Genomic DNA, 57,671 nt, shown 5'->3' on the forward strand with positions numbered 1-57,671 from the left:
GCAGCACGGCAGCCTGCTCAATGAAGCGGTCAATCGTTCTAGTGATCGGCTGCGCGACAGCATGAGCGAATCTTTTGAGCGTCTACGCCTCAGTGTCGGCAATGAAATGAAAGAAAGTCGCGAAACAATTTCTCGTCTGCAAACCATCCAGAGCGAAGCTTTATCGACACTACGCCTGACTTTGGTCGCTAGTTTGGGCGAGTCACGCGAGCAAATGCTCAAGCAATTGGGCGATATTTCGGGGGTTTTGCAAGGCAAGCAAGACGCGCTGCGCGAAGATATGCTGCTCAAACTTTCAACCATGCTCGCTGAGCAATCCAAGCGTGAAATGGAGCAATTGCAAGCGGCGTTGCAACAATCATCGCTCGCGCTAACAACGAGTGTGGGTGAATTGACCAAAGCAACCGATGCGCGTCTCGGTGAAATTTCCGGCAAAGTCACCGAGCGACTGGATGAAGGTTTTAAGAAAACCAATGAAACTTTTGCCAACGTGATGGCGCGCCTAGCAACGATTGATGAAGCACAAAAGAAAATTGATGGTTTGACGACCAATGTCGTGAGCTTGCAAGAATTGCTTGGCGACAAACGGAGTCGCGGCGCATTTGGTGAGGTTCAACTGGAGCATTTAGTGAGTAATGTCTTGCCTGCGCAAGTGTACGAGCTACAAGCGACCTTACCCGGTGGCGTGCGCGTGGATTGCTTGCTCAAGTTACCTGAGCCAACGGGTACGGTTGCAGTTGATTCGAAATTTCCACTCGAAAACTACCATCGCATGTTTGGTGGCGATATGGATAAAGCCACCGCAACACGTTTTTTCAAAGCCGACGTTAAAAAACACATTGACGATATTGCCAATAAATACATCATTGCCAGTGTCACTGCCGATGGCGCGGTGATGTTTATCCCAGCCGAGGCCGTGTTTGCTGAAATTCACGGTTATCACCCCGAACTGGTCGAATACGCGATGAAACGCCGCGTCTGGATTGTGTCGCCAACCACCTTGATGGCGGTGCTCAATACCGCGCGCGCGGTAATTAAAGACGTCGAAACGCGTAAGCAAGTGCATATTATTAAAGATTCGCTCGGGCGTTTGGCGCAAGAATTCGGCCGCTTTGATAAACGCATGAAAAATCTCGCCACGCATATCCGCCAAGCACACGAAGACGTGCAAGACGTTAGCGTCACGAGCGAAAAAATCTCTCGACAATTTAGCAATATTGAGCAAGTGCAGCTGGAAGGTGAGGTGATTGAACCGCTTGCTTTAATTGAGTGATGTATATGCTTGCGGCCATTATTAACAAATGGCTACAAGCATATACCTATTGTTTATTAAAATAATTTAATAAAAAACGGAAGTGCTTCTATTTGGCGTAATCGAGCGCTCTGCACTTTACTTGCCTTTGCGCTGAACAACCGCGCGCAGTCAAAATTAACTCTTTATTGATACGGCATCGCTGTGTTTGCGTAACCTGTAACAAGCCTCAAGCGAATGTAGTCGCCAAATTTCGCCTACTGTTTAGTTCACAGCGGGGGCGTCTACAGGTAAAATGGTATTGATTTGCTTTTGATCAAGTTTTACCCCCTTTCAAATTTAATAAAGGTATCGCCGTGTTAGTAGCCTACCGTCAACATGTTGCTGAGCGCGCCGCGCAAGGCATCGCACCACTGCCATTGTCTGCACAACAAACCGCTGATTTGATCGCTTTGTTGCAAAACCCACCCGCAGGCGAAGAAGCCTTTTTGCTCGATCTGATCACACACCGCGTTCCAGCGGGTGTGGATGATGCCGCTAAAGTCAAAGCCGCGTTTTTAGCTGCTGTTGCCAGCGGTGCAGATACCTGTGCCTTGATTTCTCGCGCCAAAGCGGTTGAGTTGCTCGCCACGATGCTTGGCGGCTTTAATATCAAGCCACAAATTGACTTGCTCGGCGACGCTGAAGTGGGCGCGATTGCTGCTGCTGGCCTGAAAAACACCTTGTTGATGTTTGATTATTTCCACGACGTCAAAGAATTGGCGGACGCAGGCAATGCGAATGCCAAGTCAGTCTTGCAATCTTGGGCGGATGCCGAATGGTTTACGAGCCGTCCAGAAGTGCCGGCACAAGTCACTGTGACTGTATTTAAAGTAACGGGCGAAACCAATACCGATGATTTGTCGCCGGCACCCGATGCTTGGTCGCGCCCAGACATTCCATTGCATGCTTTAGCAATGCTGAAAAACCCACGCGAAGGCATCAATCCAGACGTGCCGGGCGCAGTTGGCCCAATGAAACAAATTGTTGAGTTGCAAGCAAAAGGCCACCCAATCGCCTATGTTGGCGACGTGGTTGGTACTGGCTCAAGCCGCAAATCAGCGACCAATTCAGTACTGTGGTGGACTGGCGACGACATCCCGTTCGTACCGAACAAACGCTTTGGTGGCTATTGCATCGGTGGCAAAATTGCTCCTATTTTCTTCAATACGATGGAAGATGCAGGTGCATTACCAATTGAATTCGATGTAACGAATTTGAATATGGGCGACGTGATCACGATTTACCCGTACGAAGGCAAAGTCGAAAAAGACGGTCAAGTCGTTACAACGTTTGAACTTAAAACTGAAGTACTACTCGACGAAGTACGCGCCGGCGGCCGGATTAACTTGATTATTGGTCGTGGTTTGACGTCAAAAGCGCGCGAAGCACTTGGCTTGCCAGCTTCAACGATTTTCCGCTTGCCGCAAGATCCAGCCGCATCAACCAAAGGCTTTACACAAGCGCAAAAAATGGTTGGTCGTGCGTGTGGTTTGCCAGAAGGCCAAGGCGTTCGCCCAGGCACTTACTGCGAACCAAAAATGACTTCGGTTGGCTCGCAAGATACAACAGGCCCAATGACGCGCGATGAGTTGAAAGATTTGGCTTGTCTTGGCTTCTCGGCGGATTTGGTGATGCAATCGTTCTGCCACACTGCTGCGTATCCAAAACCAGTTGACGTAAAAACTCACCACACATTGCCAGAATTTATCCGCAATCGCGGCGGCGTTTCATTGCGCCCAGGCGATGGCGTAATCCACTCATGGCTGAACCGCATGTTGTTGCCGGATACTGTAGGCACTGGTGGCGATTCGCACACTCGTTTCCCAATCGGCATTTCATTCCCAGCCGGTTCTGGCTTGGTGGCGTTTGCTGCTGCGACTGGCGTGATGCCACTTGATATGCCTGAATCAATTTTGGTGCGTTTCAAAGGAGAATTGCAGCCCGGCATCACTTTGCGTGACTTGGTGAATGCGATTCCTTTGTACGCCATCAAGGCAGGCTTGTTGACTGTTGCGAAAGCCGGCAAGAAAAACATTTTCTCTGGTCGTATCCTTGAAATCGAAGGTTTGCCAACACTTAAAGTTGAACAAGCATTTGAATTGACCGATGCCTCAGCAGAGCGCTCGGCAGCAGGTTGCTCGGTTCGTTTGGATAAAGAGCCAATCATTGAATACCTCAATTCAAATATCGTTTTGTTGAAATCAATGATCACCAACGGTTATGGCGATGCGAAGACTTTGGCGCGCCGTGTTGCAAGCATGGAAAGCTGGTTGGCAAATCCAAGTTTGATCGAGCCAGATGCGGATGCAGAATACGCCGCGATTATCGAAATCGATTTGGCTGACGTGAAAGAGCCAATCTTGGCTTGCCCGAACGATCCAGACGACGTGAAAATTTTGTCTGAAGTGGCTGGCACCAAGATTGATGAAGTGTTTATCGGCTCTTGCATGACCAATATCGGTCACTTCCGCGCAGCAGGTAAATTGCTGGAAGGTAAGCGTGATTTGCCAACGAAACTGTGGATCGCGCCGCCGACCAAAATGGATGCTGAGCAACTAACTGCCGAAGGTTACTATGGTACGTTTGGCGCAGCTGGCGCGCGGACTGAAATGCCAGGTTGCTCATTATGCATGGGTAATCAAGCACAAGTTCGTGAAGGCGCGACTGTGGTGTCGACTTCAACGCGTAACTTCCCGAATCGCTTGGGTAAAAACACCAACGTGTATTTGTCGTCGGCTGAATTGGCGGCGATTGCATCACGTTTGGGCCGCATCCCAACTGTTGCGGAATACATGGCAGATGTGGCTGTACTCGACAGCAAATCAGCAGAAGTTTATCAATACCTAAACTTCAACCAAATCGAGTCTTACCAAGCCGAAGCGGATAAAGCGACCGTTTAATTACGGCCTTGACCAATAGCCCGCTCCGGCGGGCTATTTTTTCGCCTAAGCATTTCTTTTGAAATGGTTTTTTGCTTGCCCGAGCAGGGCAATTCGGGCAGAATTGACGCCTTTTTCGGATCAAGTCGCACGATTTGATATTTTATTAGCATTAATGGCTTGCCCACCCATCGGGCGCCGGCTGTATTGGCGAACAAAGTGGCAAGACCTTCTAGCCCAGGAGGTATTGGACATGTCCAATCTGGCTACAGCACCGACCCTTGTGAAACCCGCGGTCGAGCTGGACTTAGCAACACCACTCCCATCACTACCTGTTTCCGCCTATTTTGATGAGGCACTGTTCAAGCAAGAGCTAGCACAGTTGTTTTCTAATGGACCCCGTTATATTGGTCATGAGCTGATGGTGCCCGAAATCGGCGATTACCATGTTCTTGAATCCAGTAATGGCGCGCGCTATTTAAAGCACACCGATCAAGGTGTGAAATTACTCTCTAATATTTGTCGACATCGCCAAGCCAAAATGCTCGACGGCCGTGGCAGCTCGGCGCACACCGTTTGCCCTTTGCATCGCTGGACTTATGACCAACACGGCCAATTACTGGGCGCACCGCATTTTTCAAATAAACCTTGCCTACACCTACCTGAAACTCAATTGCAGAGCTGGAATGGTTTATTGTTTGAGTCTGGACGCGACATTGAGCGCGACTTGAAAAACCTGGGCGTACGTGAAGACCTCGATTTTTCCAAGTATGTTTTTCACAGCGTGATGGTGGATGAATACGAAGGCAACTGGAAAACCTTTATCGAGGTGTATCTCGAGGATTACCACGTTGTGCCATTTCACCCTGGCCTCGGCAAATTTGTTGATTGCAATGAATTAAAGTGGGAATTTGGCGAGTGGTATTCGGTGCAAACCGTCGGCGTACACCATGAATTAGCGCGCCCTGGCTCAAAAGTTTACCAAGACTGGCACGATCAAGTGAAGCGCTATGCCAAAGGCAAAACGCCAAAGCATGGTGCAATTTGGCTCACTTACTACCCGAACATTACCGTTGAATGGTATCCGCACACACTGGTGATTTCGACCATCATCCCAACTGGGCCGCGCAGCTATAAAAATGTCGTCGAGTTTTACTACCCCGAAGATATTGCCTATTTCGAGCCGGACTTTATCGCCGCCGAACAGGCCGCGTACGCCGAAACGGCGGTGGAAGACGTTGAAATCATCAATCGAATGGAAGCAGGGCGCAGCATTTTATACGCCGAAGGGCGTAATGAAGTGGGGCCTTACCAAAGCCCGATGGAGGATGGCATGCGGCATTTTCACCAGTTTTTACGTCGCGAACTGGGTGACTTCATTCCAAAGGGATGACGCAATTAGTCATCTTCAGACAAAGCGGCTTCGGCCGCTTTTTTATTCAATCGACATGCAATCGAGTATGATGGGTATATCAATGAAGTCATTGCTTTACAAAAGCCATAGGCTAATACCTTGTCAATAATACAAAGAACAACTCATTTCTGCAAAAACTCCGGTTCGTTCTGGATGATTTTGGCTGGTTTGTCTTTTGGCTTTATGGGCGTTTTTGTCAAAATTGGCGCTGAGACACTCAGCACTGCCGAACTTGTCTTTTATCGCTGCGCGGCAGGGTTGATCGTCATTAGCTTAATGACTTTACCGCGCAGGCAATCATTCAAAGTAAGTCCAGCAATGCTGCGCTTGCATTTATCTCGCAGCATTTCGGGCTTTATCGCCTTGTTATTTTATTTTTATGCCATCAGCCAACTACCGCTTCCGACAGCGGTGACACTTAATTACACCTCACCTTTATTCTTTGTCTTTTTAGTTCTGCTACAGCAAAAGAAATGGCCGCAATGGCAATTACTGTGCAGCGTTGCACTTGGGTTTGTTGGCGTCGTTTTATTATTAAAACCGACATTTAGTGCGGCGCAGTGGTTACCCGGTATTTTAGGTCTACTCTCTGGATTCTTGGCCAGCGTAGCCTACTTAAACGTGAATGAGCTGGGCAAAGCGGGTGAGCCTGAATGGCGGACGGTGTTTTATTTCTCTCTAGTCTCGACACTCGGAGCGGGAATTTTAATGGCATTTCAGTCGACAAGCCTGCATCGACCCGATTTAAGCGGATGGTTGGTTATTTTAGGCATGGGAATCACCGCAACGCTCGCGCAGCTCTCAATGACACGCGCTTATCGCAAAGGTCGCTCCATGGTTGTTGTGAGTTTGGCCTATCTGACAGTACTGTTCTCAACTTTACTCAGCTGGATCATTTGGGGCGCAAGCCCGAGTGCAAGCGCTATTTTGGCGATGTTGCTGATTGTTGGAGCAGGGATTTGGTCGAGCGCGACACGTTCACAACGCGCATAGCGCCACGGTTTGCGCCGTGACGGCAAGCGGTTAGAATAGACCACTTAAGGGAGTGCTTATGCGTTTTTTAGTTAGCAATGATGATGGCTATTTTTCACCCGGAATTGCAGCACTTGCAATGGCTTTGGGCGATCTGGGCGACACGTTTGTGTGTGCTCCAGAGCGAGATCGCAGCGGTGCAAGCAATTCACTCACCTTGGATCGGCCACTTTCCGTACGTCAAGCCGCCTCGGGGTTTCATTATGTTAACGGCACGCCGACCGACTGCATTCATTTGGCCGCCACAGGCTTAATGAGCGAGCGCCCCGATATGGTCGTCTCTGGCATTAACCATGGCGCCAATATGGGAGATGATACGATTTATTCTGGTACGGTCGCCGCTGCAACGGAAGGCTTTCTGCTAGGCATTCCCGCGATTGCAATTTCATTGGCGTCACACAATCCCGTTCATTTTGAAACTGCGGCTCGTGTTGCAGCGGATTTAGTAAAGCGTTTTATGCAAGAACCATTTCGCGGCGCTGTATTGCTGAATGTGAATGTACCTGATGTGCCATACGAATCCTTATCCGGCACTAAAGTCACGCGTCTAGGCCGCCGTCACAAATCCGCGCCCGTTATTCGCTCAGAAAATCCGCGTGGCGATACCATTTGGTGGGTCGGTCCGATTGGCAAGGTCGCCGATGCCAGCACGGGCACTGACTTTGACGCCATCGCCAATGGCTATGTGTCAATCACACCATTATCGGTCGATTTAACGGCGCATGAGCAACTAGAATTTATCTCGACATGGGTTAACGGAGCCAACGCGTCATGCTAGCGCAAGGCAGCGGCATGACATCGGTGCGCACCCGCACGCGCATGATTGAGCGACTTCGGGCACAGGGCATCTGTGACGAGAAGGTTTTGGCTGTAATGGGCCAGGTGCCTCGCCATGCCTTTGTCGACGAGGCTTTAGCGCATAAGGCGTATGATGATTTGTCATTGCCGATTGGTTTTGGGCAAACAATCTCACAGCCTTATATTGTTGCGCGCATGTCCGAGCTGGTTTTTGCGGTACCACAGCATCGCAATGTACTGGAAATTGGCACTGGTTGTGGCTACCAGACCAGTATATTGTCCAAACTATTTAAAACAGTTCACAGTATCGAGCGCGTTGGTGGTTTGGTGCGCAATACACGCGATCGTTTGAGCTCACTAGAAATTCACAATGCACGCCTACGACACGCCGACGGCAGCAGGGGCCTACCTGACCTAGCGCCGTTTGATGCCATTCTCATTACCGCAGCAGCGCCCATCGTGCCGGAAAATCTGATGGATCAATTGGCGATGGGGGGCAGGCTGGTCTTTCCGGTGGGTGATGTCGACCAAGAGTTACGAATGATTGAACGTGTCGACGATGGTTTTACTGAAACTCGTTTAGAGAAGGTCAAGTTCGTTCCTTTACTGCCTGGCATCGCCTGATTGGCGATCCAATTTAAGACTTTTAGGAGTATCTGCGTGAGCAGCATTCGTCTTTGCATATTATCGACCTTGGCGCTGTGTGCGTGCTCTAGCGCGCCCAATGTACCCGCACCCATCGTGGATCGCAGCCAAGTTACCACCCCAAGCCCTGCAATCACCCCCGCACAACAAACTATTAGCACTGCAAATAATGTTAGCGCCGCAGAAAGCTACACCGTCAAGAAAGGTGACGGCTTGTATCGAATCGCACTCGACAATGGTGTTGCTTACAAAGATTTGGCGGCATGGAATGGCATCACGGATGTGAATGGACTCAAAATCGGACAGGTTTTACGTCTCACGCCACCGAATAGCCAAATCAACTCAGGGGTTGAAGTTCGTCCTTTACAGGATGTTGGCAGCAGTACAGCAGTAACAAACGCCAAAGAATTAACCCCCACTACGGTCAAAAAATACCCGCGTGCAGTGAAAGAAAGCTACTCCGAACAGGGCGCATCTTCAGTTGCCGCACTCGCCGAAGGTGAAAAAGTTGTTCTAAAACAACAAAATATTTCGACCCCAGAAAAACCTGTATTGACAAAACCGGCAGCCATTGCGTCGGCAACACCTAAAGTAGAAAACACTGATAAAACAAGCGTTACAGTGGCATCAAGCCCTACTGAGAGTAATACCTCTGCAACAAATTGGGGTGCACCAACGGCAGGTAAAGTAGTAAGTTCGTTTACGGTTGAGCGCAAGGGCATTGATATAGCAGGACAAATGGGGCAATCTATTATTGCGTCAGGGAGTGGTAAGGTCGTTTACGCCGGAGCAGGACTCAGGGGCTACGGAAAAATGATTATTATTCAGCATAGCGATGGTTTTTTATCGGCTTATGCACATAACAGCAAACTGATCGTCAAAGAAAATGATGTCGTAAAAAAAGGCGAGAAAATCGCTGAAATGGGCAACACCGATAGCGACCAGGTAAAGCTACACTTCGAGCTTCGTAAGTTTGGTAAGCCGGTTGATCCTAGTAACTATATAAAATTAAACTAGAGACACCTCATGAGCGATCAAGTCGATATTTTAGAAGAAGACCTCGTTGAAGAAGAGGACGAACTTGCTGAAGCCGAGTCGGATGATGTTGAGGCCGATACGGAAGCTAAAGATGATTCAGATCGTTACACCGCCGAAAGTACGGGAGACGTAACGCAGATTTATTTGAATGAAATTGGCCAGAGTAAATTATTGACTCCCGATGAAGAGCGCGCTCTATCTCGACGTGTTGTGCAGGGTGATTTTACCGCCAGACAAAAAATGATTGAGCACAACCTTAGGTTGGTTGTGAATATCGCCAAGCATTACATCAACCGTGGCATGACGCTCCTCGATTTAATCGAAGAGGGCAATATCGGCCTGATGCATGCACTGGAGAAATTTGACCCTGAGCGTGGCTTTCGCTTTTCGACTTATGCCACTTGGTGGATTCGACAGAGCATTGAGCGCGCCATCATGAATCAATCGCGCACCATTCGCTTACCAGTTCATGTCATCAAAGAACTCAACGTCTATCTGCGCGCGCAGCGCCATTTAGAAGCCAGTTTAGGGCACGAACCCGCGATTGAAGACATTGCCCATTTGGTGGGCAAAAACGTCGAAGAAGTTCGTCGCGTTATGAGCCTCAATGAGCGCGTCGCGTCGCTCGATGCGCCACTCGATATCGATCCAATGCTGTCGATTGGCGAATCGATCCCCGATGATCAGCACGATGGTCCAGAAGCCATCTTGCAAAATGCTGAAGTAGAAAAGTACGTCAAAGAATGGCTCAAACAACTCAATGACAAGCAACGCATGGTGATCGAGCGCCGCTATGGCTTAAATGGCTATGAGATCTGTACCTTGGAAGATTTGGCGGCGAACCTCAGCTTAACCCGCGAGCGAGTGCGGCAAATTCAAATTGAAGCGCTAGATCAATTGCGCCGCATTTTGCGCCGTTATGGCGTGTCGCGTGACGTAGTGTTGTAATCAATTTGCTTCTCCCAATAAAAAACCCAGTCAATCGACTGGGTTTTTTATTACTAAGGGTATTGCCAAGCAAGCCTTAACCAAGAAGACCTACGTAGCAATACCCGGCGTCAATTAAATGCCGCGCAATAATTCATTAATACCTACTTTCGAGCGCGTTTTTGCATCTACTTTTTTCACAATCACTGCGCAGTACAGGCTGTATTTACCATCAGCAGATGGCAAATTACCCGAAACCACAACCGAGCCAGCAGGAATGCGTCCATAAGTGACTTCACCGGTTTCGCGATCATAAATGCGCGTTGATTGGCCGATGTACACGCCCATTGAAATCACCGAGCCTTCTTCAACAATCACACCCTCAACCACTTCCGAGCGCGCGCCGATAAAGCAATTGTCTTCAATAATGGTTGGGCCAGCTTGCAATGGCTCCAAAACACCACCAATACCGACACCGCCTGACAAATGTACGTTTTTACCAATTTGTGCGCAAGAACCCACAGTCGCCCAAGTGTCAACCATCGTACCTTCATCAACAAAAGCGCCGATATTCACGTACGAAGGCATCAGCACGACGTTCTTGGCAATGTAAGCACCTTTACGTGCAATTGCATTCGGTACGACACGGAAACCACCAGCACGGAAATCTTCTTCGCTGTAATCGGCAAATTTGCTGGGCACTTTGTCAAAATATTGTGTACAACCGCCGTCCAGCACCACATTGTCGTTAATGCGGAATGATAGCAAAACTGCTTTTTTGATCCATTGGTGCGTAAACCAGTCGCCGTTGATTTTTTCCGCAACGCGCAACTGTCCTGCATCCAAAGCGGCAATCACTTCGTTGACGGCAACGCGTAAATCAGCCGAAACGTTGCTTGGCGTAATGTCTGCACGGTTTTCAAAAGCGGTTTCGATAATGGCTTGTAAATTACTCATGATTGCAGCTTCCTTAGTTTTACGGATGAATGAGGTTCATTAATTAAGCGTTTTGCAATATTGCACAATGCGTTCTGCGGCGGCGACGCACTCTTCCAATGGCGCGACCAAAGCAATGCGGATGTAACCCAGTCCAGGATTAATGCCGTGCGCTGGCCTTGCTAAATAAGAGCCGGGCAGGACGGTCACATGCTGCTGCGCAAACAAACCCAGTGCAAAAGCTTCATCATCCATCGGCACTTTGGCCCATAGATAAAATGCGGCATCGGGCAAGCTCACATCAAGCACTGTTTGCAATACAGAAGTTACCGCAGCAAATTTTTCCGCATAGCGCTGACGGTTGTCGATGACATGCGTTTCATCATTCCATGCCACAGCGCTTGCCGCCATCACCATCGGGCTCATGGCGCAGCCGTGATAGGTGCGATACAGCAGAAACTTCTCAATGATCTTAGCTTCGCCAGCGACAAAGCCGGAGCGCATACCGGGCACATTGGAGCGCTTTGATAACGATGAAAACATTACTAGGCGGGTGTAGTCGCGCCCCAATTTTGCGGCCGCTTCTAAACCACCCAGTGGCTTATTATCGCCAAAGTAGATTTCGGAATAACACTCATCCGATGCAATCACAAACCCATATTGATCTGATAGTGCGAATAAGCGCTCCCAATCACTTAAAGTGGCTACTGCACCAGTTGGATTGCCCGGAGAACACACAAATACCAACTGCGTGCGCGCCCAAACCTCGGCCGGCACACTGTCCCAGTCGGGCTGGAAACGATTTTCTGCGGTGCAATTCACAAACCACGGATCGGCGCCAGCTAAAAATGCTGCGCCTTCATAAATTTGATAGAACGGATTGGGTGACAGCACCACAGGCCGATCTACTGTTGGGTCAATGACCGCTTGCGCAAAGGCAAACAAAGCTTCACGACTGCCATTGACAGGTAAAATTTCAGTTGCGATATTGAGCGCTGGCAAATCATAGCGGCGCGAGACCCAGTCACTAATGCTTTGTCGTAATTCCGCTGAGCCCAGCGTCGCAGGGTAGCTTGATAGACCCGCCATATTCGCCATCAGCGCGGCCTTCACCAACTCAGGAGCAGGATGCTTAGGCTCGCCAATGGATAAATTAATCGGGTTTAGCTCTGGATTCGGCCTCACTCTGGCGAACAGTTGACGCAATTTCTGAAACGGATAGGGTTGAAGCAGTTCTAGTCGCGGCGACATGGCGCGGCTCTTTGGGAATTGGGGAAAGACGGCAATTATAGCCTTTTGCGCGCAGCCTGTGCCACGCAAGAAACCACAAAAACTAAGCTCACTTGGCTTTTTCTGCAAAATGCTGCAAGAATTTTTGCAGTTTAGGCTCCACGACAGCCATGCAATAGGGCTGATTTGGATGTTGGCGATAATAATCATGATGTTCTAGCTCGGCAGGCCAAAACATTGCCGCCGTGGCGAGTTCAGTCACGATAGGTGCTGAGTAATCTCCCGCCAAAGCAGCGATTTTCGCGCGCGCAACCTCTGCGTGAGCAGACGACTCCGTAAAAATCGCTGAGCGATATTGCGTACCAACATCATGACCTTGTTGGTTGAGTGTCGTTGGATTGTGGATAACGAAAAAAATATCGAGCAAATCGTTTAGCGTAATTTGATGTGGATCGAACTGAATCTGCACCACCTCGGCATGACCCGTATTGCCCTGGCAGACTTGATTATAAAGGGGCTGATCGACATACCCTCCCATATAGCCAGACGTCACGTCACTTACTCCGACAACACGCTGAAAAACAGCTTCCAGACACCAAAAGCAGCCACCACCTAAAGTAATCGTTTCAAGCATGATGAATCCTAAAGTATTAGTGCCAAAGTTTTATAAGGAGATGGAGATGGCAAGTCGCGGCAGCACACACAAAGCAAGGCGATGATTCAAGAAAGTTTTTACTTAAACGCTATTGACGTGCCGTTCGTGCATTGCTGGGCTGCTCTGCATTAAAATTAGTACGGAACGGATTAATATCCAAGCCGCCGCGCCGCGTATAACGGGCATACACCGCCAATTTGAGTGGCGCGCAATCGCGCATAATATCTACAAAAATTCGCTCGACACATTGCTCGTGAAATTCATTATGATTGCGAAATGAAATCAAATAACGTAATAAACTTTCGCGATTAATCGTTGTGCCGGTGTATTGAATCTGCACGCTCGCCCAGTCAGGCTGCCCCGTAACTAAGCAATTAGATTTTAATAAGTCAGATGTTAATGTTTCGCTGATCGTTCTATCACTTGGGTCGCAACGTAAAATATCCGCACACGGCGAATATACATCAACATCAATATCTAGATTATCAATATTGTAGCCGGTCAATTCACCCATCTTAAATTGAGAAAATAAAGCAGGTTCAGTAAGCTTAACTTGCACTGCTGCGCCAACGCTGGCAGAAATGTCTACTCGCAAGGTTTCGAGCATACTTTCAAAACTCACCATTTTCGTTTGATTAAAACTATTCAAATACAGCTTAAATGACTTCGATTCAATAATGTTTGGGCTATTTGCAGGAATATGGAAAGTGGCAATCGCAATCTGTGGCTTGCCTTTGGCATTAAGCCAAGACAATTCATAGCCATTCCAGATATCCACACCAAAAAATGGCAATGCCTCAGTTACGCCGATCTCACTTCGCTTTTGCATTCGTGCAATTGGAAAGAGCAGGGCAGGCGAGTACGTTGTGATGTAATCGCTGGTTTTACCCAAAGGAGAAAGAAGAACATCACTCATTGCTGCATTTCCTAATTTATATTTAAAAATCGTACCGTTTATCTTTAGCCGTGAGCCGCCTAGTAATTCATAACAGCAAACTTAACGATATTTTCGAATCAAGCCAACCATCACGCCAAAAATCTCCAGACTTGACTCAGGGCGAATAATAGAAAAATCAGCATTATGTGGAATTAAAAAATAACCAGCCTTATCTTTGCCAAGCTCTTTGAGCGTGTATTCATTATCGACAACGGCAACGACAATGTTTCCGACCAAGGCCGCGTGGCGTTTTTCTACGACTGCGATATCGCCATCAAAAATACCCGCATCCATCATTGAGTCGCCTTTGATTTTCACCAAAACAGATGAAGAGGGGTGTGGCATCAGGAATTCATCGAGTGAAATGGCTTCGCTCATTGCGTCGTTCGCCGCGGCCGGCAAGCCAGCGGGCAGATTAAAATCTGCCAACTCGCGCTCAAAAAAGCGTTTTGTCGGCGCGAGCCGTTTGTCTGGCGTCACCTCAATAAAACCCGCCAATGTTAAACGCTTCACTAGCGCCGACACGGCCGATTTTGACGCCATACCTAACAGCTCGCCAATGGCAGAGTACGACGGAATATTGCGATAATCGGCGTAATAGTCTTGCAGCTTGCCAAGGTATTCCGCATCACGATTGGGGTTGGCCATTACGCACCTCTAGATCAAAGTATTTTGATAGCGTATTGAACGTTCGTTCTGTTGTCAAGCATGGTATTGTTTCGCCGTAACGCAAGCAGTCGATTACAATTGCGGATTATAAAATAAGATTGCCGAGCGTACTGTGCGGATTTTGCTTGCCCCAATGGAAGGCTTACTGGATTGCGTCCTGCGCGATGTATTGACGCAAGCTGGAGGAATTGATCTTTGCGTCACTGAATTCGTTCGAGTTAGCGAGAGCCTCCTCCCTCAACGCACCTTTCAGCGCATCGCACCCGAACTCAATCACAATAGCCAGACCCCAAGCGGAGTTCCTGTTCGTGTGCAGCTACTTGGCTCGGACCCGATGCGCTTAGCCGAAAATGCGGCTCGACTCGCAGAGCTAAAACCTTACGGCATCGACCTAAATTTTGGTTGCCCAGCAAAAACGGTCAACCGCCATCGTGGTGGTGCAGTTTTACTCAAAGAACCCGAGACGATTTATCAAATCATCACCGCAGTGCGAAAGGCTGTGCCGGGGTATATTCCTGTAACAGCCAAAATGCGGCTTGGCTACGAAGATACCTCGCAAGCCATCGAGTGTGCTCAAGCCATTGCCAGTGCAGGTGCAGCCGAAGTGGTCGTGCATGCGCGCACCAAAACCGACGGCTATAAACCACCCGCATACTGGGAGTGGATTGCGATCATCAAAGAAAATGTCACCATTCCCGTCGTTGCAAATGGCGAAATTTGGACGCTTGAAGACTTTAAGCGCTGCCAGCGCATTTCAAATTGTGATGACATCATGCTCGGGCGGGGAATTGTTGCCAACCCCGGTTTGGCACTAGAAGCAAAACGAGGGCAGGCACTGAGCTGGGATGAATTACAACCGTTATTTGCCACTTTCTGGCGGCAAGTACTAATTCATTGCTATCCAAAATATCAGGCAGGGCGCATGAAGCAATGGCTCAACTACCTGCGTAAACACTACCCAGAGGCAGATGTTTTATTTAAAGAAATCCGCACGCTAAATTTGCCGGAACAAATCGAGCAGGCCTGCCCGCAACTACTGGGACTAAATCAAAAAACAGATTAATCTGGCAAAGTCTGAATTAATTGCTCTAATGCTTCAATTTGCGTTTTGCCATTTGCTTCACAATAGCGCTTCAGTTTTTGATGCAGGCTCGCATCAATTTCAACCGATAAAGCTTTAGGTAAACGCTGCCGATGATCACGAGTGGCGCGGCCAACCTGTAATGAGCGCGAACGGCGTTTGCGCTCGGCTGCGCTCATTGCTTTGCCATTAATTGCCGGTCTTCCGCGCTTTTTAAGCATCGGCATTTCAGGCAATTCCAGTGTGTGCTGATCACAGGGGTGCTTCATAACGTGACAAGTCGCAAATTATTGGCGTTTTATTATCTAGTAAGCAAGGCGTTTCGACAAGCTCAATATCAGTCGCCAGACCAGCAGGCGCGATCCAAAAACACAAGAATTCTTACAACATTGCTTTAATAATGATGAATTTAGCGTTCTGTGCCGCAATATCAACCCTGCGAAACCAACGCTTCAAATCGGACCGATAATTTAAATGCCGATTTGCAATCACCCATAATTCACTCGCACTACCCATACAGTTTTTCGCCTGAGCAAATAGGCTCAATGCAACATCAGTGGTGACCGTATTTTGTTGATGGAAGGGCGGGTTAATCAAAATCAAATCAAACACTTGCGAAACACCCTCAAGTCCGTCGCCATGCAAAATTTCGGGATTCGATGCCGGAAAATTAAACGCAAAACTTAAGCGAGCAGACTCGACCGCTGCCGCAGATTCATCCACCAAAAATAACTTCGCCTCAGGGTTCTGCTGATGATAAGCCAGCGACAACAATCCGTTTCCACACCCCACATCGGCAACATTAGCAACACTGGGGAGTAACTTGAAATTTTCAATAAAAAATCGCGAACCCACATCAAATTTCTGCTCAGCAAAAACACCTGCCACATTTTGCAAAGTCAACTGCAGCTCCGGCATCGGCAACGAATGCACCTCATTGCCAGCCGAGCGAGGCAGCAGCAACGCTTTGTACATGCGCGCCTTACGCTGCGTCGGCAGATATTCCACCTCAGCACAACAAGATTTAATCAGGTCCAGATGGCCACTACTTACGTGTTTTTGCATACCAGAAAAATAAATCATCACCGGATACACAAGTTGATTGGCAATTTGCAGCAATTGAGCACTCAGCAAGGATAACGACTTGGGTAATTTCACTAAAACGACATCAATCGACTGCCCAGCATACAACACGGGCTGCACGCGTGAATTGAGTTCAACAGCCCTGAGCGAGCACCACGAGTCATTGATATGAAACGCCACCGAATCGCAAGCCAGACTTGCACACGCCAAGGCACCAAACGCATCATTTACCAGCAGGGCATTGCTTGCTGGTTGAATGAACTCAGTCAAATACTCGTCCGCAGCATCCCAAGCCTGCAAATCTTTGGCATGCTTCATCGGATAGCGTTGCAAATTGCACGAAGAAAAATCGATTGTTGTCATGAGGCACTTTAAACGAACTAATGATCGACGCAGTCGAAAGAGGGCGATTCTACCAGCGTTTCTGTTATCCCCAACAAACAACCCGCACTTAACTTTACATAATGTACATTATGCGATCATTAATGACGGACAATCCAAAAACATGACAAAGATCAAACTATCGCCACCACCCAAGCCTTAAGCTGACGCAATAGAAATAAAGAGACAATTGCACGGCAAAGTGACTTGCATTTGTCTTTAATGAATTGCTCAATAATTTCTTCGTGCTGATGTTAATACTGTACAGATCAGCAACAATTCTAATGGCATAATCAACACAATACTAACAACTGGTGAAATCTCAGGAGATTGCAATGACTGTAACTAACGTACAAGAACTTGACGCACTCGTCGCTCGTGTCAAAAAGGCGCAGCAACTTTTTGCCAGTTACTCGCAAGAACAAGTGGATGAGATTTTCCGTGTTGCTGCACTGGCTGCAGCCGACGCACGATTACCACTTTCTAAAATGGCCGTCGCTGAAACGGGCATGGGGATTGTTGAAGACAAGGTTATCAAAAATCACTTTGCCTCTGAATATATCTACAACGCCTACAAAGACGAAAAAACCTGCGGCATTTTGTCGACTGATGATGCGTTTGGCACCATGATTATTGCCGAGCCGATCGGGATTATTTGCGGCATTGTGCCAACGACCAATCCGACATCAACTGCAATTTTTAAAGCATTGATTTCGCTTAAAACCCGCAACGGCATTATCTTTAGCCCACATCCTCGCGCCAAAAACTCAACCTGCGCCGCAGCGCGCTTAGTGCTTGAAGCTGCCGTTGCCGCTGGTGCGCCGCGCGATATCATCGGCTGGATTGATGAACCAACGGTTGAACTATCGAACCACCTAATGAAACATCCAGACCTTAATTTGATTTTGGCGACGGGTGGTCCAGGCATGGTTAAGGCGGCGTATAGCTCTGGCAAGCCTGCCATTGGCGTTGGTGCAGGCAATACCCCGGTTGTCATTGATGAAACAGCGGACATTAAACGTGCCGTGGCTTCTATTTTGATGTCAAAAACGTTTGATAACGGCGTGGTCTGTGCATCTGAACAATCCGTTATTGTGGTCGACAGCATTTATGAGCAAGTCAAAGAGCGCTTTAACGCCAACGGCGGCTACATCCTCAATAAAAAAGAAACCGAAGCCGTACGTAAAGTAATTTTGGTGAACGGCGGCTTGAACGCAGCCATTGTCGGTCAATCAGCACTCAAAATCGCCGATATGGCAGGCATTAAAGTACCTATCTACACCAAGGTATTGATCGGCGAAGTGACTTCAGTGGGTGAAGAAGAGGAATTTGCCCACGAGAAGCTCTCCCCTACTCTAGCCATGTATCGCGCTAAAGACTTCTTTGATGCGGTAACTAAGGCTGAGGCTTTAGTTGCTCTTGGCGGGATTGGTCACACTTCAGGACTGTATACCGACCAAGATTTACAAGGCGAGCGCATTGCTTACTTCGGCGACAAAATGAAAACAGCGCGTATTCTGATCAACACGCCTGCGTCGCAAGGTGGGATTGGTGACCTATACAACTTCAAACTCGCCCCGTCGCTCACATTAGGTTGCGGCTCTTGGGGTGGTAATTCGATTTCGGAAAACGTGGGCCCGAAACATTTACTCAACAAAAAAACCGTTGCGAAGCGAGCTGAAAATATGTTGTGGCATAAACTCCCCAAAAGCATTTACTTCCGGCGCGGCAGCTTGTCGATTGCACTTAAAGAAATGGCCGGCAAAAAACGCGCCGCGATTGTGACTGACCGTTTCTTGTTTAATAACGGTATGTGCGATGAAACAATTCGTGTTTTGAAGCAACAAGGTTTAGAGGTCGAAGTTTTCCACGAAGTAGAAGCTGATCCGACTTTGGCAGTGGTGCGCAAAGGCGTGGCAATGCTCAATAGTTTCAAACCGGATGTGATTATTGCGCTCGGTGGCGGCTCGCCAATGGACGCAGCAAAAATCATGTGGGTCATGTACGAACATCCTGAAGTGCACTTTGAAGATTTGGCGCTGCGCTTTATGGATATCCGTAAACGTATTTATACCTTCCCGAAAATGGGCATTAAAGCGGAACTGATTGCCATTCCAACGACATCAGGCACTGGCTCAGAAGTAACGCCATTTGCCGTGGTGACCGATGAAGTGACTGGCATGAAATACCCAATCGCCGATTATGAACTCACGCCGAATATGGCGATTATTGATTCGAATTTGGTAATGAATATGCCAAAAACGCTAACGGCTTTCGGCGGTATCGATGCGGTAACCCACGCACTCGAAGCCTACGTTTCTGTCTTGGCGAATGAGTTCTCTGATCCGCATGCTTTGCAAGCGCTTAAATTACTCAAGCAATATCTGCCATCGTCTTACACCAACGGTGCAAACGATCCAAAAGCACGCGAACAAGTTCACAATGCAGCAACGATTGCCGGCATGTCGTTTGCCAATGCTTTCTTGGGCGTTTGTCACTCGATGGCGCATAAAATTGGTGCCGAATTCCACTTGGCACATGGCTTAGCCAATGCCTTGTTGATTAGCAACGTGATTCGCTATAACGCGGTGGACATTCCAACCAAACAAACTGCATTTAGCCAATACGACCGTCCGCAAGCAAAATGCCGTTATGCTGACATTGCCGAACATTTGGGCCTAGCAGGTAAAAACGACGATCAGAAAGTGGAAAGCTTGATTGCTTGGGTGGATGAACTCAAACAAGTACTCAATATTCCAATGTCGATTAAAGACGCGGGCGTAAATGAAGCTGACTTCTTGGCGAAATTGGATCGTGTTGCCGAAGAAGCGTTTGACGACCAATGCACGGGTGCAAATCCACGCTTCCCGCTCATTAGCGAATTGAAACAAGTCTTGCTCGATAGCTACTATGGCCGCCCTTACCATGAAACTTATGGTGTGATAGCTGAAGCGAAACCAGCAAAATAAGGGGTAGTCAGCAAAAGCTTTCTTGCATCCTTGTCGCACCATAAAGTTTTTTAGCTAGCACTTAAATCCAAAAAGCCCGCAATAGCGGGCTTTTTGACGTCGGATGATACGCGTCTGCCGTGGTAAACTTCAGCCCCATACAAATCAGAGTGGATTTTGCATGTATGAATTATTAATCGGCCTTCGCTACACTCGCGCCAAGCGCCGCAATGGCTTCATTTCTTTTATTTCGCTGGTGTCAATTTTAGGCATCGCGCTGGGCGTTGCCGCATTGATTATTGTGCTATCCGTCATGAATGGCTTTCAAGAGGAAGTGCGCAATCGCATTTTAGGGATGGCTTCGCACATTACTGTAACCAGCCCTGATAACACATTAGTTAACTGGACTTCGGCAGCGCAAACCAGCGCGGCAAATCCGCACGTACGCGGCGCAGCGCCGTATGTACTGGGGCAAGGCTTATTTACTAACGGCAGCCAAGTCAAAGGCGTAATGGTGCGCGGCATTGATCCGGCGCTAGAACCTAAAGTCAGCGAATTAGCCGATAAAATAGTCGCCGGTCAACTCGATGCTTTACGCAGTGGTGAGTTTTCGGTGGTATTGGGCTGGGCTTTAGCGCAAGAGTTGGGCGTCACCTTGGGCGATAAAGTCACGCTGATTACGCCACAAGGTCAAGTGACACCAGCAGGGCTAATCCCACGGCTGCGGCAATTTACCGTTGGCGGCATTTTTAAGGCCGATTACTACCCTTACGACGCCAATTTGGCACTCATCAATCTGACTGACGCACAAAAACTATTTCGTACTGGCGATGCAGTGACTGGCGTGCGGCTTAAAATCGACAATTTATTTAAAGCGCGCGAAGTGGCGCGAGAAATTAACCGCACTTTGCCAGATTTGATTGTTGCCGACTGGAGCCAAGAAAATCCAACGTATTTCCGTGCCGTTGAAATCGAAAAACGCATGATGTTTATTATTTTGACGCTGATTGTCGCTGTGGCGGCTTTTAATCTGGTTTCGACTTTGGTAATGCTTGTGACCGACAAGCAAGCCGATATCGCCATTTTGCGCACCTTAGGTGCGTCGCCCCGTTCGATTATGAAGATTTTCCTCGTTAACGGTGCGATTTCCGGCTTTATCGGCACCGCAGCCGGTGTCATTGGCGGCGTGTTGGTCGCGGCGAATATTGGTACGATTGTGCCCTTTATTGAGCGTGTGATCGGCGCACAAATTTTATCAGCGGACGTCTACTTGATTACTGAATTACCATCAAAAATCATCCCGAATGATGTCATCAGCATCGGCGTGATTTCTTTATTACTCGCGCTACTGGCCACACTTTATCCAAGCTGGCGCGCCTCGAAGGTCAATCCTGCGGAGGCTTTGCGCTATGAGTAAAGTGATAATATCTGCTCAGCAAGTGGGTAAAACGTATATTTCGGGCAAGCTCTCTACCCCTGTGCTGACTGGGGTGGATTTTGAACTCAAAGCGGGCGAAATCGTCGCGATTGTCGGTGCATCGGGTTCGGGTAAGTCCACCCTACTCCACTGCCTTGGCGCACTGGATACGCCGAGTTCTGGTACGGTCAATTTGCTGGGCAAAAATCCGTTTGATTTAAACGAGCAAGCGCGCGGTGAATTGCGTAATCAGCACTTAGGTTTTGTGTATCAGTTTCACCATTTGCTACCCGAATTTACCGCGGCAGAAAATGTCGCGATGCCGCTGTTGATTCGGCGCATGAAAAAGGCCGATGCCTTGGCGCAAGCGGAAGCAATGCTAGCCAAAGTCGGCCTCGCGTCGCGCAGCCATCACAAGCCCGGTGAATTGTCCGGCGGCGAGCGCCAACGCGCTGCGATTGCACGCGCCTTGGTGACCAGCCCAGCTTGCGTTTTGGCCGATGAGCCAACGGGCAATTTGGATCGCACAAATGCGGCGGTGGTGTTTGATTTGATGCTGGAATTAGCAAGGGGTAGCGGTACTGGTTTTGTCATCGTCACCCACGACACCGACCTCGCCGCCCGTTGTGATCGAGCGCTACGATTGGATCTAGGAGTATTGAGCTAGACGTCATTACTAATAATGACTACAAGCCAATACCTAAAAATAATTGGATCACGAAAAACACGAAAATAATTCAAAAATGAAAGAAAACTCTTCCGTGTTTAAAAATACGACTAAGGTTTTCTTTAGTGTTTTTTGCCTTTGCGTTCGTGCCTTTCGTGATCAAGTGTTTTAGTTTTTGATTTGAGAGATAAAAAATGAGTACTTTTAATTTATTGGCCGACCTAGAACAACGCGGCTTGATCGCGCAGCAGACGGATGCTGTTGCGCTGGAAAAACTCTTATCCGAGCAAGCGATTACCTTGTATTGCGGCTTTGATCCGACTGCGGACAGCTTGCACATCGGTAGTTTGGTGCCGCTCTTGGTACTTAAACGTTTCCAGCAAGCGGGCCACAAACCGATTGCCTTGGTCGGCGGCGCTACCGGCATGATTGGCGATCCATCGTTTAAAGCGGCCGAGCGCAAGCTCAATACGCTGGATGTGATTGAAGGCTGGGTCGGAAAAATCCGCACCCAAGTAGAGCCTTTCTTGAGCTTTGACGGCGACAATGCCGCGATCATGGTGAACAATCATGACTGGTTCGGCAAAATGGACGTACTGACTTTCTTGCGCGACATTGGCAAGCACTTTTCCGTCAATAATATGATCAACAAAGAGTCAGTGAAGCAGCGAATTAACCGCGATGGCGACGGCATTTCCTTCACCGAATTCACCTACAGTCTGCTGCAAGGCTATGATTTTGTTGAGCTAAATGCACAATACGGTTGCCAGTTACAAATCGGCGGCTCGGATCAATGGGGCAATATCACCGCAGGCACGGATTTAACGCGTCGCATGCGCCAACAATCGGTACATGGCTTAACGCTGCCTTTGGTGACCAAAGCCGATGGCACGAAATTTGGCAAAACCGAATCGGGCACAATCTGGCTAGATCGCAAAAAGACTTCGCCGTATAAGTTTTACCAATTTTGGCTATCGAGCGCCGACGCGGACGTGTACCAATTCTTGCGCTACTTCACTTTCCTTAGCGTTGCCGAAATTGCAGCCATTGAAGCCACCGATCTTGCTTCAGGCAAAAAACCAGAAGCGCAGCGCATTTTAGCGGAACAAGTCACTGAGCTGGTGCACGGCAAAGACGCGGTTATCGCTGCGGAACGGATTAGCCAATCTCTGTTTGCCGAAGATCAGAATGCTTTGACCGAACTGGACTTTGAGCAACTTGCGCTCGATGGTTTGCCGACATTCGAATTAGCGCGCGACGCGAATGGTTTGATCGATGTGTTGGCGGCGACTGAATTGGCGACATCAAAAAGCCAAGCGCGTGGCTTTATCGAAAGTGGCGCAGCGATTGTGAATGGCGCGAAAATCATAGACTTGACGGCGACGATCACAGAAGCTGACTACAAATTCGGCCGCTACACGCTATTGCGCCGTGGCAAGAAAAACCATGCGCTGGTGGTTTGGAAGTAATTGTGTAGGTATTGCCATGCAGATATTGCTTAATAAAGGCCACATGGCAATACCCGTTGAATCCTGCTTAATAGTTAGGAATTACAAATGAAGCCGAAATATCTTCGAGAAACGACACTAGCCATGTGTGTAATGAATATGGGTGGTTTCGTATTCATTGACCCCGCAGTGGGTTCAATTTACGAACAGGCAATCATATTTGGAATAATCATTGCATGCACTTATGTTGTCCTCTGGTTTTATTGGAACGGTAAAAATTGGGCGCGCACTCTTGTTCTGCTAGGCGCGTCACTTTCGTTAATTAATATCCTTTTTATTGGCTCTGCGAGCTTGGCGGGCTCAATCCTCATCATGTTTGAAGCTGCCTTTGGCTTGCTTATGCTTTGGTGGCTTAATACTACTAAAATTAAATCTTTCTTTAGAGGTATTGCAACCAAGTAATGTGTGCAGGTTTTGATTTTCCGTGCGAATTGGTGGAATGCGCTTCGCTTATTCACCCTACTTGCAGGCACTGCATTTATTAATGCTGTATTGACACGCACAAATAAGGGCGTTCTTTTAAAGACGCCCTTACTTTACCTAAAATCCATTTCATATTCTTCAATCGCCCGATCAATTTCGCCGTCCGTCCACGCCAGTGCCGCGCTAAACACCGCCATTCTGCCCACATAACCGTCCAAACGCGCGAACTGCGTAATTACCATATATTCAGCGCGACCAACGTAATCATCAACAACCAATGTCCAGCCCGACTGCGCGTGCAAAGCCCGAATCACCTTGAGTGCGCAGGCGACACGAAAGCGGCCATCGATCAAGATCAAATCGGGCGTGTGATTGTTTTGGAATAATTCAGCGGGAAAATCGGAGTAACGCCTAAATTTTGTTTGGCGACTTTGACTTAGTGAAGCCCAAATTACCGGCTGACTCCATTCGCGCGTAAAGCCGATATTGCGCTGCAAATAACATTGCGTTACTGGATTAAACAAGCCATCCGTGGTGATTTTTTGCTTCACCGCGCGCAGGAAAAACCGATCCGAATCGATACACACAAACGGTTTATTGAGTTTAGCGGCCAAATACGTCGAACCGCCCGAACCGAACTCCAAGTAATTTTGTGATGCCTGTAGTTTTTGCTCAAACCAGAGGCTCGTTGCATCACTATCAAAATGCGGCGCACTCGGCACCGCAAAACCTTGAATGCGCTGGACGTATAAAAATTGGAGTAATTCCAGCATATCGCGCCTATGTTGGCCGTTCGTTATTCTCGTGAGCAACGCGTCGCGTTTCACACCCGACGATTGCTCAATACAAAAATCGCCCTGCCATATCGCCCAGATTGGTTTCTTCTAAAATCTGCGCGATTTTTTCGCGAGCTTGTTTGCGCGGGGCGTCTTTGCTTTGGCTGGCAATAATCAGCTCGTTTTTCATCGAATGCTCCCAGCCGACCAATTCGGTTACCGTCACTTGGTAGCCATTGGCTTGCAATTGCAGGCAGCGCAGTACATTGGTGAGTTGGCTACCAAATTCGCGGGTATGAATCGGGTGGCGCCACATTTCGGCCAACGGCGTTTTCGCTAAGGATTTACTTTTGTGTTTGCGCAGCACGCTGGCGACTTCGGCCTGACAGCAAGGCACCAGCACCATGTGGCGCGCATTTTTTTCTAGGCCAAATTTAATCGCATCATCCGTCGCCGTGTCGCAGGCGTGCAGCGCGGTGACGATGTCGATTTGCGCGGGCATTTCTTTGGCGGCAGCGGCTTGTTCAACCAACATATCCAAGAAAGTCATACGTTCAAAGCCACACAAAGTCGCCAATTCACGCGATTTTTGTACCAGTTCCGAGCGAAATTCGGTGCCGTAAATATGCCCGGCTTTTTTATCTTTAAAAAACAGGTCGTAAATAATAAAACCCAGATAGGACTTGCCCGCGCCATGGTCGACCAAGGTCACGTGCTCGTGATCGGCCAGCGTTGATTTTAAGAGCGGTTCAATAAAGTTAAATAGGTGGTAAACCTGTTTGAGTTTACGGCGGCTATCTTGATTGAGTTTGCCATCGCGAGTCAGGATATGCAGCGCTTTTAATAGCTCATGCGATTGTCCGTCGCGAATTTCGGGAATGGCGTTCATCGTACTTCCTATTGATTGATCGTATTCAGGTAAAATTTTGCACATCCGCCTCGCCGTACAGCTGAAACTGACGACGTACAGGCTGCAATCAAACTTTTACAAACGGGCTATTTATTAAGGTATTTGCTTCTGCCTCAGGGCTAAAAAGGCTTACAAGGCAATACATCATCTTTGATGCAAAATTAATCCGTAGTAACTATTTACACTCGTCGCCTACCGTCGTGAAAAAAATTCATTTGATGCTAAAGTGGCGAGCTGTTTGTAAGCTAGTCGCTACATAGTGATTTTTTCAATACAGATTTGCAGTTGCGAAACCCAAATATCAACAGCCCCTAGAGGGTCGTTGGGCCATTGAACTCTCAGCGTTCTTTTGCCTCTTAGCCTTGCCGCTTTACGGAAACTTGACTTATGAAATGGATTTTACCGCAAACCCCCGCGCAAGGGCGTGGAAACACCTCAAGCTCCGACAATGCATCTTGGCAAAAACGCCACCTTACATGGCTGGCCGCCGCTGTATTTGTCCCTGTTAGCCTCACGATGACGGCCTATGGTGTCGTTGAATATGGCCCCAGCGAAAGCGTGGTGATTGCCAAAGTCACACAGCAATTATCGACGCCCGAATTAGTCAGCACACCAAGCGATACACCATTTTGGCGCGAAGAAACCATCCAAACGGGTGATGGTTTAGGTAAGATTTTCAGTAAATTGGCCATCAACGATTTGCAAGCATGGGAATTTGTTCGTAGCGATCCCGCCGCGCGTGCCTTGTATGAGCTCTCTGCTGGGCGCTCGATTCGTGCGCAAACCACGCCTGAGGGACGTTTGCTGCAAATGAGTTACCTCAATAAAGCCGGTGAGCTAATCCAGATTCAGCGTACTGGCGATGAATTAAGCACGCAGATCGCGCCTGCCGTCGCGGAGAAAAAAACCGAATATAAAACTGGCGTGATTCAGTCGTCGTTTTATGCGGCCACCGATGCGATTGGCTTGCCCGACGCGGTGGCGCAGCAATTGATTGATGCGTTTGAAGGCAAGGTCGACTTTCACCATGATTTACAAAAAGGTGACCAGTTTTCGATTGTCTATGAAACAGAGCGCAGCAACGGCGAACTGCTACGCACTGGCCGCATTTTGGCGGCACAATTTATCAACAATGGCAAAACGCATGAAGTGATCTGGTTTGAAACGCCGGGCGTCGCGGGCGCTTATTACGATGGCGACGGTAATAGCAGCGCGCAAAGCTTTTTGTCTGCGCCCGTAAAATTCTCGCGAATTAGCTCAGGGTTTTCGATGCGCTTTCATCCCGTGTTGTTTACGTGGAAATCGCATAAAGGCATTGATTATGCCGCGCCAACGGGCACTGATGTGCTCAATACCGCCGATGGCGTCGTAACGCGTGTCGCGCAAGATGGCGGCTACGGCAAATTTGTCGAAGTGCAGCATGGCGATCAATACAGCACCTTGTATGGGCATTTGTCCGCGCACGCCAAGAATTTAAAAGTCGGCCAAGTCGTCAAGCAAGGTGACATTCTGGGCGCAGTCGGCCAAACGGGGCGCGCCACAGGCCCGCATTTGCACTACGAATTCAAAGTCAACGGCAAGCAAGTCAATCCATTGGCGCTTAAATTACCCAATGCCAAGCAGCTGGATGCAACGCAAATGGCGCAATTTAAGCCCTTCGCGCACAGCATAAAACAGCAACTAGCCTTACTCAACAAGGTAGAATTGGCGCAACTTGATTAATGCAGAGTCGTGAGCATGGCGCAATTGTTTGTCGGATTAATGACGGGAACGAGCTTGGATGGCATTGATGCCGTCGTCGTGAATTTAGGCGGCGCAAAACCGCAACTCATCGCCAGTCTTGGCGCGCCACTCCCACCAGCACTGCGCGAGCAATTGCTGCAATTGCAATCGCCATCCATTGATGAAATCCATCTGGCACAGCTCGCCGCCAATGCACACAGCCGCGCTTGCGCCGATGTCGTGCTGGCTTTGTTAAGCAAAGCAGGTCTACAAGCCAGCGACATTGTCGCGATTGGTAATCACGGGCAAACCATACGCCACCGGCCCGAGTGCGGGTATACGCTGCAAATCGGCAACCATGCTTTGCTAGCGGAATATACTGGCATTAGCGTGGTGGGCGATTTTCGCTCGCGCGATATTGCCGCCGGTGGTCAAGGCGCGCCGCTGGTGCCCGCGTTTCATCAAGCGCTGTTTGCACAAAACAATTCCAATCGCGTCGTACTTAATATTGGTGGCATTGCCAATTTGAGCTGGCTGGCTGCCAATGGTGACGTGACTGGCTTTGATAGCGGCCCAGGCAATGTATTGATGGATTTGTGGATTTATCAACACTTGGGATCGCATTACGATGCCAATGGCGATTGGGCGGCTTCTGGTGTGGCACTGCCTGATTTGCTGGCGCAAATGCAGGCTGAGCCGTTCTTTACACAAGCCGCACCGAAAAGTACAGGGCGTGATCTCTTTCATCAAGCGTGGTTGCAAGCGCACTTAGCAGGTCGCATCGATAAGCCACAAGACGTGCAAGCGACCTTGTGCGAATTGACTGCATGGAGCATCGCCAGCGCGATTTTGCAGCAAGGCCAGCCCGATGAAGTTTTTGTTTGCGGCGGCGGCGTTCATAATCGCCACTTAATGGCGGCGCTCGCGCGATACCTGCCGTGCGCAGTACACAGTACGGCGCAATTGGGCGTGGATCCAGATTGGGTGGAGGCATTTGCGTTTGCTTGGCTGGCAGAGCGTTGTGTAGCAGGCTTGACGAGCAATTTACCCGCCGTCACTGGTGCATCTGGAGAGCGAATTCTGGGTGCGATCTGGCCCGCATAAAATTACGTCGTAGATTCAAAGTCCACGAACTGAACACCCTATTGAAGAACACATCATGCCCCTACAACTCGACAAAACCTTGCACCCACAATTGCACGCATCAATTCAACGTTATTGCAGCGAAGAATTGGACACCGACATCGGCGAGCTACAAGCATCGTTTTTGCTCGATTTCATTCTGCGAGAAATTGGCCCGCATATTTACAATCAAGCGATTAGCGATCGCGCAAGCGCAATTGATTCAACACGTCGAGGCGCTGCCAGAAAGTTGCTTTGAATTGACGGGCAGTTATTGGTCGAAAAAGAAACGCTAACGTATAACATGGGTATTGCGCTGTAGGACTTTATGAATAGCACCTACAAGGCAATACCCTCTCGTCCATTAATTGTTGATATAAAAAAGTCAGTGCACGGGCTAAATCACTGGCCATTTCTTGCGCTCCGACACCACCGCGATGCCCGCCCTTCTCGTTTTCATAAAACAGTACTTCATGCCCCAAAGCCTGCATTTTAGCGACCATTTTTCTGGCATGCGCCGGATGGACGCGGTCGTCTTGGCTGTTTGTCGTGAATAAAACCTTAGGGTAGCGCTGCTCCGTCGCCGATTTGATGTGCTGGTATGGCGAATATGCGGCGAGCGCAGCGTAATCCTCAGCTTGATTCGGGTCGCCATATTCATCGACCCAACTCGCGCCAGCGTGCAGCTCGGTGTAACGCAGCATATCGAGTAAGGGCACTTCGCACACCACGGCATTAAAAATTTCTGGCCGCTGCGTCAAGCAAGCGCCGACCAACAAGCCGCCGTGGCTACCACCTTGAATCCCTAAGCGGCGCGGCGATGTGATGCCGCGCGCAATTAAGTCTTCTGCAATCGCAATGAAATCATCAAAACTCAGTTGGCGATTACGCCCTTGTGCCGCTTGATGCCAAGCGGGGCCAAATTCACCACCGCCACGAATATTCGCAACCACAAACGCGCCGCCCTTGGACAGCCATTGCGGCCCCAGATTGTCGACATAGTATGGCAGCAAAGAAAGTTGAAAACCGCCGTAGCCATACAGCAAGGTTGGCGTTTGTCCGTCCAATACCAAACCTTGGCGATGCACGACAAAATACGGGATCTGCGTGCCATCGTTGGCGTTGGCAAAATATTGTTGATACGTAAAATCGCTGCTATCAAAAGCAGCAACTTGCTGGCGCAGCAATTCTGGCGCTTTCCCAGATTGCAGCTCGTAACGATATAATCCTGCTGGTTGCAAAAAATCACTGTAGTTGTAATACAGCACATCGCTGCGCCACGGCTGATCGACAAACTCAATCGCACCCGTTGTGGGCAAGGGATTAGCACAGACTTGCCATGCGCCGCCCTCCTCACCAGAGGCCCAAATAAAGGTATGGATTTGGCTTTTAACGCAATCGAGCACATTCACCGCTAGGCAATTGAACGTCGCATCTAAGCCTTGAATCGTTTGCTGTGCCGTCGGCACCAGCAAAACCTGAACACGGCCAAGCTGACCACTGCTAGCCTCACATTGAATCGCCAGCAAAGCGCCGCTTGGATATTGCACACCCTGCCAAGTCCAATTCATTGCAATTTTGACGATCAAATCACCATGGCTATACGCAAAAACATCACAGCGCAGCGGCAGCGTGATTTGTTGCAAGCTCAAATCTGGCGTAATGCAGTAATACACTTTTTTATAAAAACTCAGCGCCACTTCAATGACGTCCAGCACCGCCGTATCACCATCCAGAAAACGCCACGCCAAAGCTTTCAGCGCCGATTCAGGGATTACCGCCAGCGAAATGGCCTCCTCCCAAGCTTGCCCGCGCAATTGCAAGCACACCTCACACGAGTAGCCCGCATGCGTGAGCTGGCTTTCATCCCACGCGGGGCACACCAACACGCTATTGGCATCACGCCAATGGATTTGGTTTTTGCCAAATGGAAATTGAAAGCCATTCGGCACAAACCGCCCTATCTCCAAATCAAATTCACGGCAAACACTGGCATCAGAGCCAGCGACATTCAAGCTGATTAAGCATAAATTCGGCTGCAGAATGCAATGCGAAATACCGGCCAAATGCCAATCGACCTCTTCCTGCTGCGCCAGTGCGTCTAAATCGAACACCACAGTCCACTCGGTATTTTCGCTTTGATATGAATGAAGCGTCGTGCGGCGATATGCGCCGCGTGGCGATTGAGGGCTTTGATAAAAATGGTAAAGCCAACCTGCATGCTCGGCAAAGTAAGGGATTTGCTGTGTGGATTGGCTAAAGCTGAGAATTTCTTGCTGCATGGGTGCGCAGCGTGGATCAAAATCAATTTGCTCAATACAACGCTGATTTTGCGCCGCTACCCAGTCTCGAGATGCTAAATGATCTTCTAAGAATGAAAATGGGTCGTTCGCTAGCATGGCTTTCTGGTATTTAAATAAATCAAGCCGCGAATATACCTTGTTTCGCTCTTCTTGTTTTCCTAGGCAGTAAAAACAAAAAAGCCACGGGCTAGGCCGTGGCTTTTTGCTATTGCAGAAAAATTGTTACTTGGTTTTAAACTTGTAAAGCACGGTTTTTCCCGCCTCAACCGAACCACTTGCTACACTTTCCAGCGCAGTAAATTGATCCGCATTAGAGAGAACCACTGGGCTAATGATTGAAGCAGCATTTGCAGCCAAGTAATCTAAGTCCAGCTCCAGAACCGGATCACCCGCTTTAACGCGACTACCTTGCTGCGCTAAGCGAGTAAAACCTTGACCGCCGAGTTTTACCGTTTCAATACCAATGTGCACTATTAATTCTGCGCCCGAATCGGTCACCAAAGCAAAGGCGTGATTGGTGTTGAAAATCTTTACCAATTCACCATCGCAAGGTGCAACGACCAGCTTACCCGTTGGGCGGATACCAACACCTTCACCAACCGCTTTGCTCGCAAATGCGGCATCAGGCACATCTTCAATCGCCACCACTTCGCCCGTTACTGGCGCAAAGAGAATGGTTTCATTACCACTAATAGAAACTACAGGTGCCACGCTTGCCACCGGAGCAGCAGGCGCAACTTCCGCTACTTTTTTGCTGCAGTACCCAATTGAGCGCGCAATGAATCGGCGATCAATTCAGCTTTTGGTCCAACGATGATTTGAACGCTTTGCTTGTTCAATTTAATCACGCCACTAGCGCCAAGGCGTTTTGCAGCAGCTTCATCGACCAAGTCAGCATCATTCACAGACAAACGCAAACGAGTGATACACGCATCGACGTTAGTCACATTGCTTGGGCCGCCCACAACAGCAACATAAGCTTGTGCCAATTCGGCAGTGCTACCGGTTGCAGCTGCAACTGGCGCAGCAGTACCTACTTCATCAATCAGATCATCTTCACGACCTGGTGTTTTAAGATTGAACATCTTAATCACGGCGGTAAAACCGAAGTAGTAAATGGCAAAGAACACCAAGCCTTGTGGGATCAACATATACCATTTAACCGCGAATGGATTAGTCGACGACAAGGCCATATCGATGGCACCCGCACTAAATGCAAAACCTGAAATCCATTGCATTGAAGCCGCGATATACACCGACAAACCAGTGAGGAAGGCATGGAATACATACAACAACGGCGCTACAAACATGAATGAGAATTCAAGTGGTTCAGTCACGCCGGTAACAAATGAAGTCACTGCCGCTGCAAACATGATAGAGCCAACCATTGCTTTTTTAGCTGGTTTAGCTGCTTGGTAGATCGCTAGCGCTGCGCCAGGCAAACCAAACATCATGATTGGGAAGAAACCAGCTTGATACATCCCTGTTACACCCAGAGTACCTTTGGCAATATCACGACCTTGGAAAATACCAATGTCGTTAATACCAGCAAGGTCAAACCAGAACACAGAGTTCAGAGCGTGATGCAAACCAACTGGAATCAATAAGCGATTGAAGAAGGCATAAATACCAGCACCTGCAGCGCCCATATCTTTGATAGAAACACCAAAGTTAAATAGCGCGTTGTACACAACAGGCCAGATTTCTAGCAAGATAAACGACACGACAATCATTGCGACCGATGTAATGATCGGAACACAACGACGACCACTGAAGAAAGCAAGTGCTTTGTGCAACTCAACTTGGCTAAAGCGATTGTAAATTTCACCGGCAATAACACCCGTCAAAATACCAACGAAAGCATTGTCAATTTTGCCAAAGGCTTTTGGCACTTGATCCAATGCAATGCCTTGAATTTGTGACACCGCGCCAGGAGACAATAATGTCGTCACAACCAAAAAGCCAACCAAGCCTGCTAAAGCGGCTGCGCCATCTTTATCTTTAGAAACACCGTAAGCCACACCAACCGCAAACAGAATTGGCATTTTATCAATAATCGCAGCACCGGCTTTGATTAAAAACGCGGCCAATTGGCTATTTGCACCCCAACCTGTTGGGTCAATCGCATAGCCCACACCCAACATAATTGCAGCGGCCGGTAGTACAGCCACCGGCACCATGAGCGAACGCCCAATTTTTTGTAGATAACCTAAAATATTCACGACGCATCCCCTTTTTTACATGTTCACCAAAACGGTGAGCTACATTCATTCATGTAGTGTTATTAGCTCGTAGAAGAAACAGCTGAACCTATTCATGCTTCACAGCCATCTATCGATAGCCTGTGCCGATTATTCGCTGACAAAACAGCAATAGCAAGATTTCTGCGCTCTATGTTTGTCTTACATAACATTTCACAACAAAAACACCTACTCTCTATATTTCGCGCTAAAGCCATGAATATTGCCGATCTTGATCGATACTTTGATCATTACGGATAAGAGCTAGGCCATTCTCTGCTACAAGTTTTGCCATATTGTTGAGTTTGCTCAATAAGCTCAATGGCTCGTGCAACTTCTTAAACATTTGCAACAAATCTTTACATTTGACGGACGCATCATCGGTTTTAAAATGCTAATTAGGTTTTTCGACGGCATTTTTCACTCAATCAATGACAGAAGTCGGTTTCGTCAGTGAATTGCTTCGGTTAGAATGTTTTCTTTTTGCTCACTGGTAAAATCTGCTCATGCTTACAGGAAGCCTAGTTGCGTTAGTCACTCCGATGGATGCGGATGGTCAAATCAATTATTCAGCGCTTCGAGCGCTGGTTGACTGGCATATCGAACAAGGCACCGACGGACTAGTTGCCGTTGGCACGACGGGAGAATCTCCAACAGTTTCAGTCGATGAACACATCGAAATTGTCAAAACAGTCGTTGAGCAAGCCGCAGGACGCGTTCCAGTGATTGCCGGAACCGGCGCCAACTCAACCCGCGAAGCGATCTACCTTTCTGAGCGTGCGCTATCCGTTGGTGCAAATTATGGTTTGAGTGTCGTTCCCTACTATAACAAGCCATCGCAAAATGGTTTGTACTTGCATTTTAAAGCAATTGCAGAAAACACGGCGCTTCCTACCCTGCTGTATAACGTGCCAGGCCGTACCGTGTGTGACCTAGCGAACGATACCGCCCTTAAATTGGCGGAGCTAGCAAATATTGTCGGGATCAAAGATGCCACCGGAAATATGGAACGCGCCGCAGACTTAATGCTTCGCGCACCTAAGGATTTTGCTTTCTATAGCGGTGACGATGCATCGACACTGCCTTTTATTTTACTCGGTGGTCACGGTACGATTTCAGTCACCGCCAATGTGGCCCCCAAAGCCATGCATGAAATGTGCAGTGCAGCGCTCAAAGGCGATATTGCTGGTGCAAAATTAATCAATGATCGCTTACAGAGCCTACATAAACATCTCTTCATTGAAGCCAACCCAATCCCAGTTAAATGGGCACTTGAAGAAATGGGTAAAATTCCCGCAGGAATTCGCTTGCCATTAACTCGCCTAGTCGACAGTGCTCAGGGTATAGTGCGGCAAGCTCTCATTCAGGCTAATGCCTTATAATCGTTTTTTGTCGTCCTCCATTTACGGATACAAACATGCAGCAAAAGAAATTAGCTTTATATCTCTCTAGTTTGTTCGTAGCCGCCAGCCTAGTTGGCTGCTCCTCCGATCAAATGCTTATGCAAAGTAAAGTGGACTACCGTGGTGGTAGCGATAATTTATCCAGGAATCCACTTGAAGTGCCACCAGACTTGAGCGCGGTCACCTCAAATGCGAATTTCGCAGTGCCAAAAAGCGCTGTGTTAGCCAATGAAGCTCAGCCACAGAAAAATACCGGCAATGTATTGCCGATTTTCGAAAATGCAAAACTAGTTCAAGCCGATGGCGCTCGCTGGCTTGTGATTAAAGGCGATCCTGTTAAAACTTGGCCTGAAATCCGTGAGTTTTGGCTAGGTCACGGCTTTTTGCTCTCGCAGGACAATGAGCAAACTGGCGTAATGGAAACGGACTGGCTAGAAAATCGTGCAGCACTGCCGACTGACTTTGTTACCAATTTACTGCGTAAAGTTGCTGATAGCTTTATCTCAACGGGCGAGCTGGATAAATTCCGCACTCGGATGGAGCGCGGCACTGAGCCCGGCACGCTAGAAATCTACATCACTCACCGTGGGATGATAGAAGTCTTTGCTGATGGCTCGCAAGAGGCAAAAGGTGGCGACACCGCCACAGTGAGCGGCAAAACGATTTGGACCCCACGCCCGTCTGATCCTGAGCTTGAAGTTGAAATGCTAAAACTGATGTTGCAGCAATTTGGCATGACTAAAGAGCAAGCAGCCAGCACAATTAAAACGGCCGAAGTTCAAACCTCCCGCGCCACATTAGTTGCCTCAGGCAGCAAGCTCGAATTAGCCGACAGCTTTGATCGCGCTTGGCGCCGTGTCGGCTTAGCGTTTGATCGAATTGGTTATGTTGTTGAGGACCGCAACCGTGCCGAAGGTACATTCACGATTCAACGCGCGGCAGCCAATATCGAAAAAGAAAAATCAACTGAATACTTTAGCAACTTGGCCTTCTGGCGCAGTAAGGATGCACCAAAAGAAGGTAATTTGCAGCAATATCAGGTCAAATTAAAAACCGAGCTCAATCGCACAATCATTTCTGTGAAACCGATGAGCGGCGGTGCCGATGAAGCGACTGGTAAGAAAATCTTGCAGGATTTACTGCTACAGCTGAAATAAACAAAGTCGGATCTAACTTGTTTAGATCCGACTTTAATTTAGCAAAAAATAGGCGTAAAAAAATCGACTCGAAAGTCGATTTTTTTATTGCTGCGTGCAATTATTTTGCGGTACGAGCAACTGTTTTTGCGCCAGTTTCGACGGCAGCAACTGCAGCTTCAGCAATATTGCCAGCGATGCGTTGGCCTGTTTTGTTGATTGCATCGTAAGCGTTATTCGCGCTTTCAACTGCATTTTTCAAAACATTCACAGCGGCGCTAGACGCTGGTGCTTGTGCAACCGCTTTATCCAAAGAAGACACCAAGTTTTTATTGAATTCCAAAACTTGTTCTTCAACCAGTTTGTTCAATTCAGCTTGAGTCGAGCTAGCAGCTTCGTAAACAGTGCGAGCAACTGCGATTGTTTTTTCAACGTTAGGTTGTGCAAGGCCTTTTTGCAACTCAACCAAGTCTTGAATGTTTTTCACGCCTGACAACGCTTTTGCTGTTTCTGCGTTTTCAGTCATCAAATCACGTGCAATGCCCATTTGCAATTGAAACAAACGCTCAACACCAGCAAGAGCGATATTTGTTAGGCGCAAAGATTTTTCTAGGTTAGCTTGACCAAGTTCAGCAAATTGTTGTTGAGCGTTAAACATTGTAAATCTCCAAGGGTTGAATTGTGCACTGCATCAATTGCTATTTTTATACCAGCAACATGCAATGTCAAGCAATTTATTGTGCAACGCACAATTACCCGCCAGCCTGTTTGTGCCGGATCGCCAAAATGGCCTGATTTCGCAATGTTTTCAATAGATTCAACTGATCAGATGGGATAACTAAATCGTGCGCGCAGCGTTTATCGCCATAAAATAAGCCAATCGGTTTTTTATCGATCACCAAAGGAAACACAATGAGTGTCTGTGCTGGCACCAAGGCTCGGTACCAGCTAGGGATCCGCTGCGTAATGCTCTCTGCATTAATGTCTTCAACAAACACATCCGCCTGCTTCGCCATCACCAATTGAAACACATCCGACACGGGCTCCAGCTTGAACTGAAATTTAGGAATGATTTTTTCAATTTCAAATCCAAAGCCAAATCGGGCACTCATGCAGCCCAGCTTGACATCGCGCGTACAGAAAAGCACTCGATCAAAACCCACACTGCGGTACATCGTTTCCAAAATCATTCGTAGTAAATCATTGAGCTTAAACTCCCCCACCAGCGTATTCGTAATATCTTGTACTCCTGCAGCCAGCATCGCAGCAGGGCTATTGCCTGACACCTGATCGGGTGAAATACTCGCGGCCATTCTGGCTTCGTGCAATGCATCCTTCTCTATTGCATGCTGATTGGGCAGTTCTTTATACCCAGCCAGCTTCATCAAATTTCGCGCAAAGGCACTGCCTTTCAGATCAATTCCTAGAATCGACAAGTACGATAAATAGTTCTTCGCCGCATCAGTCAATAAATCATGATAGGCTCGCTCTTTCCAACTTAATGCTGGCGCATATTGCTGCACAATCGCGAGCAATGCACTGTTTGCGCTACTGGCTGGTGCCCCCACGACGGGTACTAAATCAGCCGCTAAATTAGAGAAAATACGTAAACGCTCAGTTTGCGTTTGCGGGGCACGAATGAGCTGAGGCAATTCGCGCATACTGCTGACAATCCGTTCAGGAAAATTCCAACTTTGCACCACCGACACACCCAATTCGCGATACGAAATACCCAGTACTGCTTCTGCGGCAACGGCTTCAGTTTCTTGGGTTTGCTCTTGTCGCTTACCAATTTCAACACTTTCCTCGTGAAAATAATACAAAGTCAGTAAACGCCCCATTTGCTGAAACATGCCGCAAATCAGCGCCTCCTCAACATCACGCCACGCGCTTTTCACGCCTAATTCACGCGCAAGTACGCCACAAAAAAAACTTTGCAACACCGCCTCACGCAATCGCTCCGCCTGCCCTTTGTTTTGCATGTGTTCAAATAGCAATAAAGTAATTGCTAAATTACGCACCGTATCAAAACCTAAAATGACAATCGCCCGCGAAATTGTACTAATTGAACCACCAAATTGCCCATAACTGGCCGAGTTCACCATTTTTAGTAATTTATTGGTGAGCGAGAAATCTTGCAAAATGACGCCAGATAAATTCTGTAACTTCTCACCATCAACGTCGCTAAGTCGATTGATCGCGCTAATCGTTTGCGACAAAGAAGGAAAATCCGCCGTATGCCGCATTCGGCGCAACAAAAAATCCAAAGTGCTATTTTTGCTTTGCACCTCTGGCGAGTCCGTTGATCCTGCCCCACTCAATTCGAACCAGTCTGCGAGTGCCGCACGCATCGCCCCCGCATCGGCATAGCGCTCTTGCGGGTTTTTAAACAAGGCCACCATCACCAGATGGTCAAGCTGCGGATCAATGGCCGTGTTTAATTGTGATGGCGGCAAAAAAGCTTCATTCGCGGTGCGATGCAAAATCGCGTAAACCGACTCGCCTTCTGCAGCCATTGTTCCGGTGAGCATTTGATACAGCAAAATACCGCAAGCAAACACATCCGCCTGTGTGCCTATGGGTAAGTTGGCAATCACTTCTGGCGCCATATAACCCACCGTACCCATCATCCTCTCGCTCGTTTCACCGTGAGCGGTCGCAACGCCAAAATCCATAATACGAGGCCGAGCAGTGCTATCGATCATGATATTTTGCGGCTTGATGTCACGGTGAATCACGCCAATCTGATGCGCAGCAAAGAGACCCTCCAAAATGGCCAGAATCAATCTCACCGCAGCCACCGGCGTAAGTGGCCCAGATTGCTTTAGCCGCTCAGCCAAGGTCTGCCCTTCAACATACTCAAAAACCAGACAGGGATGGCCGTGCTCGGCAAACGCGTCAAATAAAGCAACCACATTGGGATGTTGTAACTGACTAACGACCTGTGCTTCATTGGCTAAATGGATGGGCTGGCTATGCAAGACTTTGATCGCGACATGCCGATTCAATTGCGTGTCTTTGGCCAAGTAAACCAGACCTTGTGCACCTTGCCCTAACTTCTTTTCGACGACAAAGCGTCCGTTGGCAAAGTTTTTCATCGCAGACGTCCTTTTTTATTCCTTTCAATATAGGCCTTCACCTGCAAAAACGAAGGGCAATACGGTGAATGGGGTAGAAATCGTGAAGAATTATTTAGAATTGATAAAAATTTTCTGTCATTGAGAGCCGCACCACTCGTAGCATCACATCAAAAAATCTGCAGGCATTTATTTTGAGGGTGATATCAAAATATACAGGATGTATATCTATGAAGACATTATTAACCCTAGTCTACAATCAAATACCCTTAAAATAAACTAAGTAGCCCACAACTTAAAAATCAGCGCATCCCGCCGCATTTACCCATCTGACAAGTGGCTTATCGCCCTTAAAAAATATTCTTCACCTTGTATCTGATTCAACGCAGAACTTTCATGCCTGACTTTTGTCATGATGAAACCATCCACTAGGATGTAACGCGGTGGATTTTACGGGCTACACCCGCTAGAATAGTCCGCCTTTGTTTGGCTTACACACTGGAACTTAATATGTTGATAGCACCCGCCTTCGCTAATGCTGCTGCGTCAAGCACAGAAGCAAGTTTTATGTCATTTCTGCCAATGATCGCCATTTTTGCTATTTTCTGGTTTTTGATGATTCGTCCACAACAGAAAAAAGCCAAAGAACTTCGTGCGATGCTGGATGCTTTGCAAAAAAATGACGAAGTCGTCACCACCGGTGGCGTCATTGGTAAAGTCGTTAAATTGAACGAACAATTTGTCACTCTTGAATTAGCCGACAACGTTGAGATCCTCATTCAGCGCGCTGCAATTGGTCAGCGTCTGGAAAAAGGCACCCTAAAAAACAATAAATAATCAATGATACGGCAGCCCTGCTGCCGTGTTTGTTGGGGCCCCACGCATGAATCGCTACCCTCTTTGGAAATACCTCCTCATCCTCGCTTCTGTTTTGCTGGCGTTGATTTACACCATTCCTAACTTTTATGGCGAAAGCCCAGCGCTGCAAATTTCCAGCGGCCGCGCCACCGTAAAAGTGACGCCCGATATGGTCGAGCGTGCCAATACGATTGCCAAAGCGACAGGTCTTACCCCTGTTGATAGCTTCTTTGAAAACGGCTCAGTTAAAGTGCGTTTTCAAGACACGGATAGCCAACTCAAAGCCAAAGACGCGATTCAAGCAGCGCTGGGCGATGATTACATCGTGGCACTTAATCTAATTTCTGACACCCCCGTTTGGCTCACTAAACTGCATGCCAAACCGATGGTGCTGGGTCTAGATTTGCGTGGTGGTGTGCATTTCTTGTTTGAAGTCGACATGAAAGCCGCTATCGATAAAGCGCTAGAAAAAACAGCGGGTGATATTCGCCGCGAACTCAAAGACAAAAAAATTCGTTACGGCAAAGTCAGCCGTGAACGTGATCGCGTTGAAGTGCAATTGCGCGATGCGGAAACACTGAAAGCGGCCAATGCGGCAATCAGCAAAATTCTAAGTAACCTTAAAGTTCAAACCGTTGCAGAAGAAGGCAATTACAAACTCATTGTGACCTTCCCTGCTGCGGCTGTCTTGCAACTGAAAAACGATGCGGTAACACAAAATATTACCACCTTGCACAATCGGATTAACGAACTTGGCGTGTCGGAACCGGTGATTCAACAGCAAGGTGAAGGCCGTATCGTCGTGCAATTGCCAGGCGTGCAAGACACCGCCAAAGCCAAAGACATCCTGGGCCGCACAGCGACGCTTGAAGTTCGTATGGTTGAAGATGACCAAGCCAAATTGGCCGAAGCCATCAGCGGCAATGTGCCAGCAGGCTTTGAGCTGATGAGCGAACGCCGTAATGACGGCAAAAATGTACCGATTTTACTCAGAAAAGAAGTTGAATTAACCGGTGAAAACATCAACGACGCGCAAGCGGGCTTTGATGACAAAAATGAACCTGCAGTTCATTTAGGCCTTGATTCAACGGGCGCTGCGATTTTCAAAACCTTGACACGTGAAAACGTTGGCAAGCGCGTGGCGATGATTTTGGTTGAGAAAGGCAAAGGCGAAGTCGTGACTGCACCCGTGGTGCGTGGCGAAATCGGCGGTGGTCGAGTACAGATTTCTGGCTCGATGGGCGTAGCAGAAGCCAACGATACTGCACTGCTCCTGCGTGCTGGTTCATTGGCAGCACCAATGAATATCGTTGAAGAACGTACGATCGGCCCTTCATTAGGTAAAGAAAACATCAGCAAAGGTTTCAACTCGACAATGTATGGTTTTGTCGCGATTGCCATCTTTATGATGCTCTACTACCGCGTCTTTGGTGTAGTTTCTACCATTGCCTTAGCTGCCAACTTGGTATTCTTGCTAGCGCTACTGTCATTGCTCGGCGTTACTTTAACCTTGCCAGGGATTGCAGCGATTGCACTGACTTTGGGGATGGCGATTGACTCAAACGTGTTGATTAATGAGCGGGTGCGTGAAGAATTACGCAGTGGTGCCACGCCACAAATGGCGATTAAGAATGGTTACGAACATGCCTTTGCAACCATTCTCGACTCGAACATTACAACCTTAATTGCCGGCCTTGCGCTGCTGATTTTCGGTTCTGGCGCGATTCGTGGTTTTGCTTGGGTGCATTGCATCGGTATTTTGACGTCAATGTATAGCGCGGTCTTTGTGTCACGCGCCATGATTAACCTGATCTACGGCAACCGTCGTGTGACCACGCTCTCCGTTTAAGGCGAAGCTAAAATGATTGAATTTTTTCATGTAAAACGTGACATCCCGTTTATGAGCTATGGCAAGCTCACGACGGCGATCTCCTTAGCGACTTTTGTGATTGCCGTGTTTTTTCTAGTGGCAAAAGGCCTTAACTTTGGTATCGAATTCACTGGCGGCACGGTCATGGAATTACGCTACCAAAAAGCGGCCGATTTAAGTCAAATCCGTCAGCAAGTCGATGGTTTAAAACTTGGCGAAACCCAAGTTCAATCGATGGGTAGCACTACGGATGTGATGCTGCGTTTGCCAAACATCAAGAACAAAAACAGCGCACAATTGTCGGCTGAAGTACTTGAAGCGCTAAAACAAACCCGCAGCGATGTTGAGCTACGTAAAGTTGAGTTTATCGGCCCTTCGGTCGGCGACGAACTGTTTAGCCATGGCTTAACCGCACTCGCTTTAGTCTGCGTCGGGATTATTGCGTACTTGGCATTACGTTTTGAATGGCGCTTTGCGGTTTCAGCAGTGATCGCCAACTTGCATGACGTGGTGATTATTTTGGGGTTTTTCGCACTATTCCAGTGGGAGTTTAACCTCACGGTACTGGCGGGTATTTTGGCGGTGCTGGGCTATTCAGTGAATGAATCGGTGGTGGTGTTTGACCGGATTCGCGAGAATTTCCGCAAGCCGACTCTACGCGGCAAGACCGTTCCTGAAGTGATTGACAATGCAATCACGTCAACGATGAGCCGTACCATCATTACCCATGGCTCAACCGAGTTTATGGTGCTATCGATGTTGATTTTTGGTGGTGCCGCACTGCACGGTTTTGCAATGGCACTGACGATTGGTATCGTGTTCGGTATTTACTCATCCGTATTGGTGGCATCACCGCTCTTGCTGATGTTTGGCGTCACTCGCGACAATATGATTAAGCCAGTCAAAATCAAAGAAGAAGCAGTGGTTTAACTAACATTTAATTGTTATACAATCAGCGCCGACGTAGCCCGTCGGCGTTTGTACAACTACCTAGAGAACATCATGGAATTTATTGATCTGTTTTTACATTTAGACGTTGTGCTCAAAGAAATGGTGACCACATATGGCATTTGGATCTATGTCATTTTATTCGCAGTTATTTTTTGCGAAACCGGCTTAGTGGTTACACCTTTTCTACCTGGTGATTCTTTATTGTTTGTCGCAGGCATGATCGCAGCGTCTGGCGCGATGAATGTGCATCTGCTTTTAGTGCTCCTACTCATTGCAGCCATTTTAGGCGACGCAGTCAATTACACGATTGGCAAATACTTTGGCCATCGGCTGTTTTCTAATAAAGATTCAAAAATATTCCGCCCTGAATATCTCAATAAAACCCATGAATTCTTCGAGAAATACGGCGGAAAAACCATTATCATCGCGCGCTTTGTGCCTATCGTTCGCACCTTTGCCCCTTTCGTGGCAGGCATGGCAGAAATGACTTATAAGAAATTTGCATTTTATAATGTAGTCGGTGCAATTTCATGGGTAGGCTCACTGCTCTATGCTGGTTATTTATTGGGCGGCATTCCATTTATCCAAAAGAATCTCACTGCAATTATTTTAGGGATTATTTTTGTATCGATTTTGCCTGGATTAATCGAAATCGCTAAACATAAATTAACCAAGGCAAGTGCATGACAGAATCGTTTTACACTGAGAAACAAGCGATTCGCAGCGCTTTTGATAAAGCAGCGCACAGCTATGATGCAGCCGCCGTTCTGCAGCGTGAAGTCGCAGATCGATTGTTTGAACGCCTAGAACTCATCAATATCCAGCCTCAAGTCGTACTCGATGCCGGTAGCGGTACGGGTTATGCCGCACCACGCCTGCGCGAGCGCTATCGCGATGCACGGCATATTGAGCTGGATTTAGCGCTCAATATGCTCAAATCCTCGCAAGCTAAAACCAGTGGCGTTAAAAAATGGCTTTCGATGTTTGATAACAACAAGCCATTTGCCATTTGCGCTGATATCGAACAAATTCCACTTGCAGATGAATCTGTCGATGTCATTTGGTCCAGTTTGACGATTCAATGGTGCAATACGCCAGATGCCGTATTTAAAGAGTTTTTCCGCGTATTAAAACCGGGTGGCCTAGTCCTTTTTTCAACACTAGGCCCCGATACACTCAAAGAGCTGCGCGCCGCTTTTTCAGGTATTGACGGGAATGAACACGTGAATCAATTTATCGACATGCACGACCTTGGCGACGCCTTAGTCAAACACGGGCTAACAACGCCCGTGATGGACATGGAATACCTCACCATGACCTATCCGAATGTCAAAGCAGTGATGAATGATCTCAAACATATTGGCGCGAGCAATAAAATGAATGGGCGACGCAATGGCTTGCTGGGCAAAGCGGCGTGGCGACAAATCCAAACACAGTACGAAGCATTTCGCCGCAACGACGTACTGCCCTGTACTTACGAAGTGGTTTACGGTCACGCATGGAAACCCGTAGCCAAGAACAATAAATTAGCAAATGGCAGTCAGGTCATCGACTTTCGTCCACGGACACGCTAACAATGGCACAGCTATTTTTCATCACAGGCACAGATACCGACGTTGGAAAAACAGTCGCCAGCGCGCAACTTATCCGTGGCTTTTGCAACGCAGGCTACAAAACAGTGGGTATGAAGCCAGCAGCCTCAGGATGCGAGCGCTCTGGCGATATACTCATCAATATGGACGTAGAAGCACATCGTTCCGCTAGTAATATTGATGCACCACTCGCACTGATTAATCCCTATCGCTTTGAACCTGCCATCTCGCCACATCTCGCAGCAAAAGACGCTGGCGTCACGATTGATTTAACGCATTTAATTAATTGTGCTGAGCAATTAAGCCGAATGGCCGACATTGTTATTATTGAAGGTGCGGGGGGCTGGTATGCCCCACTCTCCGAAGATCTGGCGATTGCAGATTTAGCCAGCGCACTGAATGCCCCCGTCATTGTGGTAGTAGGAATGCGGCTGGGCTGCTTAAATCATGCGCTACTGACAATTGAAGCCATTCAGCTGCGTGGTCTTGTGGTGGCCGGTTGGATCGCCAATTTAATTGATCCCGACTTTAATCGCTACGCAGAAAATTTAGCTTACCTAAAACAGCGAATTACTGCGCCCTTACTCGCCGAATTCACTTATGATAACGAAGCACTCACTGCGGCAATCAATCCTGAAGCGATTGCACGATTGTGTCCGGCTTTAAGCGCTTGCGACTGATAAAACTCTCACACTAGAAATTCAATTTAATGAAAAAAATAGCTTTTATTCTTTGCTCAATTCTATTCCTGGTAGCATGCAGTCGCCCCGCGTTTCAGGGCGCGGATATTACGGGCGGACCAATTGGCGGTAGCTTTACTTTAAGCGATCATCACGGGAAATTACGTAATAGCGAAGAATTCAAAGGCAAAGTCGTGGTGCTATTTTTTGGCTTTACGCAATGCCCCGATGTTTGCCCAAGCACTCTATCCGAATTGAAAGCCAGCATGAGCGCATTAGGTGAACAGGCCAAAGATGTGCAAGTTTTATTTGTTTCTCTCGACCCAGAACGCGATACCAACCAAATCCTCGCCGAATACGTTCCTGCATTTCACCCGGATTTTCTTGGATTAACAGGTAAGCCAGCGCAGCTAGAACAAATTACCAAAAAATTTCGCATTATTTCTCAAAAGCAGCCACAAGGTGATAGCTATAGTATTGACCATACAGCGGGCAGTTATTTAATTGATAAACAAGGCAATACCCGAGTTATGATTAATTACGGTGCTGGCGCTGCTGCATTTACGCACGACATTCAACAATTACTCGCCGAATAAAAATACTTGTACAGGATGCAAGATGTCAGAAGAAGTTAATGGCGGCGTTGCGCCAATCAATGAACAAGAAGATATTGCGCCCTATCGCATTACTGCAATTATGGAAATTGCTTTTGTTTTGCGCAGCTTAGCGCAAAACAATACCAATCTGGCAATTTACTTTAATGCTGGGCGCGACATGATGTTATCGCGGGTACTCAATGTCGATAGCAAAGCACAACAGTTTATTATTGATGTGGGTGGTCATGAGCCAAGCAATGCCGCGATTGCCCAAGCAGAACGCATTTTATTTGTAACCACGCTAGATGGCGTTAAAGTGCAATTCTCGGTGGTCAGCGTAAAATTAGGGCAATTTGAAGGAAAACCTGCTTTTATTGTGGGATTTCCAAAAGATTTAATTAAACTACAGCGCCGCGAGTTTTTTCGCCTACTCACCCCAATTACCAATCCATTAAGCTGTGATTTAACACTACCTAACGGCGTGAAAACCCAACTTGAATTACATGACATTTCACTCGGTGGTGCCGGAATATGGCTAAAAGACGAACAGCATACGCAAATGCAAGCGGGTATTATTATTCAGCATGCGTATTTTGATTTCGCTGCGGCGGGTACTGCAAAGTTAGATATTGAAATTCGCTCGACGCATCCCATTACGATGGCTCACGGCAAAGTGCGCTGGTTAGTTGGCGTGCGTTTTATCGATTTGCCACGTGGAATAGAAGCAAGTTTACAGCGGCTTTTGGCACACTTAGAAAGAGAACGAAAAACACTTATCGGCTGATCGTCACGTTCAGACGAGATTTAACAATACATTTTTTGCAATAATTAGCTAAACTCGGCCGACCTTCGATGCGGAAAATATAACCATGCACAAGCCCAATCAATTTGACCTCTTTGGCCAAAGACGCTTTTTGCCTTTGTTTTTAACGCAATTTGCAGGTGCATTTAATGATAATTTATTCAAAAATGCTTTTTTAGTTTTAATTGCGTTTCATGGTTTATCAACTGCGGGGCTTGATGCTGCAACTTTAGTGAATATTGCCGCCGGCGTTTTCATTCTGCCATTCTTCTTATTCTCTACTTTAGCAGGACAACTTGCCGAAAAATATGATAAAGCTAAATTGGCGCAATGGATTAAGCTGCTAGAAATCGCCATTATGTTGGTCGCTGGCGCAGGATTTATTTGGCATAATGCTGCGCTCTTAATGAGCTGCCTGTTTATGATGGGGATTCACTCTGCTTTATTTGGCCCACTTAAATATTCTGTTTTGCCACAGTACCTAAAAGACAAGGAAATTCTCGGCGGTAATGGCCTCATTGAAATGGGCACTTTTATTGCCATTTTATTAGGCCAAATTGCGGGCACTTTAATTATCCAGCATCAACCGCACGGCGAAACACTGGTTATTTGGGCGTGCGTCGGCGTAGCAATCATTGGTTATTTCTTTAGCCGTGCGATGCCTTCTGCTCCACCAACTGCACCAAACATAAAAATCGGCTGGAATATCTTTACTGAAACCACCAAAATTTTATCGCAAACCAAGAAAAACAAAACCGTTTTCAATAGTCTGCTTGGCATTTCATGGTTTTGGTTTTTTGGCTCGATCTACCTCACTCAATTCCCTAATTTTGCCAAAGAAGCACTGCATGGTGATGCCTCGGTATATACATTGCTGATGACTTTGTTTTCTTTAGGTGTCGGCATGGGTTCTATGCTGTGTGAAAAGCTTTCAGATGCCAAAGTTGAATTGGGATTAGTACCATTTGGTTCAATTGGACTATCTGTGTTTGCGATTGACTTATTCTTTGCGACGCAAAATTTAGTTCCCGCGGCGCATACAGCGCAAAGTTTCTTGGCTGAATTCGCGCATTGGCGTGTAATTATTGATCTATTTTTAATTGGCGTATTTGGTGGTATTTTCATTGTGCCGCTATATGCACTGATTCAAACTCGTACTGAACGTGAATTTACCTCACGCGCAATTGCCGCAAATAATATTCTTAATTCTTTATTTATGGTGATTGCGGCCGGGATGAGTATTTTATTGCTTAATGCAGGCGTTACGGTACAGCAATTGCTACTCATTGCAGGCATATTGAATATCTTTGTTGCAATTTATATTTACAGTTTAATTCCTGAATTTTTGATGCGCTTTTTAGTGTGGATCTTGACGCACACTTTATATCGAATCAAAAAGACGGGTCTTGAAAACATCCCAGAACATGGTGCAGCTGTTTTGACCTGCAATCATGTGAGTTTTATGGATGCATTGGTTTTAGCGGGTGCGATTCGCCGCCCTGTTCGCTTTGTGATGGATCATCGCATTTATAACCTACCTGTCATGAATTTTATTTGCCGAACTGCAAATGCCATTCCGATTGCACCGAGCAAAGAAAATCCAGAAATGAAAGATGCTGCATTTGCCGCTGTTGCACAAGCATTGTCTGATGGTGAAATCGTCGCTATTTTTCCCGAAGGGCGAATTACCCACAATGGCGAAATCAATCGCTTTATGCCGGGCATTGAGCAAATCATTAAAACGACGCCCGTACCCGTCATTCCAATGGCGCTACAAGGTTTATGGGGCAGTTTCTTTAGCCGAAAAGATGGCGCAGCAATGATGAAAATGCCACGCGGCATTTTCTCGAAGATCGGGCTTGTTGTTGGAGAGGCTATTCCACCGCAGGACGTAACTCGGCAGAAATTAGAGGATGAAATTCACCGACTTCGTGGTGATTGGCAATAAATAACACAGGCGACTCATTGAGTCGCCTTTTTATTAAGTACTCGTGCAAAAGTTTTCCAGCAAGGCGTAGCACCCGCGGCAGTATGTTTATTACGGCAAGCAGCTACAACGATGCTGGAGAAAACTGTTGCTTTACTACTTATATTATTTTGCAATTAACTTTAAGTGCATCTGATTATCTTGGGTACGAATATCAAATTTTTGGATAATATTCATCCCCATCAAAACTTCATTGCCCAAATTGGGAACCACACCCACGCTGACATTTTTAAATTCAAATGGGCCAAAACTTAAACTACCCAGTTTAGATTGATAGCCCTCAACATCGCCATTCGCAGTCTGGGCGGTAAACGGCTCACCGCGCGGCAAATCAAGGCGCTCGGCCAGCGCGCTACTAATTGTCATTGCACTGGCACCAGTATCCAGCAATAAAATAACCGGCTCGCCGTTGATACTGCCATTAACTCGAAAATGCCCATCTCGCGCCCGTGGCAACGTAATTTCACTACCCTGCCCTGAGCTTGAGATCATCATTTTGGGCTGATATTGCTGCGCGATAAATTGCGTAAACGTCCAATAAATCAGCAACAGCACAGCAGCCCAGAGTAAAACAATTGACCATGTTGAGCGCATAAAATCCTTGTGTATTGCCTTGTAGCGCTTAAAATACAAAGCCAACAAGGCAATACATCACTACACGACTAGATTGTCGATTTGATCGCTAACGACCATCCATGCCGCTTCACGTTCTGCTAATTTTTCTTTTAGCTTTAACTCACTGGCGAGGATTTTTTGCAGCGCATCTTTACGTTCCGGCAGATACAAAGTTTCATCGGTCAAAGTTGTGGTGATCGTTGCTTGTTCGGCCGTAATTCGCGCCATTTCAGCATCAATCCGCGCTAAATCCTTTTCTAAAGGTTTACGCGCGTTCGCAAGTTTTTGCCGCGCTTCAGCTTCGAGGCGTTTTTGCTCTTTGCGATTCACGTTGGTGCTTGGCTGGCTCGCGTTCACCACGGCATTAGCGGCAGATTTATCGCCACTACGCTTTTCTTGGCTGTAACGCGTGTAATCATCCAAATCGCCGTCAAATGGCGCAACGCGGCCATCTTCGATCAACCAGAAATCATCGACGGTCGCGCGCAAGATATGCCTATCATGCGAAACCACGATCAAAGCGCCATCGAAATCTTGCAGCGCAAACGTCAGCGCCTCACGCATTTCGATATCCAAGTGATTGGTCGGCTCATCGAGCAGCAAGAGATTCGGTTTTTGCCAAATCAATAGCGCCAAAGCCAAACGCGCTTTCTCACCGCCCGAAAACGGTGCAATTGGCCCCAAAGCCATAGCCCCATGAAAATTAAAGCCTCCCAAGAAGTTACGATGCTCTTGCTCACGCGTGTTCGGGTCGATTTTTTGCATATGCCATAATGGCGACTCGTCAATCCGTAGATATTCGAGCTGATGCTGGGCGAAATAACCGATCTTTAAACCCTTCCCTTCGGTACGAATCCCCGATAGCAAGTCTTGTTCGCCCGCCAAAGCGCGAATAAACGTCGATTTACCCGCGCCATTCACGCCGAGTAAACCCAAGCGTGCTGAATTATCAATGCTCAAATTCAGCTCTGACAAAATCGGATTATCCGCACTATAACCAGCAGCCGCTTTTTCCAAGTGCACCAAAGGATTCGGGCTTGAATCGGGCTCGCGGAACGAGAAATTAAACGGAGAATCGACGTGCGCCGCAGCGATTTTTTCCATTTTTTCGAGTGCTTTAACGCGACTTTGCGCCTGCTTGGCTTTACTGGCCTTGGCTTTAAAGCGCGTAATAAAGCTTTCTAAATGGGCAATTTGCCGTTGCTGCTTATCAAACGCTTGCGATTGCTGCGCGAGGCGCTCGGCACATTGATTTTCAAAATCTTCGTAAGTACCGGTGTAAATAGTGAGTTGCGCGTTATCAACGTGCAGAATTTGCTTGATGGTGCTATCGAGGAAGTCGCGGTCATGGGAAATAATCAGCAACATGCCCGGGTAGGTTTTTAGCCAATCTTCCAGCCAAACCACGGTTTCTAAGTCCAAGTGATTGGTCGGTTCATCGAGCAGCAACAAGTCTGAACGGCACATCAAAGCCTGCGCCAAATTCAAACGCATGCGCCAACCACCGGAAAAACTCGAGACTGGTTTTGAGTTTTCTTCTAAAGAGAAACCCAAACCAGCGAGTAATTTAGCGGCGCGCGCCGGTGCGGTGTAACCATCGATCGCATCAAGGCGGGCGAAGAGTTCACCATGCGCCATGCCATCGTTATCGTCATGGGCAATCGCATTGATTTCTGCTTCAATTTTGCGCAGTTCAAGATCGCCATCCAGCACGTAATCGAGGGCTGAACAAGGTAAAGCGGGGGTTTCTTGGGCAACGTGGGCAATGGCCACGCGCGGAGGCATTTCTAAATCGCCTTCATCGGCGTGAATTTCATCGCGCAGCAAGGCAAAAAAGCTGGATTTACCCGCGCCATTCGCGCCAACAATCCCAGTTTTTGAGCCAGGTTGTAGCGTGAGTTCAACGCGATTCAGGAGCACCTTAGTGCCGCGACGGAGTGTGAGTGTTTTAAGTCGTATCATGGGGCAGGATTCTAACAGAGCTAAGCCCTGCGAATGGGCTTGAGTAGCGGAAAATTAAGTACACACGAGTAACAAAAAGCGCTAAGCGAAGAAGTAGCGCTAGGCGAAAGCGTCAAAAATGACAGATTTAACTCGATAGTCGGTGTTTAAAAGATAAAAACATATTTAAGAATACGCAAAGTACAAAGTGTATATCACTGTAGTGCTTCATATTAAATGGCCACATCTAAATACCCACAATCAAACCAGATTGCTGCGCAACTCATTCAAAGCGCGATCCGTTAAACTACCTTCAAGTGCCAAGCGGCGCACCCGACCCGACGTCAAAGCTTCAAGCAGCTCGGTCTTCAAAAACGCCTTGCCATTGCCGCCAAGACGATTGGTAAACAAATAGCGGGTTTCTTGCGGGCTGATCCATGAAAGGCGTAAGCGCAGTACTTCGTCTTGCTCGCTAATCCATTCAACCCATTCACCTCGTAAAGGCAATTCACTTTGTGGCTCAGGAGCTTGAGTTTGTTGACTCACAAAAGGCAATGCGTCTTCTTTGAGCAAAACCTCATCATCCAACACAGGAATAGTCTGAGCAGTCACCAGCGGCGGCACATCAGCAACGGCCACTCGTAAACCATTACGAATCGCGGCAGCGTGACAATGCACCAGTTGCGCAAAGAACGCTTTGGCTTCATCACCGCTCATCCCTTCTGCACGCGCTGCATCCTCTAGCGTTTTGAGCATTTCCGGCAATAAATTCACCAGTTTGAAACGCTCTTCCGCGCCTTGCTTAGCCTCTACACTCCAGATGAGATTATCCATTGCCTTGAGTTTGCCAACGAATTCAGTGCCCGTTTCACCTTGTACCCCAAAACTGCGTGCCAGCGCTTTTGACCAATATTGCGCCAAAAACCCACGCACTAGCTCGGGTACATCGGGACGGCTCAAGCGCTCTTTAACTAATTCCTCACCGGTAATCACGCCCAATTCTGCGATCTCGTTTTGCACCAGCTCTTGCGCGTTTTCTTGTGCTGCAATTTCCGCCGACTGAGCTTCTCCGGCTAAAAATACATTAAGCGTATCCTGTGCATTTTGAAATACTGAAACATCATTAACAAATTGGCCACAAACCTGAGCCACAATCGCCGCTAGCTGATCGTAGCGATGCTCGCCTGGCGCCATATCAGGCGCATCTAAGGAGGCTTCAGCCAAGGTATCCAGCAAAAGCCGCGCACTGTGATTTTTACTCGCAAAAAATCCCGCATCCAGCATCGCGACTTTCAGCACAGGAATCTGCAAGCGGCCAATGAGACCTTTCACTGAATCAGAAAGCCGAGGGTCTTCAAAAATATGTTCGAACAGCATCGCGATGAGTTCTAGTGTCATCGCATCCATTTGCGGCAGATTTTTCGCCCAACCAGAGCTACGCAACATGCCAAGCATATTGTGCTGAAATAATGCAGCACCATTATCGTCACTCAAACCCTCTAAGCGCGGTGCTTTATGCTGCAAAACATCAAGAAACGACAGCCAGCCTGGGGCGTGCTCAACTGGTGCTGCTGCATAGTTCTGCTGGCTTTGCGCGAGCGCCGCTAAATGCGCGCCCAGTGGCAGCGCAGCTTCGGGCGCTTGAGGGTTCGCTACTTCAGATTGCGGACTCGTTGGCGCAATCGGTTCGCTGATCGGTTCAGGTACTGCAGATGACTTAGCATTAGCCTGACGTTTAATTTGATGCTGAGGCACAACTCGTTGCACATTTTGCGTAATCAAATATTGATTCACGTGATGATAAACATCTGCGACTTGATTCGATAATTCATTCTCAAATGCCTTGAGCGCAATTAAACGCGCATCCAAACCCGTTTCAAGCTGTTTGCAGGCTTGCATAAACGCATCGCAAATGGCTTCTGGCGACATCGGATTGCTGCTGCCATTTTCTTGTGCGGGCATCAAACCAGCAAAACGCTGCTCCAACTCAGTCAGCTCCTCACCTCCAGTATTTTTGAAGGCCTTGATAATTAAATCGGCAGATAGATTTTCTTCGTATTCTTCATTGGCGACCAAGCTGAGTTGGTCGGGTTTTGCACTCACTTTAAAAAATGGGCTATCCGCTTTCTGCGCCGGTGCAGCACTTGGTTTGAGCAAGCTATCGTTAAACGCCGCCAAGAAATTCAAACGGAACTGCTCGGCTAAAAATTCGCGTTTATTGTGGGTTTCAACGCGAGCGGCAAAGTAATCGTCGCGCAATTTACGATCAAATGTTTTATCGGCCAGCTCAAAATAAGTATCTTCTAAGCGCGCAAAAAATCCCTCCAACGATTGGCTGAGCATTTTAAGTGCCAAGTCACGGCAAGCCGCCAGCATCGGATCTGTCGCCGCAACGTGTGCACCACGGGCTGGACTGGATGGATTCGTGAATTGGGGTTGGCTCATGGCGTTGCCTCTAGGGAGTTTTGCTGCTTAATACACATATTAGCATTTAATGATATACAATTATTACCCGTTGGTCATTTAGATTCATACGGTCACGCGCAATATTTGTATTTGGTCTCTATTTTCTTCGCATTTCAATACCTTATGCCAGACTCAGCCTACTGAATAGTTCAGCAGATAGGTGGTAACCCCTGTTGGTATAGACGAAATCTAGGTCTAAAGTGAAACCCTAAACCTCGTCAATAGGCACAGAAAATGAGTCCAAATAGCATCTTGCAAGCGTTACAAGAATGGTCGCAACAACAAGGCGTACCTGAGATGAGCCCCATCATTCAGAGCTACTACGCCAATGTGCCCGAAGACGACTTGCAAGAGCGCGCGATAGAGGACTGGGGCGGTGCTGTGCTAGCACATCGCCGTATGGCCGCTGTGCGTTTACCGCAACAGCGCTTGCTGCGAATTTACAACCCCAATCTGAGCGAGCACGGCTGGCAGTGTCGGCACACGGTGATTGAAATCGTCCAAGAAGATTTGCAATTTTTGGTTGATTCGGTGGGTATTGTCCTGAATCAATTGAAATGCACTACTCACGGCGTAATACATCCGATCATGGATGTGGCGCGTGACGATTTAGGCCAACTCATTCCTCAAGCCAGCAAACCCAAAACTGCAATAAAAGAATCATGGATGCATTTTGAAATTAATCGCATCAGCGATGCCGCCACGCTTGCGCTGATTCAAAATGAAATCAATCAAGCCCTCGATAGTATTGCGATTGCGGTTGCCGACTGGCCTGCAATGACCGACCGCGTAACCGAGGCACTAGAGCAATTACGCGCTACGCCCACCACTCAAATCACGCCAACAATCAAAGAAACTGTCGCCTATTTAGAATGGTTGCTCGCCGGGCATTTTGTTTTTTTAGGTTTACGCGACTATCAATTTGAAGCTGGGATTCTCAATATCATCCCTCATTCGGGCAAAGGTCTGCTACGTGATGCGGGGCTACCCTCCCCTTCACATATTTGGGCTAGTTTGAGCCCCGATCTACGCGAAGTCGCCTATTCTCCTGAGCGCTTACTCATGCTCACCAAGTCGGATCGACGCTCTCTCGTGCATCGATCAGCCTATCTCGATACCGTTTTGCTACGTAATGTTAGCCCTGCGGGGCAACTCCTTGGCGAGCTTCGCATTATTGGTCTGTATTCAGCCAGCGCCTACACCACGCCACCACGCCAAATCCCAGTTTTACGACAAAAAATTGATCATGCAATGGCGCTATGCGGCGCAGAACTCACCGGTTATCGTGGCAAAGCCTTACTCAATGTGCTCGACACCTATCCACGCGACGAGCTGATTGAAATTGAAGCGCCCGAATTGGCGCGCATCGCCGATGGGATTGTCAGCCTGCACGAGCGGCACCGTGTCCGCGCCTTTTTTCGTGATGACATTTACCGTCGTTATGTATCGGTGATGGTGTTTGTGCCACGCGACAATTACAGCACTGACGTTCGCATCAAGATCGAAGCATTGCTGATGCAACATTTAAGCGGTAGCACCTCTGAATTTACTGTTTTTCTCGGCGACCATCCGCTAGCGCGAATTCATTACATTATCCGCCGCGATGCCTCCGCCAATACCGAGTACAAAGCGAAAGAAATTGAAGCTGAAATCGCCCAAGTGGCGCAGCGTTGGCAAGATGAACTACGCCAACAACTCATCCAAGGTAGTGGCGAGGAGCGTGGCGCGGCGCTACATCAAAAATACCTACACGCCTTCCCTGCGGCATACTGCGCTGATTTTGCCGCTCGCTCAGCGATTCATGATATCGAAGCGCTAGAAACCGCGCTCACAGAGCAAAATCTGGTCGCCACACTTACGCCTGGCAACGCCTTGGATGCCAGCATTTGGCGACTCAAACTTTATCAGCATCACGCAATTGAACTCTCTGACTGCCTCCCACTACTAGAAAGCCTAGGCTTACGAATTATTGATGAGCGCCCTTATGTGCTGCACTTTTCTACCCTGCCCGAGCAGCAAGCATGGATTGTTGATATCGGCATTCGCCTGCCACCCCAAGTTTCACTAGAGTCGCCCGAACAAAGGCAGCGCCTACTCGCCGCTTTTGTGGCGCTCAGCAAAGGACTAGCAGAAAACGACAAGCTCAATCAGCTCGTACTGCACAACGGACTGGCTTGGCGTGAAGTTTTGATTTTGCGTGCTTACTCACGCTTCTTAAAACAAGTCGCACTAAAATACGGAATGGAAACCATCGCCGATTGCCTATTGCGTCATGGTGCGCAGGCACAACAACTGGTTAATGCCTTCCAGCTCTTACACAATCCCGCTCAGCCCGAGCCAGCAGTTGCAGATATTGTGTTAGAAGAAATCGCTCAAGCCGCGCGAGCGATGCCCAATATTGATGACGAAAAAATCCTTAGTTCTTTGATGGCCGCGATTCGCGCAACTTTGCGGACTAATTTTTATCAAGATGGCGGCAATAAAGCCTATTTATCGATCAAAGTGGCCTCATCCGAAATCCCGATGATGCCGCAGCCTGTGCCGCTGTACGAAATCTTCGTCTATTCGCCGCAAATGGAAGGTGTGCATTTACGCGGCGGCAAAGTCGCTCGTGGCGGATTGCGCTGGTCAGATCGGCGTGAAGATTTCCGCACGGAAGTGCTCGGCTTAGTCAAAGCACAAATGGTGAAAAACACCGTCATCGTGCCCGTCGGCTCCAAAGGCGGCTTTATTGTTAAAAACCCACCCACTGAGCGAGAAGCATTTTTAGCCAGCGGCATTGCCTGCTATCAAATGTTTATTCGCGGCCTACTTGATCTGACCGACAACTTCCAAGATGGCCACGTGATTCCACCCAAAGATGTACTGCGCCGCGATGATGACGATCCTTATTTGGTCGTTGCTGCAGATAAAGGAACAGCAAGCTTTTCAGACATCGCCAATGCGATTTCGCAAGAATATGGCTTTTGGCTTGATGATGCTTTTGCCTCAGGCGGTTCAGTCGGCTACGACCACAAAAAAATGGGCATTACTGCGCGTGGCGCGTGGATTTCGGTTGAACGATCTTTCCGTGAAATGGGCATTGATACGAATAAAGATCACTTCACTGCGGTTGGTATTGGCGATATGTCGGGTGATGTGTTTGGTAATGGCTTACTGCGAACCAAAACCATTCAGCTGATTGCCGCTTTCGATCACCGACACATTTTCTTAGACCCCAAGCCCGACACCGAAGCCGCCTTTAATGAGCGCGCGCGTTTATTTGATTTGCCACGTTCTTCGTGGGCGGATTACGACGCCACACTCATTTCAGAAGGTGGGGGTGTATATCCCCGTAGCCTAAAGAAAATAAAGGTCTCCAACGATATACGTGCACTACTTCATATTGAAGATACAGAGCTCGAACCCGATCTACTAATTCAAGCAATTTTAAAAGCACCGGTTGATTTGCTCTACAACGGCGGGATTGGTACTTATGTAAAATCGAGCAGCCAAACCCATGCCGAGGCCAATGACAGGGGCAACGACGCGGTGCGTGTCGATGGTAAAGACTTGCGCTGCAAAGTCATCGCCGAAGGTGGTAATTTGGGCTTTACCCAATTAGGGCGCATTGAATACGCACTCAATGGCGGACGAATTCACACCGATGCAATTGATAATTCTGCCGGCGTAGATTGCTCAGACCATGAAGTGAACATCAAAATTTTACTCGGGCGAATTTTGGCCGAAGGCGATCTAACGCTTAAACAACGCAATGAAGTCCTCGCCAGTATGACCGACGAGGTGGGATTGCTGGTTTTACGCGATAACGAGCTGCAAACTCAGGCCGTTTCATTAGAATTTTCACAAGCGCTCTCCTTGCTGCCTGTGCACACACGGCTGATGCAAGCCTTGGAGCAAGCAGGAAAACTTTCACGTCGAATTGAGTATTTACCCAGCAATAGCCAACTGACTGAGCGGCAAGCACAGGGTTTAGGATTATCTCGCCCTGAGCTATCGGTGCTGATGGCTTACGCCAAAATCGTCATTAAACAAGAATTACTCAGTCAAGACTTAATTGACGCGCCGAAATGGAATTCGCTACTGCAGCAATATTTCCCTAGCTTATTGGTCGAGAAATTCAAATCTCAACTCGAAAAACACCCTTTGCGCCGAGAAATTATTGCGACAGTGCTCACTAACCATGTAGTTAACCGCTACGGCATCAGCAGTGTCTATCGCTTGCAAGAAGAGACCGAGAAAAATTGCAGTGATATTGTCGATGCGCTCATTTGCGCCGAATCGCTCCTTGGTAGTGAAGCGCTGGCGCTTGAAATTGAAAGCAATATCGAAAAAATCACCGCAGAAGGACAAAACCATCTACTGCTACAAGTGCGTCGGCAAACAGAACGCGTTGCGCGCTGGTTGCTGCAGCAAAACCTGAGTAATCTCGATCATATGCGTACGTGTGCGGCGCTGGCGCTACCGCAATTGCCGCAATTACTCAGCACAAGCCCATCGCATATTGCCCAAGCGGCGCAATGGCAGGCCACAGGGGTTGGCACTGAGTTGGCGATGAAAGTGCTGGCGATTCAAGAGGCGCAATCGCTGCTGGAGTTGAGCCTTTGCAGTAATGATTCAGGGCAATTGGCAGAACATATGCGGATTTATCTGGCGCTAGGC

At 48.0% G+C, this 57,671-nt stretch carries 46 protein-coding genes (2 of these 46 only partly in view); 29 read left to right on the forward strand and 17 right to left on the reverse strand.

Features of this window, described 5'->3' with window-relative positions; genetic code table 11:
- The 8 genes from Q320_RS0100835 to rpoS form a co-directional block, all read left to right on the forward strand.
- Positions 1-1,273 carry the 3' portion of a DNA recombination protein RmuC gene (locus Q320_RS0100835; RefSeq protein ID WP_245590943.1) on the forward strand. The gene continues 197 nt to the left of window position 1, outside the view, so the window shows 1,273 of its 1,470 coding nt (coding positions 198-1,470); its start codon lies beyond the left edge, outside the window; it ends in the stop codon at positions 1,271-1,273.
- 335 nt (positions 1,274-1,608) lie between these two features.
- Entirely contained in the window at positions 1,609-4,194 is a 2,586-nt protein-coding gene (gene acnB / locus Q320_RS0100840; protein ID WP_027467423.1) for a bifunctional aconitate hydratase 2/2-methylisocitrate dehydratase, read from the forward strand.
- A 232-nt stretch (positions 4,195-4,426) separates the two neighbouring features.
- Positions 4,427-5,566: an aromatic ring-hydroxylating oxygenase subunit alpha gene (locus Q320_RS0100850; RefSeq protein ID WP_027467424.1), complete on the forward strand. Its 1,140-nt coding sequence runs from the start codon at positions 4,427-4,429 to the stop codon at positions 5,564-5,566.
- Positions 5,567-5,686: 120 nt separating this feature from the next.
- Entirely contained in the window at positions 5,687-6,580 is an 894-nt protein-coding gene (locus tag Q320_RS0100855; protein WP_245590944.1) for a DMT family transporter, read from the forward strand.
- Positions 6,581-6,638: 58 nt separating this feature from the next.
- Complete coding sequence (gene surE / locus Q320_RS0100860; protein ID WP_027467426.1) at positions 6,639-7,397, forward strand: 5'/3'-nucleotidase SurE; 759 nt, start codon at positions 6,639-6,641, stop codon at positions 7,395-7,397.
- Positions 7,391-8,041, forward strand: a complete 651-nt coding sequence (locus tag Q320_RS0100865; protein ID WP_035851602.1) for a protein-L-isoaspartate(D-aspartate) O-methyltransferase — start codon at positions 7,391-7,393, stop codon at positions 8,039-8,041. The genes surE and Q320_RS0100865 overlap by 7 nt, the downstream gene beginning before the upstream one ends.
- A 36-nt stretch (positions 8,042-8,077) precedes the next feature.
- Complete coding sequence (locus Q320_RS0100870) at positions 8,078-9,079, forward strand: peptidoglycan DD-metalloendopeptidase family protein (RefSeq protein ID WP_035851604.1); 1,002 nt, start codon at positions 8,078-8,080, stop codon at positions 9,077-9,079.
- 9 nt (positions 9,080-9,088) lie between these two features.
- Positions 9,089-10,048 (forward strand): RNA polymerase sigma factor RpoS, encoded by a 960-nt coding sequence (gene rpoS, locus Q320_RS0100875; protein WP_027467429.1) that lies wholly within the window; start codon positions 9,089-9,091, stop codon positions 10,046-10,048.
- Positions 10,049-10,162: 114 nt separating this feature from the next.
- Here rpoS and dapD read toward each other — a convergent pair whose 3' ends face one another.
- From dapD to Q320_RS0100900, 5 genes are all read right to left on the reverse strand, one after another.
- Positions 10,163-10,984, reverse strand: a complete 822-nt coding sequence (dapD, locus tag Q320_RS0100880; RefSeq protein WP_027467430.1) for a 2,3,4,5-tetrahydropyridine-2,6-dicarboxylate N-succinyltransferase — start codon at positions 10,982-10,984, stop codon at positions 10,163-10,165.
- A gap of 39 nt (positions 10,985-11,023) precedes the next feature.
- The gene (gene dapC, locus Q320_RS0100885; protein WP_027467431.1) at positions 11,024-12,214 is read right to left on the reverse strand and encodes a succinyldiaminopimelate transaminase; all 1,191 of its coding nucleotides are present in this window, start codon (positions 12,212-12,214) and stop codon (positions 11,024-11,026) included.
- Positions 12,215-12,302: 88 nt separating this feature from the next.
- A complete protein-coding gene (gene msrA / locus Q320_RS0100890; RefSeq protein WP_027467432.1) occupies positions 12,303-12,827 on the reverse strand; it encodes a peptide-methionine (S)-S-oxide reductase MsrA in 525 nt (174 codons plus the stop codon).
- 109 nt (positions 12,828-12,936) lie between these two features.
- Positions 12,937-13,764, reverse strand: coding sequence for an NADPH-dependent 7-cyano-7-deazaguanine reductase QueF (gene queF, locus Q320_RS0100895; RefSeq protein ID WP_027467433.1), 828 nt, complete (start codon positions 13,762-13,764; stop codon positions 12,937-12,939).
- Positions 13,765-13,845: 81 nt separating this feature from the next.
- Entirely contained in the window at positions 13,846-14,433 is a 588-nt protein-coding gene (locus Q320_RS0100900) for a LexA family protein (RefSeq protein ID WP_027467434.1), read from the reverse strand.
- Between the two features lie 154 nt (positions 14,434-14,587).
- On the opposite strand from Q320_RS0100900, the gene Q320_RS17905 reads away from it, so the two are divergent.
- Positions 14,588-15,517 carry a tRNA dihydrouridine synthase gene (locus tag Q320_RS17905; RefSeq protein ID WP_051534353.1) on the forward strand — a complete coding sequence of 310 codons (930 nt, stop codon included), beginning with the start codon at positions 14,588-14,590 and terminating at the stop codon, positions 15,515-15,517.
- On the opposite strand, the gene Q320_RS0100910 is transcribed toward Q320_RS17905, so the two are convergent.
- Positions 15,514-15,762, reverse strand: a complete 249-nt coding sequence (locus Q320_RS0100910) for a RepB family protein (protein WP_169734414.1) — start codon at positions 15,760-15,762, stop codon at positions 15,514-15,516. The two genes, Q320_RS17905 and Q320_RS0100910, sit on opposite strands and share 4 nt — an antisense overlap.
- A 154-nt stretch (positions 15,763-15,916) precedes the next feature.
- Positions 15,917-17,062 (reverse strand): class I SAM-dependent methyltransferase, encoded by a 1,146-nt coding sequence (locus Q320_RS20490; RefSeq protein ID WP_156938944.1) that lies wholly within the window; start codon positions 17,060-17,062, stop codon positions 15,917-15,919.
- Between the two features lie 272 nt (positions 17,063-17,334).
- Here Q320_RS20490 and adhE point away from each other — a divergent pair, with 272 nt between their 5' ends.
- The 5 genes from adhE to Q320_RS0100940 all read left to right on the forward strand — a co-directional run bounded on the left by adhE (position 17,335) and on the right by Q320_RS0100940 (position 23,941).
- A complete protein-coding gene (gene adhE / locus Q320_RS0100920; protein ID WP_027467436.1) occupies positions 17,335-19,968 on the forward strand; it encodes a bifunctional acetaldehyde-CoA/alcohol dehydrogenase in 2,634 nt (877 codons plus the stop codon).
- A gap of 160 nt (positions 19,969-20,128) precedes the next feature.
- On the forward strand, positions 20,129-21,364 hold the full coding sequence (locus tag Q320_RS0100925) for a lipoprotein-releasing ABC transporter permease subunit (protein WP_027467437.1): 1,236 nt from the start codon (positions 20,129-20,131) through the stop codon (positions 21,362-21,364).
- On the forward strand, positions 21,357-22,031 hold the full coding sequence (lolD, locus tag Q320_RS0100930; RefSeq protein WP_027467438.1) for a lipoprotein-releasing ABC transporter ATP-binding protein LolD: 675 nt from the start codon (positions 21,357-21,359) through the stop codon (positions 22,029-22,031). Before Q320_RS0100925 ends, lolD begins: the two co-directional genes overlap by 8 nt.
- A 194-nt stretch (positions 22,032-22,225) precedes the next feature.
- The gene (gene tyrS, locus Q320_RS0100935) at positions 22,226-23,500 is read left to right on the forward strand and encodes a tyrosine--tRNA ligase (RefSeq protein ID WP_027467439.1); all 1,275 of its coding nucleotides are present in this window, start codon (positions 22,226-22,228) and stop codon (positions 23,498-23,500) included.
- An 87-nt stretch (positions 23,501-23,587) separates the two neighbouring features.
- Positions 23,588-23,941, forward strand: a complete 354-nt coding sequence (locus Q320_RS0100940; RefSeq protein ID WP_027467440.1) for a hypothetical protein — start codon at positions 23,588-23,590, stop codon at positions 23,939-23,941.
- 134 nt (positions 23,942-24,075) lie between these two features.
- Here Q320_RS0100940 and Q320_RS0100945 read toward each other — a convergent pair whose 3' ends face one another.
- A complete protein-coding gene (locus Q320_RS0100945; RefSeq protein WP_027467441.1) occupies positions 24,076-24,735 on the reverse strand; it encodes a hypothetical protein in 660 nt (219 codons plus the stop codon).
- 67 nt (positions 24,736-24,802) lie between these two features.
- The gene (locus tag Q320_RS0100950) at positions 24,803-25,627 is read right to left on the reverse strand and encodes a class I SAM-dependent methyltransferase (RefSeq protein WP_027467442.1); all 825 of its coding nucleotides are present in this window, start codon (positions 25,625-25,627) and stop codon (positions 24,803-24,805) included.
- 408 nt (positions 25,628-26,035) lie between these two features.
- Between Q320_RS0100950 and Q320_RS17915 the strand changes: the two genes are divergently transcribed.
- From Q320_RS17915 to Q320_RS17920, 3 genes are read left to right on the forward strand one after another with little or no spacing between them, the layout of a single operon-like run.
- Complete coding sequence (locus Q320_RS17915; protein ID WP_051534355.1) at positions 26,036-27,370, forward strand: M23 family metallopeptidase; 1,335 nt, start codon at positions 26,036-26,038, stop codon at positions 27,368-27,370.
- Positions 27,371-27,385: 15 nt separating this feature from the next.
- Entirely contained in the window at positions 27,386-28,474 is a 1,089-nt protein-coding gene (locus Q320_RS0100960) for an anhydro-N-acetylmuramic acid kinase (RefSeq protein WP_211251147.1), read from the forward strand.
- Positions 28,475-28,529: 55 nt separating this feature from the next.
- On the forward strand, positions 28,530-28,751 hold the full coding sequence (locus Q320_RS17920) for a DUF2164 domain-containing protein (protein ID WP_051534356.1): 222 nt from the start codon (positions 28,530-28,532) through the stop codon (positions 28,749-28,751).
- Between the two features lie 67 nt (positions 28,752-28,818).
- Here the strand turns inward: Q320_RS17920 and Q320_RS0100970 are convergent, their stop codons facing one another.
- The 3 genes from Q320_RS0100970 to nagE all read right to left on the reverse strand — a co-directional run bounded on the left by Q320_RS0100970 (position 28,819) and on the right by nagE (position 33,017).
- Entirely contained in the window at positions 28,819-30,891 is a 2,073-nt protein-coding gene (locus Q320_RS0100970) for a prolyl oligopeptidase family serine peptidase (RefSeq protein ID WP_027467444.1), read from the reverse strand.
- Positions 30,892-31,017: 126 nt separating this feature from the next.
- Complete coding sequence (locus Q320_RS21695; RefSeq protein ID WP_169734415.1) at positions 31,018-31,506, reverse strand: PTS sugar transporter subunit IIA; 489 nt, start codon at positions 31,504-31,506, stop codon at positions 31,018-31,020.
- Positions 31,507-31,538: 32 nt separating this feature from the next.
- Positions 31,539-33,017, reverse strand: a complete 1,479-nt coding sequence (gene nagE, locus Q320_RS0100980; RefSeq protein WP_027467446.1) for an N-acetylglucosamine-specific PTS transporter subunit IIBC — start codon at positions 33,015-33,017, stop codon at positions 31,539-31,541.
- A 524-nt stretch (positions 33,018-33,541) separates the two neighbouring features.
- Between nagE and dapA the strand changes: the two genes are divergently transcribed.
- Both dapA and bamC read left to right on the forward strand, forming a co-directional pair.
- Positions 33,542-34,417, forward strand: coding sequence for a 4-hydroxy-tetrahydrodipicolinate synthase (gene dapA / locus Q320_RS0100985; protein ID WP_027467447.1), 876 nt, complete (start codon positions 33,542-33,544; stop codon positions 34,415-34,417).
- Between the two features lie 35 nt (positions 34,418-34,452).
- A complete protein-coding gene (bamC, locus tag Q320_RS0100990; protein WP_027467448.1) occupies positions 34,453-35,595 on the forward strand; it encodes an NlpB/DapX family lipoprotein in 1,143 nt (380 codons plus the stop codon).
- A 100-nt stretch (positions 35,596-35,695) separates the two neighbouring features.
- Here bamC and Q320_RS0100995 read toward each other — a convergent pair whose 3' ends face one another.
- Both Q320_RS0100995 and Q320_RS0101000 read right to left on the reverse strand, forming a co-directional pair.
- On the reverse strand, positions 35,696-36,232 hold the full coding sequence (locus Q320_RS0100995) for a phasin family protein (protein ID WP_027467449.1): 537 nt from the start codon (positions 36,230-36,232) through the stop codon (positions 35,696-35,698).
- Between the two features lie 94 nt (positions 36,233-36,326).
- On the reverse strand, positions 36,327-38,672 hold the full coding sequence (locus tag Q320_RS0101000; protein ID WP_027467450.1) for a serine/threonine protein kinase: 2,346 nt from the start codon (positions 38,670-38,672) through the stop codon (positions 36,327-36,329).
- Between the two features lie 546 nt (positions 38,673-39,218).
- Here Q320_RS0101000 and yajC point away from each other — a divergent pair.
- The 9 genes from yajC to Q320_RS0101045 all read left to right on the forward strand — a co-directional run bounded on the left by yajC (position 39,219) and on the right by Q320_RS0101045 (position 47,948).
- Positions 39,219-39,488: a preprotein translocase subunit YajC gene (gene yajC / locus Q320_RS0101005; protein ID WP_245590945.1), complete on the forward strand. Its 270-nt coding sequence runs from the start codon at positions 39,219-39,221 to the stop codon at positions 39,486-39,488.
- A gap of 46 nt (positions 39,489-39,534) precedes the next feature.
- Positions 39,535-41,358 carry a protein translocase subunit SecD gene (secD, locus tag Q320_RS0101010; protein WP_027467452.1) on the forward strand — a complete coding sequence of 608 codons (1,824 nt, stop codon included), beginning with the start codon at positions 39,535-39,537 and terminating at the stop codon, positions 41,356-41,358.
- 15 nt (positions 41,359-41,373) lie between these two features.
- Positions 41,374-42,309: a protein translocase subunit SecF gene (gene secF / locus Q320_RS0101015; protein ID WP_027467453.1), complete on the forward strand. Its 936-nt coding sequence runs from the start codon at positions 41,374-41,376 to the stop codon at positions 42,307-42,309.
- Positions 42,310-42,381: 72 nt separating this feature from the next.
- The gene (locus Q320_RS0101020) at positions 42,382-43,017 is read left to right on the forward strand and encodes a DedA family protein (protein ID WP_027467454.1); all 636 of its coding nucleotides are present in this window, start codon (positions 42,382-42,384) and stop codon (positions 43,015-43,017) included.
- The gene (gene bioC / locus Q320_RS0101025; protein ID WP_027467455.1) at positions 43,014-43,904 is read left to right on the forward strand and encodes a malonyl-ACP O-methyltransferase BioC; all 891 of its coding nucleotides are present in this window, start codon (positions 43,014-43,016) and stop codon (positions 43,902-43,904) included. Before Q320_RS0101020 ends, bioC begins: the two co-directional genes overlap by 4 nt.
- 2 nt (positions 43,905-43,906) lie before the next feature.
- Positions 43,907-44,602 carry a dethiobiotin synthase gene (bioD, locus tag Q320_RS0101030; protein ID WP_027467456.1) on the forward strand — a complete coding sequence of 232 codons (696 nt, stop codon included), beginning with the start codon at positions 43,907-43,909 and terminating at the stop codon, positions 44,600-44,602.
- Positions 44,603-44,631: 29 nt separating this feature from the next.
- Positions 44,632-45,198 (forward strand): SCO family protein, encoded by a 567-nt coding sequence (locus Q320_RS0101035; RefSeq protein ID WP_027467457.1) that lies wholly within the window; start codon positions 44,632-44,634, stop codon positions 45,196-45,198.
- A 22-nt stretch (positions 45,199-45,220) separates the two neighbouring features.
- Positions 45,221-45,982, forward strand: a complete 762-nt coding sequence (locus Q320_RS0101040) for a flagellar brake protein (protein ID WP_027467458.1) — start codon at positions 45,221-45,223, stop codon at positions 45,980-45,982.
- 85 nt (positions 45,983-46,067) lie between these two features.
- Positions 46,068-47,948, forward strand: coding sequence for an MFS transporter (locus tag Q320_RS0101045; protein WP_027467459.1), 1,881 nt, complete (start codon positions 46,068-46,070; stop codon positions 47,946-47,948).
- A gap of 144 nt (positions 47,949-48,092) precedes the next feature.
- Here Q320_RS0101045 and Q320_RS17925 read toward each other — a convergent pair whose 3' ends face one another.
- The 3 genes from Q320_RS17925 to Q320_RS0101060 all read right to left on the reverse strand — a co-directional run bounded on the left by Q320_RS17925 (position 48,093) and on the right by Q320_RS0101060 (position 52,988).
- On the reverse strand, positions 48,093-48,581 hold the full coding sequence (locus Q320_RS17925; protein ID WP_051534357.1) for a retropepsin-like aspartic protease family protein: 489 nt from the start codon (positions 48,579-48,581) through the stop codon (positions 48,093-48,095).
- A 60-nt stretch (positions 48,582-48,641) separates the two neighbouring features.
- Complete coding sequence (locus Q320_RS0101055; protein ID WP_027467460.1) at positions 48,642-50,564, reverse strand: ATP-binding cassette domain-containing protein; 1,923 nt, start codon at positions 50,562-50,564, stop codon at positions 48,642-48,644.
- Positions 50,565-50,804: 240 nt separating this feature from the next.
- Positions 50,805-52,988, reverse strand: coding sequence for a DUF1631 family protein (locus tag Q320_RS0101060; RefSeq protein WP_027467461.1), 2,184 nt, complete (start codon positions 52,986-52,988; stop codon positions 50,805-50,807).
- Positions 52,989-53,243: 255 nt separating this feature from the next.
- On the opposite strand from Q320_RS0101060, the gene Q320_RS0101065 reads away from it, so the two are divergent.
- Positions 53,244-57,671: the 5' portion of an NAD-glutamate dehydrogenase gene (locus tag Q320_RS0101065; RefSeq protein WP_027467462.1), read on the forward strand. Its footprint extends 291 nt past the window's final position; 4,428 of the gene's 4,719 nt are visible here — the first part of the coding sequence; it begins with the start codon at positions 53,244-53,246; its stop codon lies beyond the right edge, outside the window.

The sequence above is a fragment of the Deefgea rivuli DSM 18356 genome (genome assembly GCF_000620145.1).
Taxonomy (GTDB): Bacteria; Pseudomonadota; Gammaproteobacteria; order Burkholderiales; family Chitinibacteraceae; genus Deefgea; species Deefgea rivuli.

Excerpts from the sequence above, each read along its gene's own strand:
- Q320_RS0100850 (WP_027467424.1), top strand. The coding sequence starts at position 4,427 with ATGTCCAATCTGGCTACAGCACCGACCCTTGTGAAACCCGCGGTCGAG.
- surE (WP_027467426.1), top strand. The coding sequence starts at position 6,639 with ATGCGTTTTTTAGTTAGCAATGATGATGGCTATTTTTCACCCGGAATT.
- Q320_RS0100865 (WP_035851602.1), top strand. The coding sequence starts at position 7,391 with ATGCTAGCGCAAGGCAGCGGCATGACATCGGTGCGCACCCGCACGCGC.
- rpoS (WP_027467429.1), top strand. The coding sequence starts at position 9,089 with ATGAGCGATCAAGTCGATATTTTAGAAGAAGACCTCGTTGAAGAAGAG.
- dapD (WP_027467430.1), bottom strand. The coding sequence starts at position 10,984 with ATGAGTAATTTACAAGCCATTATCGAAACCGCTTTTGAAAACCGTGCA.
- dapC (WP_027467431.1), bottom strand. The coding sequence starts at position 12,214 with ATGTCGCCGCGACTAGAACTGCTTCAACCCTATCCGTTTCAGAAATTG.
- msrA (WP_027467432.1), bottom strand. The coding sequence starts at position 12,827 with ATGCTTGAAACGATTACTTTAGGTGGTGGCTGCTTTTGGTGTCTGGAA.
- queF (WP_027467433.1), bottom strand. The coding sequence starts at position 13,764 with ATGAGTGATGTTCTTCTTTCTCCTTTGGGTAAAACCAGCGATTACATC.
- Q320_RS0100900 (WP_027467434.1), bottom strand. The coding sequence starts at position 14,433 with ATGGCCAACCCCAATCGTGATGCGGAATACCTTGGCAAGCTGCAAGAC.
- Q320_RS17905 (WP_051534353.1), top strand. The coding sequence starts at position 14,588 with ATGGAAGGCTTACTGGATTGCGTCCTGCGCGATGTATTGACGCAAGCT.
- Q320_RS0100910 (WP_169734414.1), bottom strand. The coding sequence starts at position 15,762 with ATGCCGATGCTTAAAAAGCGCGGAAGACCGGCAATTAATGGCAAAGCA.
- adhE (WP_027467436.1), top strand. The coding sequence starts at position 17,335 with ATGACTGTAACTAACGTACAAGAACTTGACGCACTCGTCGCTCGTGTC.
- Q320_RS0100925 (WP_027467437.1), top strand. The coding sequence starts at position 20,129 with ATGTATGAATTATTAATCGGCCTTCGCTACACTCGCGCCAAGCGCCGC.
- lolD (WP_027467438.1), top strand. The coding sequence starts at position 21,357 with ATGAGTAAAGTGATAATATCTGCTCAGCAAGTGGGTAAAACGTATATT.
- tyrS (WP_027467439.1), top strand. The coding sequence starts at position 22,226 with ATGAGTACTTTTAATTTATTGGCCGACCTAGAACAACGCGGCTTGATC.
- Q320_RS0100940 (WP_027467440.1), top strand. The coding sequence starts at position 23,588 with ATGAAGCCGAAATATCTTCGAGAAACGACACTAGCCATGTGTGTAATG.
- Q320_RS0100945 (WP_027467441.1), bottom strand. The coding sequence starts at position 24,735 with ATGCTGGAATTACTCCAATTTTTATACGTCCAGCGCATTCAAGGTTTT.
- Q320_RS0100950 (WP_027467442.1), bottom strand. The coding sequence starts at position 25,627 with ATGAACGCCATTCCCGAAATTCGCGACGGACAATCGCATGAGCTATTA.
- Q320_RS17915 (WP_051534355.1), top strand. The coding sequence starts at position 26,036 with ATGAAATGGATTTTACCGCAAACCCCCGCGCAAGGGCGTGGAAACACC.
- Q320_RS0100960 (WP_211251147.1), top strand. The coding sequence starts at position 27,386 with ATGGCGCAATTGTTTGTCGGATTAATGACGGGAACGAGCTTGGATGGC.
- Q320_RS17920 (WP_051534356.1), top strand. The coding sequence starts at position 28,530 with ATGCCCCTACAACTCGACAAAACCTTGCACCCACAATTGCACGCATCA.
- Q320_RS0100970 (WP_027467444.1), bottom strand. The coding sequence starts at position 30,891 with ATGCTAGCGAACGACCCATTTTCATTCTTAGAAGATCATTTAGCATCT.
- dapA (WP_027467447.1), top strand. The coding sequence starts at position 33,542 with ATGCTTACAGGAAGCCTAGTTGCGTTAGTCACTCCGATGGATGCGGAT.
- bamC (WP_027467448.1), top strand. The coding sequence starts at position 34,453 with ATGCAGCAAAAGAAATTAGCTTTATATCTCTCTAGTTTGTTCGTAGCC.
- Q320_RS0100995 (WP_027467449.1), bottom strand. The coding sequence starts at position 36,232 with ATGTTTAACGCTCAACAACAATTTGCTGAACTTGGTCAAGCTAACCTA.
- Q320_RS0101000 (WP_027467450.1), bottom strand. The coding sequence starts at position 38,672 with ATGAAAAACTTTGCCAACGGACGCTTTGTCGTCGAAAAGAAGTTAGGG.
- yajC (WP_245590945.1), top strand. The coding sequence starts at position 39,219 with ATGTCATTTCTGCCAATGATCGCCATTTTTGCTATTTTCTGGTTTTTG.
- secD (WP_027467452.1), top strand. The coding sequence starts at position 39,535 with ATGAATCGCTACCCTCTTTGGAAATACCTCCTCATCCTCGCTTCTGTT.
- Q320_RS0101020 (WP_027467454.1), top strand. The coding sequence starts at position 42,382 with ATGGAATTTATTGATCTGTTTTTACATTTAGACGTTGTGCTCAAAGAA.
- bioC (WP_027467455.1), top strand. The coding sequence starts at position 43,014 with ATGACAGAATCGTTTTACACTGAGAAACAAGCGATTCGCAGCGCTTTT.
- bioD (WP_027467456.1), top strand. The coding sequence starts at position 43,907 with ATGGCACAGCTATTTTTCATCACAGGCACAGATACCGACGTTGGAAAA.
- Q320_RS0101035 (WP_027467457.1), top strand. The coding sequence starts at position 44,632 with ATGAAAAAAATAGCTTTTATTCTTTGCTCAATTCTATTCCTGGTAGCA.
- Q320_RS0101040 (WP_027467458.1), top strand. The coding sequence starts at position 45,221 with ATGTCAGAAGAAGTTAATGGCGGCGTTGCGCCAATCAATGAACAAGAA.
- Q320_RS0101045 (WP_027467459.1), top strand. The coding sequence starts at position 46,068 with ATGCACAAGCCCAATCAATTTGACCTCTTTGGCCAAAGACGCTTTTTG.
- Q320_RS17925 (WP_051534357.1), bottom strand. The coding sequence starts at position 48,581 with ATGCGCTCAACATGGTCAATTGTTTTACTCTGGGCTGCTGTGCTGTTG.
- Q320_RS0101055 (WP_027467460.1), bottom strand. The coding sequence starts at position 50,564 with ATGATACGACTTAAAACACTCACACTCCGTCGCGGCACTAAGGTGCTC.
- Q320_RS0101060 (WP_027467461.1), bottom strand. The coding sequence starts at position 52,988 with ATGAGCCAACCCCAATTCACGAATCCATCCAGTCCAGCCCGTGGTGCA.